The sequence below is a fragment of the Bacillus sp. FJAT-42315 genome (assembly GCF_002797375.1).
Taxonomy (GTDB): domain Bacteria; phylum Bacillota; class Bacilli; order Bacillales; family Domibacillaceae; genus Bacillus_CE.
In genome coordinates this window covers 3,162,804-3,220,474 of sequence record NZ_KZ454941.1, presented here as the reverse complement: position 1 = coordinate 3,220,474, position 57,671 = coordinate 3,162,804, and the positions used below count along the sequence as shown (strand labels likewise).

The 57,671-nt window shown below is 38.9% G+C and carries 51 protein-coding genes and 3 riboswitches (1 of these 54 only partly in view); of the genes, 39 read left to right on the top strand and 12 right to left on the bottom strand.

The features are described 5' to 3' along the window. Positions 1 to 211 precede the first annotated feature (211 nt). On the top strand, positions 212 to 1,495 hold the full coding sequence (locus CEF22_RS15725) for a transglutaminase domain-containing protein (RefSeq protein WP_100403609.1): 1,284 nt from the start codon (positions 212 to 214) through the stop codon (positions 1,493 to 1,495). A 90-nt stretch (positions 1,496 to 1,585) separates the two neighbouring features. Here CEF22_RS15725 and CEF22_RS15720 read toward each other — a convergent pair whose 3' ends face one another. Next, positions 1,586 to 2,998 carry a LysM peptidoglycan-binding domain-containing protein gene (locus CEF22_RS15720; RefSeq protein ID WP_100403608.1) on the bottom strand — a complete coding sequence of 471 codons (1,413 nt, stop codon included), beginning with the start codon at positions 2,996 to 2,998 and terminating at the stop codon, positions 1,586 to 1,588. A gap of 257 nt (positions 2,999 to 3,255) precedes the next feature. Between CEF22_RS15720 and CEF22_RS15715 the strand changes: the two genes are divergently transcribed. From CEF22_RS15715 to CEF22_RS15615, 20 genes are all read left to right on the top strand, one after another. Next, on the top strand, positions 3,256 to 3,852 hold the full coding sequence (locus CEF22_RS15715) for a hypothetical protein (protein ID WP_100403607.1): 597 nt from the start codon (positions 3,256 to 3,258) through the stop codon (positions 3,850 to 3,852). Beyond that, entirely contained in the window at positions 3,836 to 4,597 is a 762-nt protein-coding gene (locus tag CEF22_RS15710; RefSeq protein ID WP_232726145.1) for an SDR family NAD(P)-dependent oxidoreductase, read from the top strand. The genes CEF22_RS15715 and CEF22_RS15710 overlap by 17 nt, the downstream gene beginning before the upstream one ends. A gap of 313 nt (positions 4,598 to 4,910) precedes the next feature. Next, entirely contained in the window at positions 4,911 to 5,879 is a 969-nt protein-coding gene (locus CEF22_RS15705; protein WP_100403606.1) for a helix-turn-helix transcriptional regulator, read from the top strand. A gap of 44 nt (positions 5,880 to 5,923) precedes the next feature. Further along, positions 5,924 to 6,748 carry a hypothetical protein gene (locus CEF22_RS15700; protein ID WP_100403605.1) on the top strand — a complete coding sequence of 275 codons (825 nt, stop codon included), beginning with the start codon at positions 5,924 to 5,926 and terminating at the stop codon, positions 6,746 to 6,748. 32 nt (positions 6,749 to 6,780) lie between these two features. After that, positions 6,781 to 6,993 (top strand): GTPase, encoded by a 213-nt coding sequence (locus tag CEF22_RS15695; RefSeq protein ID WP_100403604.1) that lies wholly within the window; start codon positions 6,781 to 6,783, stop codon positions 6,991 to 6,993. A gap of 608 nt (positions 6,994 to 7,601) precedes the next feature. After that, complete coding sequence (locus CEF22_RS15690; RefSeq protein ID WP_157843253.1) at positions 7,602 to 9,884, top strand: dynamin family protein; 2,283 nt, start codon at positions 7,602 to 7,604, stop codon at positions 9,882 to 9,884. Positions 9,885 to 9,911: 27 nt separating this feature from the next. After that, on the top strand, positions 9,912 to 12,275 hold the full coding sequence (locus tag CEF22_RS15685; protein ID WP_100403602.1) for a dynamin family protein: 2,364 nt from the start codon (positions 9,912 to 9,914) through the stop codon (positions 12,273 to 12,275). 13 nt (positions 12,276 to 12,288) lie between these two features. Continuing rightward, a complete protein-coding gene (locus tag CEF22_RS15680; protein WP_100403601.1) occupies positions 12,289 to 14,706 on the top strand; it encodes a dynamin family protein in 2,418 nt (805 codons plus the stop codon). 1 nt (position 14,707) lies between these two features. Then, positions 14,708 to 15,916, top strand: a complete 1,209-nt coding sequence (locus CEF22_RS15675) for a hypothetical protein (RefSeq protein ID WP_157843252.1) — start codon at positions 14,708 to 14,710, stop codon at positions 15,914 to 15,916. Next, positions 15,916 to 19,773 carry a coiled-coil domain-containing protein gene (locus CEF22_RS15670; protein ID WP_100403599.1) on the top strand — a complete coding sequence of 1,286 codons (3,858 nt, stop codon included), beginning with the start codon at positions 15,916 to 15,918 and terminating at the stop codon, positions 19,771 to 19,773. The genes CEF22_RS15675 and CEF22_RS15670 overlap by 1 nt, the downstream gene beginning before the upstream one ends. Positions 19,774 to 19,794: 21 nt before the next feature. Further along, positions 19,795 to 20,052, top strand: a complete 258-nt coding sequence (locus CEF22_RS15665; protein ID WP_198508080.1) for a hypothetical protein — start codon at positions 19,795 to 19,797, stop codon at positions 20,050 to 20,052. A gap of 436 nt (positions 20,053 to 20,488) precedes the next feature. Continuing rightward, the gene (locus CEF22_RS15660; RefSeq protein WP_100403597.1) at positions 20,489 to 21,202 is read left to right on the top strand and encodes a hypothetical protein; all 714 of its coding nucleotides are present in this window, start codon (positions 20,489 to 20,491) and stop codon (positions 21,200 to 21,202) included. A 122-nt stretch (positions 21,203 to 21,324) separates the two neighbouring features. After that, positions 21,325 to 21,582: a DUF2533 family protein gene (locus CEF22_RS15655; protein WP_100403596.1), complete on the top strand. Its 258-nt coding sequence runs from the start codon at positions 21,325 to 21,327 to the stop codon at positions 21,580 to 21,582. 168 nt (positions 21,583 to 21,750) lie between these two features. Then, positions 21,751 to 22,698, top strand: coding sequence for a sensor domain-containing diguanylate cyclase (locus CEF22_RS15650; RefSeq protein ID WP_100403595.1), 948 nt, complete (start codon positions 21,751 to 21,753; stop codon positions 22,696 to 22,698). 743 nt (positions 22,699 to 23,441) lie between these two features. Beyond that, positions 23,442 to 23,612 (top strand): hypothetical protein, encoded by a 171-nt coding sequence (locus tag CEF22_RS18595; RefSeq protein WP_157843251.1) that lies wholly within the window; start codon positions 23,442 to 23,444, stop codon positions 23,610 to 23,612. A 607-nt stretch (positions 23,613 to 24,219) separates the two neighbouring features. Then, on the top strand, positions 24,220 to 24,651 hold the full coding sequence (locus CEF22_RS15635) for a hypothetical protein (RefSeq protein WP_100403592.1): 432 nt from the start codon (positions 24,220 to 24,222) through the stop codon (positions 24,649 to 24,651). 103 nt (positions 24,652 to 24,754) lie between these two features. After that, entirely contained in the window at positions 24,755 to 25,861 is a 1,107-nt protein-coding gene (locus CEF22_RS15630) for a serine hydrolase (protein WP_100404043.1), read from the top strand. A 235-nt stretch (positions 25,862 to 26,096) separates the two neighbouring features. Further along, a complete protein-coding gene (gene hprK / locus CEF22_RS15625) occupies positions 26,097 to 27,002 on the top strand; it encodes an HPr(Ser) kinase/phosphatase (RefSeq protein WP_095479598.1) in 906 nt (301 codons plus the stop codon). A 15-nt stretch (positions 27,003 to 27,017) separates the two neighbouring features. Continuing rightward, complete coding sequence (locus CEF22_RS15620; RefSeq protein ID WP_100403591.1) at positions 27,018 to 27,557, top strand: hydrolase; 540 nt, start codon at positions 27,018 to 27,020, stop codon at positions 27,555 to 27,557. 202 nt (positions 27,558 to 27,759) lie between these two features. Then, the gene (locus tag CEF22_RS15615) at positions 27,760 to 29,496 is read left to right on the top strand and encodes a methyl-accepting chemotaxis protein (protein WP_100403590.1); all 1,737 of its coding nucleotides are present in this window, start codon (positions 27,760 to 27,762) and stop codon (positions 29,494 to 29,496) included. 47 nt (positions 29,497 to 29,543) lie between these two features. Here CEF22_RS15615 and CEF22_RS18755 read toward each other — a convergent pair whose 3' ends face one another. Continuing rightward, positions 29,544 to 29,699, bottom strand: coding sequence for a hypothetical protein (locus CEF22_RS18755; protein ID WP_170941873.1), 156 nt, complete (start codon positions 29,697 to 29,699; stop codon positions 29,544 to 29,546). A 135-nt stretch (positions 29,700 to 29,834) separates the two neighbouring features. On the opposite strand from CEF22_RS18755, the gene CEF22_RS15610 reads away from it, so the two are divergent. Together CEF22_RS15610 and CEF22_RS15605 are read left to right on the top strand one after the other, a co-directional pair. After that, positions 29,835 to 30,710 carry a vanadium-dependent haloperoxidase gene (locus CEF22_RS15610; protein ID WP_100403589.1) on the top strand — a complete coding sequence of 292 codons (876 nt, stop codon included), beginning with the start codon at positions 29,835 to 29,837 and terminating at the stop codon, positions 30,708 to 30,710. Positions 30,711 to 30,863: 153 nt separating this feature from the next. Then, positions 30,864 to 32,189, top strand: coding sequence for a short-chain fatty acid transporter (locus tag CEF22_RS15605; protein ID WP_100403588.1), 1,326 nt, complete (start codon positions 30,864 to 30,866; stop codon positions 32,187 to 32,189). A gap of 78 nt (positions 32,190 to 32,267) precedes the next feature. On the opposite strand, the gene CEF22_RS18875 is transcribed toward CEF22_RS15605, so the two are convergent. Then, positions 32,268 to 33,113 (bottom strand): LuxR C-terminal-related transcriptional regulator, encoded by an 846-nt coding sequence (locus CEF22_RS18875; protein WP_141236837.1) that lies wholly within the window; start codon positions 33,111 to 33,113, stop codon positions 32,268 to 32,270. Positions 33,114 to 33,169: 56 nt separating this feature from the next. Between CEF22_RS18875 and CEF22_RS15595 the strand changes: the two genes are divergently transcribed. The 5 genes from CEF22_RS15595 to CEF22_RS15570 all read left to right on the top strand — a co-directional run bounded on the left by CEF22_RS15595 (position 33,170) and on the right by CEF22_RS15570 (position 37,626). Then, on the top strand, positions 33,170 to 34,297 hold the full coding sequence (locus CEF22_RS15595; protein ID WP_100403587.1) for a class II histone deacetylase: 1,128 nt from the start codon (positions 33,170 to 33,172) through the stop codon (positions 34,295 to 34,297). Positions 34,298 to 34,415: 118 nt separating this feature from the next. Then, complete coding sequence (locus CEF22_RS15590) at positions 34,416 to 35,693, top strand: MFS transporter (protein ID WP_100403586.1); 1,278 nt, start codon at positions 34,416 to 34,418, stop codon at positions 35,691 to 35,693. Between the two features lie 67 nt (positions 35,694 to 35,760). Continuing rightward, positions 35,761 to 36,618 carry a protein-glutamine gamma-glutamyltransferase gene (locus CEF22_RS15585; RefSeq protein ID WP_100403585.1) on the top strand — a complete coding sequence of 286 codons (858 nt, stop codon included), beginning with the start codon at positions 35,761 to 35,763 and terminating at the stop codon, positions 36,616 to 36,618. Positions 36,619 to 36,919: 301 nt separating this feature from the next. Then, the gene (locus CEF22_RS15575) at positions 36,920 to 37,348 is read left to right on the top strand and encodes a hypothetical protein (protein ID WP_232726143.1); all 429 of its coding nucleotides are present in this window, start codon (positions 36,920 to 36,922) and stop codon (positions 37,346 to 37,348) included. Next, positions 37,336 to 37,626: a YxcD family protein gene (locus tag CEF22_RS15570; RefSeq protein ID WP_095479589.1), complete on the top strand. Its 291-nt coding sequence runs from the start codon at positions 37,336 to 37,338 to the stop codon at positions 37,624 to 37,626. Before CEF22_RS15575 ends, CEF22_RS15570 begins: the two co-directional genes overlap by 13 nt. A 51-nt stretch (positions 37,627 to 37,677) precedes the next feature. Here CEF22_RS15570 and CEF22_RS15565 read toward each other — a convergent pair whose 3' ends face one another. Both CEF22_RS15565 and CEF22_RS15560 read right to left on the bottom strand, forming a co-directional pair. Continuing rightward, positions 37,678 to 38,172 carry an OsmC family protein gene (locus CEF22_RS15565; RefSeq protein WP_100403583.1) on the bottom strand — a complete coding sequence of 165 codons (495 nt, stop codon included), beginning with the start codon at positions 38,170 to 38,172 and terminating at the stop codon, positions 37,678 to 37,680. Between the two features lie 78 nt (positions 38,173 to 38,250). Beyond that, positions 38,251 to 38,913: a Crp/Fnr family transcriptional regulator gene (locus CEF22_RS15560; protein ID WP_100403582.1), complete on the bottom strand. Its 663-nt coding sequence runs from the start codon at positions 38,911 to 38,913 to the stop codon at positions 38,251 to 38,253. A 71-nt stretch (positions 38,914 to 38,984) separates the two neighbouring features. Between CEF22_RS15560 and CEF22_RS15555 the strand changes: the two genes are divergently transcribed. Next, the gene (locus CEF22_RS15555) at positions 38,985 to 39,551 is read left to right on the top strand and encodes an LOG family protein (RefSeq protein ID WP_100403581.1); all 567 of its coding nucleotides are present in this window, start codon (positions 38,985 to 38,987) and stop codon (positions 39,549 to 39,551) included. Positions 39,552 to 39,585: 34 nt separating this feature from the next. Here CEF22_RS15555 and kdpDN read toward each other — a convergent pair whose 3' ends face one another. From kdpDN to CEF22_RS19175, 5 genes are read right to left on the bottom strand one after another with little or no spacing between them, the layout of a single operon-like run. Next, on the bottom strand, positions 39,586 to 40,713 hold the full coding sequence (gene kdpDN, locus CEF22_RS15550) for a KdpD-like non-kinase potassium sensor (protein ID WP_442857414.1): 1,128 nt from the start codon (positions 40,711 to 40,713) through the stop codon (positions 39,586 to 39,588). A 57-nt stretch (positions 40,714 to 40,770) separates the two neighbouring features. Beyond that, a complete protein-coding gene (gene kdpC / locus CEF22_RS15545; protein ID WP_100403579.1) occupies positions 40,771 to 41,331 on the bottom strand; it encodes a potassium-transporting ATPase subunit KdpC in 561 nt (186 codons plus the stop codon). A 30-nt stretch (positions 41,332 to 41,361) separates the two neighbouring features. Then, a complete protein-coding gene (kdpB, locus tag CEF22_RS15540) occupies positions 41,362 to 43,389 on the bottom strand; it encodes a potassium-transporting ATPase subunit KdpB (protein WP_100403578.1) in 2,028 nt (675 codons plus the stop codon). A gap of 20 nt (positions 43,390 to 43,409) precedes the next feature. Beyond that, positions 43,410 to 45,089 carry a potassium-transporting ATPase subunit KdpA gene (gene kdpA / locus CEF22_RS15535; protein ID WP_100403577.1) on the bottom strand — a complete coding sequence of 560 codons (1,680 nt, stop codon included), beginning with the start codon at positions 45,087 to 45,089 and terminating at the stop codon, positions 43,410 to 43,412. Between the two features lie 22 nt (positions 45,090 to 45,111). Next, a complete protein-coding gene (locus CEF22_RS19175; protein ID WP_442857413.1) occupies positions 45,112 to 45,186 on the bottom strand; it encodes a potassium-transporting ATPase subunit F in 75 nt (24 codons plus the stop codon). Between the two features lie 231 nt (positions 45,187 to 45,417). Then, a riboswitch (cyclic di-AMP (ydaO/yuaA leader) is annotated at positions 45,418 to 45,567 on the bottom strand. A gap of 48 nt (positions 45,568 to 45,615) precedes the next feature. Beyond that, positions 45,616 to 45,758: riboswitch (cyclic di-AMP (ydaO/yuaA leader) on the bottom strand. Between the two features lie 219 nt (positions 45,759 to 45,977). Here CEF22_RS19175 and CEF22_RS15525 point away from each other — a divergent pair. Then, positions 45,978 to 47,678, top strand: coding sequence for a putative bifunctional diguanylate cyclase/phosphodiesterase (locus CEF22_RS15525; RefSeq protein ID WP_198508079.1), 1,701 nt, complete (start codon positions 45,978 to 45,980; stop codon positions 47,676 to 47,678). Positions 47,679 to 47,747: 69 nt separating this feature from the next. Here CEF22_RS15525 and CEF22_RS15520 read toward each other — a convergent pair whose 3' ends face one another. Further along, positions 47,748 to 48,233 carry a PaaI family thioesterase gene (locus tag CEF22_RS15520; protein WP_095479580.1) on the bottom strand — a complete coding sequence of 162 codons (486 nt, stop codon included), beginning with the start codon at positions 48,231 to 48,233 and terminating at the stop codon, positions 47,748 to 47,750. Between the two features lie 156 nt (positions 48,234 to 48,389). Then, positions 48,390 to 48,797: a hypothetical protein gene (locus CEF22_RS15515; protein ID WP_100403575.1), complete on the bottom strand. Its 408-nt coding sequence runs from the start codon at positions 48,795 to 48,797 to the stop codon at positions 48,390 to 48,392. A 251-nt stretch (positions 48,798 to 49,048) separates the two neighbouring features. After that, positions 49,049 to 49,152: riboswitch (SAM riboswitch) on the top strand. Positions 49,153 to 49,239: 87 nt separating this feature from the next. Here CEF22_RS15515 and CEF22_RS15510 point away from each other — a divergent pair. The 9 genes in view from CEF22_RS15510 to mtnA are tightly spaced (at most 59 nt apart) and all read left to right on the top strand, a layout consistent with a single transcriptional unit that may run on beyond the window. Beyond that, positions 49,240 to 50,460, top strand: a complete 1,221-nt coding sequence (locus CEF22_RS15510) for a 2,3-diketo-5-methylthiopentyl-1-phosphate enolase (protein WP_100403574.1) — start codon at positions 49,240 to 49,242, stop codon at positions 50,458 to 50,460. After that, complete coding sequence (locus CEF22_RS15505) at positions 50,436 to 51,125, top strand: 2-hydroxy-3-keto-5-methylthiopentenyl-1-phosphate phosphatase (RefSeq protein ID WP_100404042.1); 690 nt, start codon at positions 50,436 to 50,438, stop codon at positions 51,123 to 51,125. Before CEF22_RS15510 ends, CEF22_RS15505 begins: the two co-directional genes overlap by 25 nt. Continuing rightward, the gene (locus CEF22_RS15500) at positions 51,122 to 51,745 is read left to right on the top strand and encodes a methylthioribulose 1-phosphate dehydratase (protein WP_100403573.1); all 624 of its coding nucleotides are present in this window, start codon (positions 51,122 to 51,124) and stop codon (positions 51,743 to 51,745) included. Before CEF22_RS15505 ends, CEF22_RS15500 begins: the two co-directional genes overlap by 4 nt. A 40-nt stretch (positions 51,746 to 51,785) precedes the next feature. Beyond that, the gene (locus CEF22_RS15495; RefSeq protein ID WP_100403572.1) at positions 51,786 to 52,298 is read left to right on the top strand and encodes a 1,2-dihydroxy-3-keto-5-methylthiopentene dioxygenase; all 513 of its coding nucleotides are present in this window, start codon (positions 51,786 to 51,788) and stop codon (positions 52,296 to 52,298) included. Between the two features lie 59 nt (positions 52,299 to 52,357). Continuing rightward, positions 52,358 to 53,467 carry a sugar ABC transporter substrate-binding protein gene (locus tag CEF22_RS15490; RefSeq protein ID WP_100403571.1) on the top strand — a complete coding sequence of 370 codons (1,110 nt, stop codon included), beginning with the start codon at positions 52,358 to 52,360 and terminating at the stop codon, positions 53,465 to 53,467. Beyond that, complete coding sequence (locus tag CEF22_RS15485; protein ID WP_100403570.1) at positions 53,464 to 54,945, top strand: sugar ABC transporter ATP-binding protein; 1,482 nt, start codon at positions 53,464 to 53,466, stop codon at positions 54,943 to 54,945. Before CEF22_RS15490 ends, CEF22_RS15485 begins: the two co-directional genes overlap by 4 nt. Next, positions 54,946 to 55,950 carry an ABC transporter permease gene (locus CEF22_RS15480; protein ID WP_100403569.1) on the top strand — a complete coding sequence of 335 codons (1,005 nt, stop codon included), beginning with the start codon at positions 54,946 to 54,948 and terminating at the stop codon, positions 55,948 to 55,950. Positions 55,951 to 55,965: 15 nt separating this feature from the next. After that, on the top strand, positions 55,966 to 57,225 hold the full coding sequence (gene mtnK / locus CEF22_RS15475; RefSeq protein WP_100403568.1) for an S-methyl-5-thioribose kinase: 1,260 nt from the start codon (positions 55,966 to 55,968) through the stop codon (positions 57,223 to 57,225). Continuing rightward, positions 57,194 to 57,671 carry the start of an S-methyl-5-thioribose-1-phosphate isomerase gene (mtnA, locus tag CEF22_RS15470; protein WP_100403567.1) on the top strand. The gene runs 572 nt beyond the window's last position, so 478 of the gene's 1,050 nt are visible here — the first part of the coding sequence; the start codon lies at positions 57,194 to 57,196; the stop codon falls past the right edge of the window. Before mtnK ends, mtnA begins: the two co-directional genes overlap by 32 nt.

The window sequence follows — 57,671 nt, the reverse complement described above, 5'->3', positions numbered from 1 at the left end:
TGTTCCTCCGTTATAGATCGAAATAAAAAAACTATTCATTGTTAGAATATGATCATAACAAACAGATATGACGACAAGCTCCTTTTCCTTCATTATTTTTGTAAGTCTATTCAGTTTGGCTTTTATTTACATTTATTTTCTGTTTCTTATACAATAGTATTAGAGAAGCTATATCCCCTTTTTAAGGCGAAATGTAAACTAGGAGAATGCTATGAAGAATATTAAGCTTAGTCGAGTATTTTTATTATTTATGTTGCTGGTTTTTTCAATAGAAGGTGTTGGTTCTGCTCAATCTTTTCACGATCAGTCGGATGTGGTTAGTAAGGTAGGAGAAAGTAGTCAATCCGTACAGTTGCAAGAGGCGGGGCTATTCGATGGTCTATCGGATATATTAAATGATCTAGAAGGCCTCCTCGACATATTCAATGATTTAGAAGAGCTATGGAGTGAGCTAACTAGTGTGATAGATGTATCTAGTATAGTTAATGATCTATTAGCTTTCGTTGATGCTTTCATGGAGCAGCCTGTTCATGAAGTGACTCTCGTTCAAGAGATTCCAGACCAATCAATAAGAATTGGAAAAACATTGGAGTTAGATCTGGGGAAATATTTCAGTGGCCCTGATGAAAATGAGAAATTAACTTTTACCACGACAGCAGGAAAAATTGATGGACAGACATGGAGCTATTCTGCCAATGAAAACACAGCGATGGATATTAAGGTTACCGCAACGGACTTTAAGAGTAGGCAAGTGAGCTCGACGTTTCAGGTGGCTGTAGAGCAAGACCCGATTCATGAAGACTCCTTATACAGTGCGATTTATCAGGCGTTGATTCATATTGAGCCAGAAGTAAATGTGAGTCGGTTTACGACGGATAGTGAAGAAGGATGGAATGCGCTTCAAGAAGTTCTCAAAGACCATCCAGAAATTTATTACTTTAGCTTTGAAGGTAGTCTATTTTGGAGCGACGGTCGCTTTGAGTTAAAGTATAGATTTCCAAAATCGAAAATAGTACAAATGAATAAGGAGTTAGAACAAAAGGCAGCTGAAATCATCGCTAACAATATTCGTGCGGATATGAGTGATTTCGATAAAGTCAAAGCGATTCATGATTATATCGTCTTAAATACAGCGTATGATTATGAGAATTATCAAAAGAACACGATTCCAGAGGCATCCTACGATATATATGGATTGTTAATTAACGGAGTAGCTGTGTGTGAAGGCTATACGGAATCGATGATCTATTTACTGAATAAAATAGGGATCGACAGCTTATATGTGACGGGTGTAGGAGGAGGAGAAAACCACGCTTGGAACAAGGTGAAAATAAATGGTGCTTGGTATAATGTTGATGCTACGTGGAATGATCCAGTGCCGAATCAAAAAGGTTATATAGGCGATGGATACTTTTTAATTTCCGATCGTCAGTTGGCGAAAGACCATTCATGGGATGACTCGAAGCTACCAGATGCACCAGAGACATGGAATTAATAAATATGAAGAGGGTGATGCTCAACATTTGTTTTGTTGAATATCACCCTCTTCTAGTTAGTGGGACGAGGGACCTGTCCCTGTGTCCCGCTAGCGCAATTTTCGTATTCTAAAGTTCCCTTCAAGTAGTACCCAATTTTGTGGGAATGGGTAGCCGAGTACCCAGTAGCTAATTCCGTGCAAGTTGTAGTCTTTTGCTAAGTCAAATTTGGCCTGGGCGCTGCGGGCATCTTCAAACCATACTTCGTGCTGGCGGCCTTTTTCGTCCCAATAGCGGTAAAATGGTGATTGTGATGTTTTGTCGTATTGAATGACAGCATTGTATTTGACTGCTCGACGAATCGCTTCTTGCATATCGAATGTTTGAGCTTCTTGGCCCTTCACGTGGGGGAGGAGCCAGTCGCGAGCGTACACTTGGAAGCCGAGAAAAATTTTATTTCTTGGAATCACTTTGACGGCATAATCAACAACACGCTTCATTTGATTGAGCGGGGAGATCGCCTGTGGAGGGCCGAAGCGATAGCCCCATTCGTATGTCATTAATACGACAAAATCAACAATTTTTCCTTGAGCGGCGTAATCATGAGCTTCATATAATAGTCCTTTTTGTTCGGAGCTTGTTTTCGGTGCCACAGCGGTTGAAACGGAATATCCTTTCGGGCGTAAACGATCTACGGCACGCTGTAAAAATTGATTATACAGTTCACGATCAGCTGGATACACATTTTCGAAGTCGACATTTAATCCAATGTATCCCTTCTTTTTCATCGTGTTTTCGATGTTAGTCAATAATCGATTTTGCACGTCTGTACTTGAAAGAATCGTATGGGCCAAACGTGATCCAGGGTCCTTGCTTGTAAAATTGGTGATGCACATTAACGGAGCCACCCTTTTCGCTTGAGCGGCTTGCAAGATAGGGCCATCATCAATCGCCTCTAGATTGCCATCTGCTTTCATGATATAGGAAAAAGGGGAGACGTAAGTTAAATAATCACCTACCTCCTGAACTTCTTTCCCTCCTTGTTCGCCTTTATTGATCGTGTAGGCATTGACATCAATAACTGGTTTAGGGAAAGGAATGACAAGAACCGTTCCTTGAGAAACCTGATTGGGGTTTTGAATTTGATTAGCCTTCATAATTTCTTGAACTGTTATACCGTAGCGTTGAGCAATTTGCTGTAAGCTTTCGCCGCGCTGAACAGTATGCATCCGAGCTGGAATGGATAACACCATCCCCGGATTGAGACTAGCCGTATTGCTTATACCGTTTAATTGAGCAATCGCTGCAACACTCACCCCATATTTCTGCGCAATCTGCCATAATGATTCCCCCGACCGAACCGTGTGGCGACGAGTAGCAATCGGAATAATAATCGACTGACCAATAACTAATTGATTAGGATTAGGAAGCCCATTGGCGGCAATAATTTGTGCAACACTCACCCCATAACGCTTACTTATACTCCATAACGTCTCTCCTCTTTTTACCACATGAATAATCATGAATACCTCCTCGGGGACAGGTCCCTTGTCCCTTTTTTGCATATTTTCCATTAAGCGTTTGGCGGTCTCTCTAAAGCTTTCGTGTTCCATCGCACACTAATAAATAAAAGATCTCCCTAAAAGGTATGAGCAAATGAGGCTCGTTATACATTTAGTGGGCCGAGTGGACAGGTCCCTTGTCCCACGGTGGAACTTTTTCCTATTTCATTCGTATATAAGGTAAGAGAAAAGGTACTTTAGGGAAAGTGGTGATTGAATTGAAATTGTTTTTGTGCGTGTTATTTTTCAGTGTGATTGGCTATTATAGTTATCAGTTTATTCGGGTGTTACTGAAGATGAATCAGGATGTCGTGTTTCCGGTGACAAATGAAGAGTTTCAAACGTTAAGAAAATATCCTGAGAAGGCTGTCGAGCTACCGACGTTTTCTAAGCAAAAAAGCGGGATTATTCTATATTCTTTCATCCTAGTATTTGTACTGGTTATGTTTATTTTAGGACTATTTATAAAAGGTTTTGATTGGTTTTTCTTTCTATTAGTGTTCTTGCCGTTTACACACTCGGACAATTTATTAAATATGTTTGCGGTAGTTGAAGGTGGATTACTAAGTGGAAATCGCTTCATTCCTTGGGGGAAAATAAAGTCATTTCAGTTTGTAACGATTACGATGGATCACAGATTTTACGGTTTTGATAAAGAAGTGAATGCGGGATATGAATTGGTCATTAAGACAAGCTTCTTTTCCTCAAGTTGTGTCGTGACTTCGGAGGAGATGAAGGAGAAGTTGACGGTGGTATTGAGTGAGCATGTACTAATGAATAAGGAAAAGGATGTACACATTGAAGAAAGTCATTAGAAAAGGAGAATTGAAAGCCATGGAACAATCAACAAGCAAAGTCTGTGTCATCACAGGCGGAACGGGCGGCATCGGTTATCATCTTTCACTAGGGTTTCATAAAGCGGGATATCAGGTGATTACTCTAGATATTAAGCAGCATAAGCCTTTGGAAGAGGGTATTGATTTTATCGAAATAGATGTGGGCAAGCAGGCGGACATCCATCGCGCGTTTGAGCAGATTACAGATAAGTACGGAGCGGTACACGTGCTCATCAATAATGCCGCTATTTCTACTTTTTCCAAGCATATATCGGACATTTCTGTTGAGGAGTTTGATGCAGTGATCGATGTTAATTTGCGTGGCAGTTTTATTTGTGCGAAAGAGTTTATCCAAGCAAATAGCGGACAAGCCTATGGCCGCATCATTAATATCGCTTCGACGAGATGGGATCAAAACGAAGCGGATTGGGAAGCTTATGGTGCGTCTAAAGGCGGGCTCGTGTCCTTGACTAACACATTGGCTGTTTCTCTTAGTGACACACCAATTACCGTCAATGCAGTGAGCCCCGGCTGGATACAAGTAGAAGGGTATGAAGAGCTGTCGAAGGAGGGTCATGCTCAGCATCCATCTGGACGTGTCGGTAAGCCTCGGGATATCATCAATGCTTGCTTATTTTTAGCCGATGAGCAAAATGACTTTATCAATGGGCATAATTTAGTGGTCGATGGTGGGATGACGAAGAAGATGGTTTATGAGGGGTAATGAACATAGTAGAACAACAAAAAGGCAGTTCGGTGAGAGCTGCCTTTTTTGTTGTTCGTAAATTTATGTCATCGCCTTAACAAATATTTTACATTTCTATATGTTATTTCATGGATATCTATATTATACTATTTAGGAAATATGAACCATCATTTTCCTGAGAAATGTGAAATATTTATACTTGTTTCATAAGAACCAAAGTGAGAAATTTTTTTAAAAAGTTTTCCTTAAGTACATAATATGTCCAAGAGACTATGTATCATAAAGACATAGCTTGAGCTTACATAACTCAATAAAAGTGAAGGTGTGACCAATGGATAAACAAGAAAATCAAACACATCGCATTTTGTCGATGTATGACCGTTTGTGTAAAGGGCATGTACTAACGAAGAAAACAGAAGTAGATGAATTTCAAGTTGGAGAAAAGACGATTCAGCGTGACCTCGATAGTATTCGTGCCTTCCTTGAAAGGGAGAAAATCAATCAGCATCTAGAATATGATCGAAAGCAGAAAGGCTATAAACTCGTCATGGAAGGTGCTCCTTATTTACAAAACGAGGAAATACTCGCGATGGTCAAAGTGCTTATTGAATCGAGGGCCTTTCCTAAAGATGATATGGAAGGACTTATCAACAAGCTAACGGACCTTGCCCAACCAGCCAATCAGGAATTCATCAAGAAGCTGATGTTAAATGAAAAGCATTTATATGTGGATCTGCAGCATAACCAGTCAATTTTCACCTTACTATGGCAACTAGCTGAAGCCGTTCATACGAAATGCTTAATTAATATCCGATATAAAAGAGAACACGATCCTGAAGATAGCGAACGAACGTTAAAACCGGTCGGCCTCATTTTTTCAGAGTATTACTTCTACTTAATCGCCTATCAAACGAAACGAGAACTCGACTTCCCAACCATTTATCGCGTCGATCGTATCACCGCCTGCCATGTCACCGAAGAACATTTCAAAGTACCATATACGGACCGTTTCCAAGAAGGCGAGTTTCGTAAACGTATCCAATTCATGCACGCCGGTGAACTGATGACGATTAAATTCCGATTTACTGGACCATCTCCACAAGCCGTACTCGACCGCTTGCCGACTGCTCGAATTGTGTCAAAAAATGATCATGGTGTTGTCTTTGAAGCAGAAGTATTCGGGCATGGCATTAAGATGTGGCTGCTAAGTCAGGGAGAGTTTGTGGAGGTGTTAGGGCCTAAAGAGTTGAGAGGTGCGATGGAGAAGAGCGTTCAGGGGATGGTGCGGAAGTATCAGTAAATGGGTGCTAAATATTTTATAAAGTAATGTTGAGGAGAATTGTTATGTTTAAAAAAGTGGTTGCTGGCATAAGTATTGCCATGCTATTAACAGCTTGTGGTACAAAACAAGATGCAGGAAATGAAGACTACGAGAAAAATATACAAAAAGGACTAGACGCTGTAGCAGAAGATAACTTTGGGAAAGCCGAAGTGTTATTTGAATTTGCGTTAGATGCCCGACCAAGTGATCAAAGTGCCAAAGCATATTTAGAACAAGTGGTATTAATTCAACAGGCAAATGAAGATGTAGAAGATAATAAAGTGAAAGAAGCACTGAAATCTTTAGAAAGTGCCATTGAATATAAAGAAGGTTCCAAAGTGATCAGCGCCAAAGCAGAGGAACAGAAAAAATCAATCAGCAGTTTACAGCAACAACAAGAAAAATACACAAAAATATTAGAAGAAGCCAAAGTTTTAAATGAAGACTCTAAATTTGAAGAGTCTAATAATAAAATAGACGAGTTATTAACCGAAGATTTAAGCCACTTTAATGATATCAAACTAGCAGCAGAAAAATTAAAAGAAGAAAACAGTGCTGCAGAAGAAAAAACAGAATCAGAACAAAACATAGCTAATGTAGATGAAAAATCTAAACCAACTCAATCAGAAGAGGACCCATACGATCCATACGAATGGGCACCTGGAATAAAAACTCAATTTGAAGATGACATGATAAAAAGCGGTTACATAGATTCACCAGATAATATTAGGTATGAAGAAGCTGGAATTTTTAATAACCAAGGCTATCTTTCAGTATTTACCGTGATTGATGGAGTAGAGTACAGAGTTGTTGGTGTGAATGTGAAGACTGGGGATTATCATGGGTGATTGGTTGTAGAAGTAAAAGGGAGGAATGAAATATGGAACATCAAAAATTAAATGTTGCAATTATTGGCCAAAGTGGGGTTGGAAAAAGTTCATTAATTAATTACATTTTTGGAGAAGAAGTTCGTGATGCTGGTGTAGGAAAACCTGTTACTGAGCAAGGTTTTCATGAGCAAGAGATAGTGCTTGACGGAATACCTATTACAATGTATGACTCGTGGGGATTAGAAGCAGATAATGCGTGTTGATTAACCAAATTCAGAAAGATTTCTCCTGTCATGGTCAAAGTAGTGATACAGAAATAAGACCAGTTGGTCCGGGTTAACCGTGATCGAAAATTTCTCTTCAAGAACGTGCTTTAAAATCCGTGTATTCCAACTGGTTTTGCAGCCATACCCTTCTTCAACTGGTGTGCTGTGTTCCATCATTCGCCTGAGTTCAGTTTCTTGTTTGGCTGACACAAGGGCCTGGTGAATACTCGCGATGAAGCAGGGAGTTCATTCCGCCTTGTTTGATTCTTTTTTACATATTCTGAGATTGTTTCCCGATGAATGTTCAACAACTCGGTTACTTCGATGGCGTAGTAGCCTTGCATAATAAGACGCAAGACCGTCACTCGTTTCGCCATCGAAGCCTTTTTGATCCTTTCCTCATTTCCATCCGATCCTTGGATCTTCTTTTAGGAGCAGTATGGACAAAAAAGGCCATTTTTATGGTGGGAAATTAAGCTTGATTTATATATGTTATTGATGCAGAAATTTTAGAATTATAATTTCTAAGAATGCTGTTTAAGATTTTTTATTTAAAAATATTACTATAATACTAGTTTTAAATTAGATGGAAGAGAGGGTTTGTGGTGCAAAATAGTATTGAACTTCTTGAAAAAAAAATAAAAAGCCTTAAATCATTAGAGTTTTTGTATAAAGAAGAATACAAAAATTTTATTTATAGAACAAATGAAATAGAACAACAAATAAATGACCGCGAATTTATTATTACTGTTGTAGGGGAATTTAGTGCGGGGAAGTCGACTTTCTTAAATGCATTAATAGGGAAAGATGTATTACCGCACGCCGTTCGAGAAACGACAGCATCAGTAACATACATAAAAAATGTACCAGAGAATCATCCGAAATGTAATAAAATTGTTATTAATTTTTATGATGAGCGTCTTTCTGTAGAGTTAGATTTTATTAATGATCCTAATATTTTACGCAATTATGTTACAACAATGGCAGATTCCATAGATGTAGTAAACGAGGTAGAATCGGTCAATATTTATTTGAAATTTCCATATACAGACGATCCAATAGTGTTTATTGATACACCTGGGTTAAATGGTATGGCTGAAGGGCATTATGAGCGAACTTTACAAGAGATACAAAGAGCTCATGCAAGTATTTATTTATTCCATATACGAGGGTTATCGAAATCAAATGTTGAGCTATACCAGTTATTAAAACAATACCAGTCTTCGCTTATTTTTGTTATGAACTTTATTGACGAGTTAAGAGCTTCTGAAGGTGAGACAGTTGAAGGAAAGATAGAAGAGCTTAGACGAGATTTGGTGAAAATAGGAGTGGATAAAGATATTCCTATTTTTGGTATTTCTTCATTGCGTGCTCTTGCAGGAAAAGACAAAAAGATTAACCGTCTGTATTCAACGGATGTTGAAGACATTAAAGATGAAGAACGTTCTAAATTAATCGATAGTTCAAGATTCCCACTTTTCGAGAATCATTTATGGGCTCATGTATTAAAGCAAGAACAACAAAATATGAAAAATGAAAATCTCAATCAAAAAATTAAGAAATTATACTTAGATATTCGTGAAGAACTTCTAGATTTAAAGGATGCTTATACAGTTGAAGTGAATCATGAAGAACGAATCATTATTGAAGATCGCATAAAAAAATTAAAAGAGTTTAAAATAGAAAATTGGAACAATGTTGAAAATTTTTTAATAAGTGAACGTGGAGACATTATTGAAGATAGCCGTAAAGAAATTCCTACAAGCTTTGAACCGATCAAGCAACAATTACAAGAGTATATTAATGGTTTATCAGCGAATGATTTGGAAAACGGTCAACTATTAGAGGGTAAAATAAAGAAAAAAATTTCAAATGAGCTAGTAATGGTTACGAATAACTACTCGAAAGATTTTGTCATTTTGTTAGAAGCTGCTTATCAAGGTGCTATTCTAAAGATAAAAAGCTATCACCCAAAAATAGAGATTAAAAAAGGGGATACAAATATTAAATTGACCTTTGTTAAAAATGATATGAATAATATTGGCGTTAAAGGTATTATTGGAAAAATTCATAAAAAACGTGAAGACCAGCAAAGGATGTTAGAAAATCAACAAGAAGTACAATTTCAAATTTCAATGCAAAAGCAAGAACAACAAAGTATCGAACGCAATAAAAAAAATGTTAAGAGTGAACTGCAATCTGTCATGCAACAAGAAAAAACGGAAATTAATCGGTTAGGAAGAATGCCGGATGTTCGTTCATATTCTGTTGAAGTTCCTTATGAGGTTACGAGATCAATAGTAAATCCAATAAGATGGTTTGGTAATAAGACAAAGACAGAATATCGAACGGAATATAGACCAGATGATAGTGATCGACGTGCATGGCTTAGTAGACGAGAACAAATCCAAAGGGATTATAGCAACAAACGTAACTCGTTAAAAGTGCAAGAAAAGACCTACTCAGATCGAATTGCGAAGCTAGAAAATGAACAGTTGGACAATGAAGTGCGATTAGATCAATATCGACGTCAGTTACAATCATTAAAGAATGAAATTGTTATGCTAGAGAAGGAGCATAAAGAAATTTTCGAAAAAAATAAGCGTGCATTTGAAAAACTACAAAGAACGAATTTACGCAATCAAGTTACGGATTATTTAGAAACAGAAGTAGCTGAGTACTTAGAAAAAGAGTTAAAACGCAACATTAAAAATGCTTTTGACGATATTTGGAAACTTGCAAAAAATGAATACAATTCTTCTTATGATCTTTATTTAAACAAATTAAATGCATTACTCAAACAAAATGAAATAATTATAGAGCCTCCAGAATTGAAAATGATTCGAACTGCGCTAAAAGATATCGAGCGTGAGATGAAAGTAAGTTAACAATATACAAGGGAGGATGGACTAAAAATGACAAATGAAGTATTACAACAGTTTGAACAACGAAAAAGTCGCTTATTAGAAGTACTAGATGATACAAAAAGATATTTTGATGAATATGAGGAATATGAAAAATCTAAAAGTTTTGAAGTGCTAAGTAATAACTTAAAAGACGGAGAATTCTCAATTGTTGTTGTTGGAGAATTTAGTGCTGGGAAGTCTACGTTTTTAAATGCATTAATGGGTGAAAAGCTTTTACCATCTTTTACAAGTGAAACAACTGCAACGATTAACTATTTAAAGCATTTAAAAAAATCACCAAATGGCCGTCAGTTAGAAGTACGTTATAAAGATACAAATCGTCAAGTAGAATATGGGGATGCGACAGAAGTAGATATTAAGAGGTTTGTATCTACTGCCAGTGATAAAAATGTCGCCAGAGAAATTGAATCAGTAACGCTTTATCTAGATTCTCCTTTATTAGATAAAGGGGTTATGCTTGTTGATAGTCCGGGCTTAAACGGAATCCGTAAAGGGCATGCAGAGGTAACAGAGCGTCAAATTGAACGTTCACATGCTTGTATTTACATGTTTACAGCTGCGCAACCTGGATCACAAACAGATTTTGAAATTTTAGCTCAACTTACAAAGAAATTTAATACTATTTTCCTTGTGCTAAACCAAATTGATAAAATTAAAAAGTCAGAGGAGGCAGTTGAGGAAGTTATTGAACGTTTAGTAGAAAGTTATTCTACATATTTCCCAGATTATCCGCTACCAGAGTTTTTACCTTTAGCTGCTTACCCAGCCTTAGTTGCTCGTAGCTCAAAATCAATGGAATATCCAGATAACTCAGGGAAAGAAGATCATACACTTGAAGAACGGGCTGAGATTTTAGAAAACTCTCGTATCGTATCCTTTGAAAATCGTCTATGGAAATTCTTGACTGAAGGTCAAAAAACACTTGAGGAAATGATTACACCTGCTCAAACAGTTGTACATGAATTAACGAAACGAAAGAATGAGATCGAAGAGTTTTTTGAGAATATTGAAAACCTACGAGATTCAGAAGAAATTGAACAAAGCATTGCTCATACGGAAGTAGAAATAGCGAACATCCGTCAAAAACTTGAAGCGCAGAGTGAAGAAATTAATTCGGAAGTTAGAGAAATCATTTTAGATTTAGAAAACTCGGTTAAAGCAAAAGCCGAATTTTTACGGGAAAAATATGAAGGTAAAATTCAAGAGATTAACGACTTAGATGATGTTGAAGACACAGTTTCACGTCTTCAAAAAAATTTAACAAGAGAATATTGTGACATCGTAGAAGATATGGATCATGAATTTAGCGAACAATTGAACCGTAAAATTCGTGCTAAATATCGTGAAATTGCAACGGCATTAAATAAAGAACTTAAAACAGCAAACTCAACAAATAGTAAATTAACATTAAACAATTTTGAGCTGGATATGCAAAACTTACAAGTAGATTTATCGAAATATGATGAAGAAACTGAAGAGATTGAAAAGAGAATGGAAGAGCTTGAGAACAAGCTAATTAGTAACGATGCACGAAAGGTTGAAATCCGCCGTGCGGAACGTGAAATTAGCCGTCTTGAAAAACAAAAAGCTGAACTGAAAGAACAAGCAATGTTTGAGGTTCAACTTTTAGGTAGTCGACCAGAAGTCCAAACGATTACGAAAAGTCGCGAAGTAGAAGTTGAACGTAGAGGGTTATTTGGAAAAATAGCAAAAGCGTTTGTTGGAAATAAGACACGTACAGAGCAACGTACTGAAAATGATAACTCAGCACAAAAAATTTACGATCAAAAACAAGATGAAATTCGTAACAAAATTAAACTAGAAGAACAAGAGTTAAAGGAACGAATGAATAATTACGAAAAGAACTTATCAATGAGTTCTGTAGATTTAGAAATTGAACGCAAACAAATTGAACGACAAAAACAACTGTTAGAAGAGCGTCGATTAAAATACATCGATGAGTATAAAGAAAAATTCGATAGAGAGAATGTTCGTTTTTTACGTCGATTACATTCAGATCTCGGTGATTATTTAAATGAAATGCGAAGTGATGTCGTTAAGGAACTCCGTAATCAATTAGAGGGGAAAGAACAAGTATTTGTAAAAATCATTTTAACAGCAGTAGAAAAACAATTTAGTGCTCAAATAAATGAAAAACAACAGCAATTAAACAACTTGAAAGAAATGCTGGAATCTTCCCAAACAGAACAAGCAAATAAAAAGAAAGCTCTAGCTGAGGAATTAGAATTGATTGAGCAAATTGCTATGAAAGCTGTCACTATTTTATCTGAATTAGAAAGTATTAAACCAGATACAATCAAAAACATTTCAAAGCAAGTTGTAAATAGTTAAGGAGGCGATTTGTATGCAATCATCATTAGCAGAAATCGAAGAAATCGCACAGTTTCTTCAAGATGGTCAAGCATTAGAAACAATACATTTACTACAACAACGTGAACAAGAAAAGGAATTTTACATGCCTATTCTTGGACAATTTTCTGCAGGGAAATCGAATTTAATTAATAACTTAATAGGACGTAGAATTTTACCTACAATGCTTAGGGAAACAACAGCATTTACGACTTTCCTTTATTATGGAGAGGAAGAGTATGCAGAAATTGTTACAACAAATAAAGATGCTTACCGTTTTGCAATTGACAAGTTATTATTACTTAGTCAGCGGGAACTAAATCATGCACAATCGGTAAGTGAAATTATTGACATCCCACTAATTAATAACTCAGATATTTTATGTATTAATGTATATATTCAGCATGAATTATTTAAAACTGGATTAGTATTTGTAGATACACCAGGCTTAAACACGATTATTAAAGAACATGAAAATCATACCTTGGACTTATTACCAAAATCTCATGCGGTACTTTATGTGCTCGGGAAAAGTTTAACTGCAGCAGACGAGCAACTAATTCGAATGATTCAACGATTAGGAATCGAAATGGTATTTGTACGAACGAAATTAGATAGCTTACGTAAAGGCGAAGGTGACACAATTGAAAAAGTAACAAGTGAAGATCAGCTTGCCCTACAAAAAGTAATTGGTTATTTCCCGGATTATTATGCCGTGACAAACGAAGAAGATTTGTTACTGGATGTTAAGTGGAGCAGTCGAATGGCATTACTTCAAGTATCCTTAAAAGAAGATTTTACGAAAGCCCTTGAGCAAAAGAAACAGAAAAGTATAGAGCTTCGTTTAGCACCATACAAAAAATCATTTTTAGAAAACTTGAAGCAACGTCAACAACAGCTTTTAGTAGCAAAATCAGTTGCAGACAATGAAATCGAGCAGAAAATAAGTCAATTAGAAGCTGATATGGAATATGTACAATATCGTATTAGTAAGCAGAAAAAATCAATTGAAGATCGTTTTAGCTTAATTGAGCCAGAGTTAAAATCGAAATATAGCCGATTTATGAAAGAAAAAGTACAAGTCTATGAAGAGGCTATTCAAAAATACTCTAGAGTTGAACAATTGACGGAAAAAGCACAAGCTGAGGGCTATGCAATTTTAGATAATGTATCAAAGGAACTGAGTTCCATGACAAACGAGCGACTATCTAAATTTTTAAAAGTTATAACAGAAGAAACAAACGCAGATTTAAAAGACAATAAACATGAACAATTCGAATTAGATGGCATCGACAAAATATCACTACAAGTTGAAGTGCCATCAGTTGACTATGTTTTCAGTGAAGGGGAATATATTCAATCTAAAATTGAAGACGAAATGAACTATGCCAATCAACTAATTCTAGAGTTAGAAGAGTTAAAGAAAAAGCAACAAAACATGGAAGGCTTAGAGTCACAATATGCTGAAGAAATTGTTACCTATCAGCAACAATTAGATGAGTTAGGCCCTTATCAAGCACAGTACACTTTAGAGCAATCGATTGAAAACCAAGAACGAATGCGCAAAATCGGTAATATTGTAGACTGGGCGTTGGTATTTATCCCTGGTAAAGCTTATACAACAATGGCAGGTAAAGTAGCAGGTACTTTAAAAAAAGTAGATAAAGCTTCAAAATACTATAATATTGCGCAAAAAACGATTTCTAGTGTTGAAAAAGCAGGGAAAATCTTATCAAAAACAGATAAATTAAGAGATGGATTGAAAGTTGCCCAAAGTGTACAGGAAAATTTAGATAACCATCAATCGAATATTAAAGATAAGACGAATATTTTAGATTTAATTTCATTAGAATATTGGTTTGGTCAAGTTGGTCGAATGATGGATGGACCTCCTAAAGAAGTCATTGATGTAGAATACGAAAGGCAATATCGTGAAGTTGAATCCGAAGTTAAAGCACGTTTTGAACAAGCGAAACAAAAGGAATTGCTACGTCATGAACAATTGGGACTTTTAAAATCCCATAAGGAACGTATTCAGAAAGAGCTAGAAATTCAACAACGCCAACATGAACAACTTCAACAAGAATTAGAAGAAGCAAAACAACGCAGTGAGCAATATGCATTAAAGCAAACCGTTGTTGTTTACCGTAAACAATTAGTAGCTTCTTTTGAAGAACAAGTTCAGCAATTATTCAAGAGATATTCGGAGTTTTTACATTCATATTTACAACGATTCATCGGTCATGTACCGAACGTAATTGCGATGCAACTTCAACAGCAATTATTTGTTCAAAAGCAGCAACTTCAGGAATTATTAACACAACGTCAACAAGGAGCAGAGCAACAGCAGCAATATGAAGCACAATTGAATGATTATCTTCAATTTATTTCAGAGCCTGTTGCAATTAAGTAAAATGAATATTAAACAGTTATTATTTAAGCAAAAACCACTTTTTATTATTGGTGACAATACCTCAGAACGATATGAGCTATTTCGATCATATAAATCCCCAAATAACTGTTTGCAAAATTATTGGTATACACAAAGTGATATTTTTAAAGATACAACTTGGGTGCTGTTTGGTAGCGGCACTCAAGATATGTTTATTTTAGAGAACAATGTGATCCATCCTTTTGAGGAACACGAAGTAAAAAAAGGTGGCAGCATTATTTGGGTACCAATTGATGAAACACAAATACCACCTGGAGTTGTCATAGTTTTACCACCGTATTTTATGAATGAGAAAAAACAAAAGGAGTATTATGACAATTCATCTCTTTCAATGAAAGACGCTCGTTTTTTATGGACAGAATTTTATCCCTATGGAAAGGGAGATACGTCGAAAAGCATTAAACAAATTATTGAACTAGCAGAATCAAAAGTAGAAGTTTTGATTTGTTTAATTAAAACAAATCGTAAGTTTTCTGCTAGCGATCTAAGTAGTGAAAAAGAAGCAATTATGCATGCTCGCAGATTTTTTGTCCATAAGGGTTTTTCAGTTTCGAAGAATGTTGCATCCATGCCTTTAGGGAAAGAATTTTTAAAGGAAGCGCTAATTAACCGCAAGTCTTTCAGTCAAATGGTATTAGCACGCCAACTAGAAACAGTGGAAGATTTACGAGGCCAGGTACAAATAATACTTGAAGAAGATATTAAAATGGAACTGGAAGTGTGTAATTTAGTTGAAAATTTAGAGCTTTGTTTTGATTATCTTAACTGGAAAAGCAGTAAAGATACCGTAATTGATTTTTGGTGGAAAGAAATTAAATTATTTTATGATTCAGGCATTAAGAAAAATATAATCAATATGCTGAAAAATAACTATAATTTAACTTTAATAGCAACGCAAAAGGAAATTGATAAATATTTCGAAGATGCTTTTTCTATTATTTGGAATAAAATTCAACGAGATATTCTTGCTAAAAAAATTAGTGTTCCGATGCTTGCAAAATCTTCAAGTGCTCATGAATATAATGTGAAAATTGCTAAAGCAAAAGCAATTATTAAAACTACTTTTGTTTCTGCTTTAAACAAACAGTTATATCCAAATATCCGCTTATGTTTCGATATATTATTGAAACAATGGGATGAGCTTGAAACAAAAGTAAAGGAGAGAGTTTGATGAACGCAATGTATAGTGCAATTGCATTTATTGTGGTCGTTGTTTTAACGTATCCACTATATGAATCGTTCGGTGGTATAGCATTTGCAATTGCTGGGATTAGTGGCATTGTCGTAGCTTTTTTAAGCTATCAAGTAATGTCAAAAAAGAGTCAGCAACAGCAGAAAGACTTGAATCAACTTGCAGAGCTTTTAAAGAGCTCTAATGATGAAGTAGTGAAAAGCTTAAAGACACATAATGAGCAAATTGATGAAAACTTGCAGAGTTTAACGAAAGACTTACATAATAAGCTGGAAAAATCGTGGGGTTCTTTACAGGATATCACGCAAAAAAATCATAAGCAATCAACAGAGCAAATTCATTGTATTATTACGCAAGTAAACGATGTACAAAAAATACAGCAACAAAAGCAACAAGAGCTATTTGATTTGTTAGAGCAAAAATGGAAAGAATCAAAACAACAATATGAAAACTGGTTTGAGGATCAACAAAAAGCAAATAAAGAAGCACTGAAGGAAAATGAAGACATATTCAAAAAATTATCATCTACCCTTCAATCTGGTCAACAGCATCTGGTTGAATTAATTGATACGACGCAAAATGGCTTACTAGATAAATTTAAATCAATTAACGACGAGCAATTAAAAATTCGCCTAGAAGAACAGCAAAGCTGGCAGGATTTATTAGCTCAAATGAAGGAAAAAGAAAGTGCCTTTGAAACCTACTTAAATACGGTGCAGCACAATTTTGATGAAGCGCAAAAATTATTAGGCCAAAATATTTTAAGCAAATTAGAAGCAACAAATAAAGGATTAATGACAGCTTGGCAAACATTGCAGGAAAATCAGTTGTCAATTCGTGAAGAAGAGCGGAACGAAGCTCAGGCAACACTATATGATTTCCAACAAGCGGCTAGTCGCATGAACGATAACCTTACAGCAACATGGGAAAAAGCTCAACAAAATACGTTGCAAATTCGAAAAGAAGAACAGCAAAAATTTGAGCATATGATCACAGTTATAGAAGAAAAAGAACAAGTATTCAGCCGATATTTACAACAGTTTGATGAAAAAACAACAGAATCTCACAATAATTTTGTAGAGCTTACTTCGGGCGTTACAAATACGTTATATACTAAATTAGTAGACCTTTGGAAATCAACGCAACAAGAATATAACGAATACTTAACAAATCTAAAATCAAAAGAAGAAGAAAATCAACAAACGATTATTTCGTTATTAGAGACAAAATCAGAGCAATCAAACAGCATTTTACAAGAGGTATGGACAACAATCCAACAACAAATGAATGATTTGCGCCAGCAAGAACATGACCAATTAACAGCTACAATCGCAGAAGTATCTACTACTAATAACGAAGTAAATCAACAGCTTCTTGAAAATTGGCAAACTGTTCAAGATCAACTACTACAAATACGAGATCAAGAACAAGAAAAATTAACAGTTACACTCGAATCTTTAAATTCAAAAGGTGAAGAATTTAGTCAATATTTACAACATCTTGGAGAGGTAACTGAAAAATCACAGCTTGAACTTTTAACTGCTGTAACTTCACAAAATGAACAAACTAGCAATAAATTATTAAATGTTTGGTCAATCGTTCAAGAAGGTATTAAAGTAATTCGTCAGGAAGAGCAAGAGCAGCTGAAACTCACTTTAGGTGCTGTTGAGCAGCGTGAACAAGCAATGGCTGGCTATTTACAACAATTTAAAGAGGAGACATTACAGCAATCAGAAAAAATTGTACAAGCTGTTGCATCGACGAACGAAAAAATAGGCTTACAACTGCGTGACCTTTGGAATGACACATTGGTATCTTTCGCAGCTATGCGCGAACAAGAACAAGAAAAACTAGAAGCAACATTAGCAGCGATGGAGAAAAAAGAGCAGGCATTTACATCCTACTTAGTGGAAGTAAAAGATACAACTGCTCAAACACAGCAAACGCTGATCGAGGCAGTAGCAGCAACAAACGCCGAAACGAGCAACAGTCTGTTAAAGGCATGGAATACGGTGCAAACAGGTATCCTTGCACTGCAACAAAAAGAACGAGAGAAATTACACGCAACACTTCAAGCAGTGGAAGAAAAAGAGCGTGCTTACAGCGAGTATTTAGTAAAAGCACAAGAACACGCAGAACTTGCCCAACAACAATTACTGCAATTGCTGGATAAAAAAGTGAACGAACAAAACTCCGCACTACTTTCAACTTGGAACGAGTTACAAAACGATGCAAAACGTTTAAGAGAACGAGAGCATACATCTATCCTTGAGATGTTAGATGTAATCGAAGAAAAAGATCAATCAATGAAAGAGCATTTAGTTTATCAGGCAGTAGTATTCAAAGAGGCACAAAAAGACTTCAAGCAGTCCTTTAATGTCCAAACACAAGCGTTATATGATGAGTTATTTACAGTTTGGAATAAAACGCAAAATGAGGCCGCTGAAATCCGCCAAGCGGAACAACAAATTCTTACGGATATCGTAGAAAACTTAAAACAACAAGAAGAAAAATTCCAATTGTATTTAACAACATCGTTAGAAACGCAACAACAAGCACAACAACAAGCACAACAACAATTCCAAGAAAATTTAGAACAGTTCCAAGAGCAGTCTTTAAAATCAAACGAACAGTTTGTTTCAACAGTTTCAAAGCAATCTGAGGCAGTAAACGATTCAATTTTACAAGTTTGGAACGGAACACAAGAAAAATTATTAAAGCTTCGTAATGAGGAACAACAAACATTGCAACGTGTAATGGCAAGCCTAGAAGAAAAAGAGCAAAACTTATTTGTTAATGTTGAGAAATTACAAAAACAATTAGCTAATCAAGCATTAAATAGTACAGAAGCTGTCAACGCAAAACTGTTAGAAGCTTGGAACAATGCACAATCACAAGTACTATTACTTCGTCAACAAGAGAGGGAACAGTTAGAAAGCGTCTTAACAAGCGTAGAACAAAAAGAACAAGCTTTCACGAATTATTTAGAAGAGCTTACAGAAAAAACAGAAGAAGCTCAGCAACAATTTACTAACACTGCGGACGAAACAGTGAAGAAAACAAATGCTCAAATTACTGAAAAATGGACTACAACTCAACAACAGTTAGTCGAATTACGTTCAAAAGATCAAAAAGATGTACAGAAGCTGATTTCAAAACTTGATAATCAAAGCAATATGTTTATGAAGCAATTAGAACAACAACATAAAACATTTGATAACGCACAACAATACTATGGAAAAGCAACAGAAACTATAGAGGAATTCACAGGCAGAATTGTTAACCAAACGAAACAAATCGATGAGCAACATGAGCGTCTAGTACAAGCACAAGAAATGCTAGAAAAATCGATAACAACAACATTAAAAGATATTCTAGGAAACCATAGTGCTGTATTAATAAATGCTGAGAAATCCTTAAAAACAGCTATTGATGTATTACAAAAAGAAGGTTTAGAAAATCAAAAAGCTCTCATCGAGAATGTTGAAGTAATGGTTGAAGAAGTTACAGATATGAGAAACTTACAAGAGGAGATTCTGAAAGACTTAACTGCTAAATTAAACATAAATATGCGTAACCTAAATGAAGCTATTACTGAAAGTACTTATAAACAAACAAGATCAGTTGATAATTATACAATGAGTTTAGAAGAAACATTAAATCGCTTAGATGCATTAATTAATAGTGAACAAAGTGCACAAAAAGAATTATCAACACAACTTCGTGCACAAACTTCGGAAATGAAAGAAAGTGCAAATACATTACGAAACACATACAACGAATTAAAAGCAATGAATAAAGAAGATATGAAAATTTTAGCTGAACTTATTAAATAGGTGATTTTTATGAGTCAAAGTATGGATCAATTACAGCAGTCAATTGTATTGCAACAAGTGCTAGAGCATAAAATAAATCGTATATTTTATAATGAAGAACTGACGCTAAAATTAGCAATGAGCCTTCAGAAAAAAGGACCAGCAGCAAAAAAAATAGAAAAAATCGAAAAGTTAATATCAATCATTGAAATTTGTATTGTAAATGAGCAGTACCGAAGAGCTATGCGTCTGCTTGTGGCATTAGATATAGTGGAAAAAGACTTAATGAAAAATCTATAGTCGATCTCAAAACAATAAATGCGCCCGGTATCTTTAGAAAAAATCGGTTTTATCTTAAAAATAGTAAAACACTCGCAAATGTTGTTAGGTCAACGTTTGTGAATACTTTTTGTTTTGCAGGAAAACGGCAGTTTTAAACGTGGTGGGAAATTAAGCTTGATTTATATAATACTCCGAATCCCCAGTTAACCACAGCTGGGGATTTTCCACATTCCACAATACGTAAAAGTTCCTTCATCCTCCACCCCAAGTACACAATACGTCCAACCAAATATTTATGATAAAGATACCGGGTTGTTCATTAATAGTTAAATATAGGGGCGAAACATTCATCTAATAGATTAGTAGAGAGGAGACTATTTCATAACACTTATCATTAACTACAATGAACAACCTTCCATAAATTTTGAGATCACTAAGAGGAGGAGAAGACGGAATGAAAAAAATATTATGGCCATTTATCATGTTGTTGTCGATTGTTGTTCTTACGGGGTGTGGGACGCCTCAGCCGGAGGAGGTTGATACGTATCGTGCCAAGCAATTAGTGGCATCTTATTATGGGAGTTTTGATAAGATGTTAGGCAGTAGTGAGGAGGAGGAAGAGTTAACGGATTTTCAAGCGTTTTTGCGTGATATGGGGGATTACGGGAATGTGATGCGAACAACACGAATTTTAGAAGGCCAATCTCTTTCTCGTCGGGCATTAGTGAATGATCCACAAGCAATGAGGAAGCTTTCGTTTGCGTGGGGAGAAGGAGATTTGAAATACCATTTTCAGCTTCCGGGTGATGAAGAAAGATGGGTAACGGGAACGTTTAGTGCGACAACGATGACGACATATAATCTGTCTTATCTTGTTAATCTTCCTGCTAAGTTAATAGCTAATATCAGGTTAGATATTTATATGTGGAAAAACGCCGATGATTTCGAGAGACTTACCAATATTGTAGCAAAGGGCTCAGCGATAACATTCATTGCTTTAGATATTTTTTATGCGATCATAGGTTTTTTAGTTGCTATTATTATGCTTCCCATTGGTTTGATTTTAGGCTTTCTCACTAGTCCAATACAAACGTTTTTAGATATTTTTCCAGTATTGTTTGATTCACTTAAAACATTGTATTATGCAGTCCGTAACTTATTTTATTGATAACTAGTTACTAGCTACTTTCGATAAAAATATCGAAAATTAGCAATTTGCAATCTTTAGTTTTTTATATGAACTTGTTAATATAGAATGTAGCTATTGAACAAATCATAGGAGGTACGATCATGAGTGTACATAAAGACCTTATATTACATGCTGAAAAGCAAAATAAATTGTATCGAGAGTTTGCTTTGTTGGACGAGCAGCGGGAAGCGTATATTGAAGAGGCTGTGGAGCTGTGCAAAGCGGGGAAGGAGTTTACGACGGATCGCATTAATGAAGTGACGGAGCAAATTAATGTGTTAGCGAATCATCGCTTGATCCCAACTCGTAAGGTAGTGACGCCTGATATGGTTCGGGAGTATGTGGAGAGGTTGCAGTAAGCAAAAAGTCGGCATAGCTTGATATATGAAGAAGGTACGGCCTTTTCCTGAGTATTTCATCGGGGAAGGTCGTTTTTTTAGATTGGCTCATCACAGGTTATCAAATATTTGGTTAGGTAGTTTGATACAGTGTAAATGTAAAAAAAATCGGGGATTGAGGGCGATCAGATGAATAGTCTCTATATCGGAATAATAACTGGTTTTCTTGTTGGTGTGTTATCTATGTACGGCTTGTTAGGAACTAGAAGGAAACGAAAGCAGCAAAACCACCTCGAATTATTAAATTATTCAAAGGACCTCTTATATTATTATGAGCTGAAACCGAAGCGCCAGTTCAAGTATGTGTCTCCTGCGGCAAATTTGTTTTTTGGTGAGGGAGCGGTAGAACGAGCTTATGAAGACCCTGATCTTCCTTTTCAGCGTATTCACCCGGATGATGAACAGCTTCTGAAGAAAAAGATTAAAGGTGAGTTGAACTATGAGGAGCCTATTATTCAAAGATGGATCGACCATGGTGGGAATTATCGTTGGTATGAAGATCATGCTACGCCCATTTATAAAGCAGGAGAGTTAGTTGCCGTTCAAGGAGTGGTTCGCAACATTGATGAGAAAGTGCGGCTACAGCAAGAGTTAGAATATCGGGTGTATCATGACAGTTTGACGTCTATTCATAACCGTGAGTTTTTTGAACGGGCGATGACAACGTATGATGAAGAAGTGGATATTTCCGTGGGCATTATTTTATGCGATTTGGACCAATTAAAATATTACAATGATCATTTTGGGCATAAAGTGGGCGATGAACTAATTATTGAAACAGCTAAGCTATTGAAGCATTTTGCGAATGAACAAACAATTGTAGCACGAATTGGTGGCGATGAATTCGTGTTATTAATGATCAGTGCAACAGAGGCAGCTGTTAATAATCTAATGACTCAAATCACAACGGTCATTGATGAGTATAACAATAGTCAGAACGAGCGATCCATCCAGCTATCCATTGGCTCTGCTTACCACCCCCATTCTTTTGGACAAATGACGCAGCTGTTTGCACAAGCTGATGCACAGATGTATGCGGATAAATCAGAGCGGCAGCAGGTTATGGCAGAGTCTTAAAAGAAATTTTTTATTTGCGACTGGCCAAGGTTATTCTAACGTTATTAAAAGCACGTTCTATTCAATGGAAGTTGTTTTTTGTTTTTATGAAACCAAATGCTGGATAATTCGTATATGTTATTAAAAGGTGTCTCAGTTAAAAATGATATTTTAGATAGCTATTGGGATATTTCAAAAGATATATTGATGTTTTTTAAAAGTGAAATATGTGAGGGTTATATGAAGAAGTGAAGGGGGAGATCAATCAAAGTAAAGTGGAGGTGAACTAATGAAAAAATTACACTCATCAAAAGATGTGGCTTGGAATAGCATAACGATGCCCATTTTCTCTGCGCTTTCGCTTATAGCTTATTAAACCGTTTCGGGGCGTTGCGCAAAAATACCCCGAAACGTTAAATCAGTGAGAAATCAACTCTGATAGAGGGAGGCCAGTATAAGTATCTATGAAAAAAACATTAGGAATTGTTGTTGCATTTATTTGGGTAACTTTATTTTTTTACTTTTTTAACATGTTCATGCCTAAGGGTATTTTATACTTAGTAGTTTCTTTTCCAATTATTTTTATTACAACTTTTTTTACTCTAAGGAAGTCCGGCTTTAAGATTTGAGACTCTCATAGTTTGTGGATTTAGCCGTGGGAGTCTCAAAATACTTCATGAATATTATTATATCCAATATAGTATTAAGGGGTTTTATGAAGAAGTGAAAGTGTGGACCAATCAAAGTAAAATGGAGGCGAGTCTATGAAAAAGTTAGACAGTATATTAATTACTTTTGTAGTGTTGGTATCGATTTTAATTTTTGTCATCCTTCAAGGGAGACTGGATACTGTTTACATTTCATTGATTATTTTAGCGTGTGGATCAGTGATTGGTATAGTAAGGAGAACGATATTAAAACCTTCTGAGGAATAATTTAGAAGTAGTTACAATAATAAATTCACTACAATAAGGTGAAATACATACGGGAGGCATACGATGAAGTTGAATTCTCGGAAAATACTAATTGTTTCATCTGTTATATTTTTATTTTTCATATCTTTAGTTACATATGATTATTTGAAGTTTGATGTGTTCAACTGGTCAGAGAATTTTTTAAAATCTTTCATTATCTCAGCTACTATAATACTTTTAAATATGTTGTTTAGAAAGAACAAAAAAGCTTTATGATAACTATTTTGAGTGTTACTTTCTCTATACTGTATGCAATTTTAGCATCGATCAGTGTGAAATTTATTATTTATTCTTTCAAGAAAAAGTTTCCTTATGAATTAGGTTTTTTCGTTTCGGCTATTTTTCTAGGTGGCTTCTCTTTCCTATTTTTACGTTTAGATACGGCTTATTTCATGTTTAACTCTTTTTTAAAAGCAGGGGTTACTATAAGTATGGTTCAATTGTTTTTGTTATCAGTACTAATCATACTGAAAAGGACGAGAAAGAATATTTATGTGAAAGTCATTAATCGAATCGATCATATTATTTGAAGCTTGAAGACTAATTGATTGGTTATAGGGAGAGGCGAATGGGAAGAACAATTAATGTTGTCATCATTGCACTATTAATGATCGAATGCCTGCTCTTATATTTTTTCCAGAAGAAATATGCAGATATAATGGGCACAATTCATGTTACAATTTTTTATGTGGTGGCTGTTTTAGCCAATATCATTTTTATTTTTAGTGAGAGAAAGACCGCACGGTTCACGATCAGCGTATTGTCAGTGTTGTTATTATTGGTTATTCCTAGCTATTTCTTTATCACAAAGCCTCAATATGAAGTGAATAAAGCTTTAGAGATTCTAGAAAAAGATTATCAAACAACGATGGGGTTTCATCATAATCAAAAACATCATGAAGACCAAGTCTATGTGTTTTATTCAGAAAAGTTAGATGCCTATTTTTATTTTAATCCGTACACAGGAGAAACTGGCGATCTGAAACAAGATAGCTTATAAGCTTTGTTAAGAGCACTTTCCATGAGCGGAAAGTGTTTTTGTTTTTCATGAAACCAAATGCTGGATAATTCGTATATATCATTAGGAGGTGTCACGGTTGAAGATGATACTTTGGATAGGTATAGTGATTGTCGTTACTATCATTTTAGTAATTGGAGTTGGCATTTGGATGTTTCAAAAGGATGATCCTGAATATATTTTGGAGTTTTTAAAAGAGAATGCTGAGCATAAAAATGTTGCATTATCTGTCCAGCATAATAAGGAAAAATGGGTAGAGGTCAATGGTGGGGAGCCGCTTCCACTAGCGAGCACAGTCAAAGCGATTGTAGCGATTGAGTATGCCAAGCAGGCAGCGGATGGACAGGTTGATCCGCAACAGCCAGTAGCATTTAAGGAATTAAATGCTTATTATGTCCCAAAAACGGACGGTGGTGCGCATGAGGCATGGATCGATTCTGTAAAAAAAGATAAAGAGATTGATAGTGTTTCTTTGAGTGAAGTGGCAAAAGGAATGTTTGCTTACAGCTCTAATGCTAATACGGACTATCTAATCCAAGTGCTTGGGCTTGAAAATATCAATCGTGTTCTTGAAGAGGTCGGTGTGAAAAATCATGAAGCGATTTATCCGATAGTCAGCACACTGTTCGTTCCTTTGCAGCTTATGAGAGAGAAGAATTTATCGAAAGAGGAAACGTTGCAAGCAGTAAAAGAGATGGATATGGCTGAATATCGTGAGCGATCTACCGCCATCCATCAACAATGGCAAAACGAGCCGCCTTCTGATGAAGAGAAGAAGCAGTTGGTGAAAATGCTCGATATGGATTTCCAAAAAGTTTGGTCTGATCGTTTAACGCGAGCAACGACAGCAGACTATGTAGCGATTATGGAAAAGCTCAATAGCAAAACATTTTTCAAGAAGTCCGTCTATGAACATCTAGATCCTGTTATGGAATCGTTAATGAACAATCCGAAAAATCAGGAATGGCTCGAACATGCCGGCCAAAAAGGTGGATCGACTGCTTTTGTGCTTACGATGGCGATGTATGCTACTGATAAAAAAGGGAATCAAACGGAACTGGCTTTTTTCGCAAATGACTTAAATTTATTTGAACAAAAGAAGCTTTCACGCAATATGAATAGTTTTCAGCTCAAATTTTTAACGGATGATGAATTTCGTGAACGTGTTCAACGAGAGTTAGCTAATCTTTAAAAGGGGTGTGACGAATGCTAGGGGGAAACGAAATTAATTCGTACGACACCTTCTATTGTTATGGGATTGTTAGCATTGTTGACAGGGTGTTACATATTAACGGACTTTGCTTCTTTCGCTAATACTGTGGCTGTAGCATGGATTGCATTGGCTATTGTATCAACGTTTAAAAAATGAGGGGGATTTTGCTGTAAATCTGATATAATTTGTGGTATTAAAGGAGTGTGTGGGTGGCATGAAGACAATCGAGGTAGAGCAGCTTGTTCGCCATTTCTCGTTGGAGGTTGTGGCGGGCGGAGAGTATTTGAGTCGTCTGATCATCAAGTCAAAGACAACTCGTCCAGGGTTAGAATTTATTGATTACTTTGACTTTTTGCCAATGGAGCATGTGCAAGTTCTTGGTCGAAATGAGATCAATTATTTACAGCAATTAAGCGTTGAAGAGCAGAAGGTGCGGATCGGCAATATTATGAAATATAACCCTCCGTGTATGATCGTCACTGGGAAGCAGGAGGAGCTGACGCATTTAAGGCAATGCTGTGCGCAAGCGGGGATTCCTTTATTGCGGGCGGAGGGGCCGACGACGGTCTTTGTTGCGAAGCTTCATACATATATGTTGAAAATGCTCGCTCCAGAAACAGCGATACATGGTGTTTGTGTCAATGTTTCTGGGATTGGTATTTTACTGCGGGGGAAATCGGGAGTCGGCAAAAGTGAAACGGCTCATACGTTAATTGGTCGCGGCCATCGGTTAGTGGCGGATGATATTGTCGTGTTGCGGAAACTTAGTCCGCGAACGTTGCTTGGGACTCATAATGAAACGAATAAGGAATTTCTTGCTTTGCGGAGCATCGGTTTATTAAATGTTGTGCGTTTGTATGGTAGGAAGGCTTTTCAAGATGAAACGCGAATTGCGCTTGATATTGAATTAACGAAATGGGAGGACAATTCGTTAAACAATGAACTAGAGGTGGAATCGAAGTTTACCGATTATATGGGTGTGCAAATTCCACATGTGCAAATTCAGCTTCAGCCAGGTCGGGATGTGGCAGGGTTAATTGAAGCGGCGGCGAATAATTGGTATTTAAGGCAGCAAGGATATAGTGCCGCGGAAGAATTTATGAAGCGTTTGGATTTTTAAAAGGGAGTGAATGATATGCTGAACAAAGATGAAACGGTGTTTGTATTAGTTGATGTCCAAGGAAAGCTAGCTCGTGTTGTTCATGAGAGTGGGGCGATGATTCAGCAGCTACAGAGGCTGATTAAAGGGTTACAAATTTTAAACGTCCCGATCATTTGGCTTGAGCAGTATCCAGAAGGATTAGGAGCGACGGTAGAAGAGCTTGCTGACGAGTTGCGAGGACTTGAGCCGATTAGCAAAATGACATTCAGTGGCTGGAAAAATGAACAGTTTAAGCAAGCGGTGGAAGCGACAGGGCGGAAGCAAATATTAGTTGGTGGCATCGAGACGCATATTTGTGTGTATCAAACGAGTGCGGAATTGAAGGAATCAGGTTATAAAGTGCAAATCGTCGCAGATGCGGTGTCTTCACGGACGTTAGCGAATAAACAAGTCGGTCTTGAAAAAATGAAAGCGCTTGGCATTTTGCCGACAAGCGTGGAAATGGCGTTATACGAACTATTACAATCAGCGGATACAGCTGCATTTAAAGAAATATTGAAAGTGGTTAAATAGGTGCAATCTAAAAAACGGCGAGAGACTACAAGGTAGGAGCTTCTCGTCTTTTTTCTGTGAAAAATTAAAATCAAATGGTTATCAGTTGTTAAAAAATGTTCTTTTTTTCATGAAGAAAGTATGAAGAAAGGAAATTCTTGTAGTTGGAAAGTCTTGATTTAAGTAAAATAAGCATGACAGCTAAAGGGAAAGGAATCTTTGTATGAAAAACAAAACGATTAAGACGAATTTAATTGCTTTATGTTTAATTTTACTAGCAGTCCCTAGTCTTTTAATCGGGTCGATGGGCTTTTTCACAGCTAAAGGTGAACTGAACAAGGCCGGAGAGAAGAGTTTAAAGAATGATGTGCGTTATGTATTGGCGATGATCACCATGCTTGATCAACAAGTCAAAGATGGAAAGCTTGAGCTAGAAGATGCACAGGAACAAGTGAAAGAAACGATTTTAGGGAAAAAGAATGGGGATGGAACGAGACCGATTTCTGATCGGTTTGATCTAGGTGAAAATGGTTATGTTTATATCATCGACGATAAAGGAAATGAAATAGCACATCCATTTTTAGAGGGAGAAAATATTTGGGATGTAAAAACGAAAGATGGTACGTATGCTAGTCGAGAGATTGTGAAGCTTGCAAATGAAGGTGGAGGCTTTATTAAATTTAACTGGCCACTACCTGATTCGGATGAGTTGGCCGATAAGATTACGTATACTGAAAAGGACCCGCATTGGGGATGGATTGTTAATGCTGGTACGTATATGATGGATTTTAATCAAGGGGCAAATAAGATTATTTACACGTTATTGCTTACGTTAGGAATAGCTTTAATTATTGGTTCTGTAATCATTGTTATCTATTCCAAACGTTTAGTCACTCCGATTATGAATGTGGAAGTGGCGATGAAAGAAGTCGCTCATGGGAATTTATTGATTGAAAAATTTGAGGTGAAGAATAAGGATGAAATTGGTCGTTTAGCGATTCATTTTCAAGAAATGACGGATGAATTGAAAGAAATTATCCATGATGTTCGTTCTCATTCAGAGCAGGTGGCTGCAGCAAGTGAACAGCTAAGTGCCTCTTCTGAAGAAACAAGTCGTGCGACGGAGCAAATTTCTTCGGCGATGCAGGACATTTTTACGGATGCCGATCAACAATCAAAAAATGCAAATGAAACTGCACAAACCGTAACTGAAATGAAAAATCAAATTGTATCCATTTCTCAACGAACAAAAGAAACGGTGGGAAGTATTCATCAAACTTCTAAGCTAGCGAATGAAGGGAAACAGTCGTTAACCGATGTGACGAATCAAATGAAAACGATTGATCGTACAGTGGATGATTTAGGTGAAGTGATTGAAGTGTTATATCAACGTTCTAAAGATATTGCGAGTATTTTGCAAATTATTACAGATATTGCGGAGCAAACGAATTTATTAGCATTAAATGCATCAATTGAGGCCGCACGAGCAGGAGAGCACGGGAAAGGATTTGCTGTGGTGGCTAGTGAAGTTCGTAAGCTTGCAGAGCAATCAACGGCCTCGGCTCAGCAAATTACGGAGATCATTCGTCATATCCAAGGCAATACATTGCATGCAAAAGAAACGATGAGTGTGGCTGAGGGTGAAGTGAAGAGCGGTATTCATTTAGTTGATGATGCCAGCACCAATTTTGGTGAAATTCGTCACGCGTTTGAACATGTATTAACGGAAATGGATGAAATAGCTTCAGCAGCTGTTGCACTTGAGGCAGACACCTTAAGTGTTGTTGCTTCTGTCAATCAAATAGCAGACGTATCAGCTGAAACAAGTTCGAATACAGAAACGATTGCCGCTGCGACAGAAGAGCAAATGGCTACAATGGAACAAATGAATGCTTCGTCGTTGTCGCTGGCTAAGTTAGCTCAAGATTTACAATTAAGGTTAGGGAAGTTTAAAGCGTAGTTGCTAGAGGAACAGACCATGAAAGGCGACTTTCATGGTCTTATTTGTCATTCATTCGTTCGATTTTTAAATGCTTCATACGTAGCGATATCATCAATTGGTTCAACTAGGTCTTTCTGTTCCTTCGCCCCTTTGGCAATCTTATTTGTGTAATTTCCCGGATTTCCTTTTTCTTTATGGTTAAAGCCTTTTCCACGTCCCATAAGTGTTCGCTCCTTTCTATTTCTTCTTTTTAGTGTTCTTCTCCTTCGAAAAAATATTCCCATAGACGCCGAAACGTCCATACGCATTTGCCTTTTTTTCATAAAATAAATTAGGAAAAAGTAGAGGTGAAAAAAATGAGAAAAGACTATTTACGCTGGTCAGAGATTCCTTATGCGGGTGAATCGAAGCCGCCTAATGATCCAGTGACCCCGTTAGCTGGTTCGTGGTCTTTCGTTTATTTTAAGCGAGATCGAGACGGAAATGTCCTTGATCCTAGTGGGAGAAGAATGCAATTACCGATTGTTCATCCAAATCGAATTGACTTCGATCGAGAACTATATATGGTTCAAAAAACATTGAAAGAATTAACGCCTAGTCAAGAAAATCTTGGGGTTTATTATGGTACAGGAGTTCCGACAAAACAGTGGACGCCAGTAATCGATCGGTTAATTGATTCTTATAACGTTACTCCGACGCAAGCGGCCCGCATATTAGCGGCTGTTCAATCAGCGATTAACGACACGATGATTATTGTATGGGAGTTAAAATATCGGTGGGATGTCGCCAGGCCGAATCAATATGATCAAGAGATGAGAACATTGTTGTGTACGCCACGCTTTCCGACTTATCCATCAGGGCATGCGACGATGTCAGGCTGTGCCGAAGTCGTTCTTAGCTATTTTTTCCCGACAGAAGCAAAGAAGCTGCGAGAAATTGCGGATGATGATGCACGTAGTCGCCTATATGCGGGTGTTCATTTTCCAGTGGATAATAACGAAGGCCTGCGATTAGGAAGGTATCTTGGAAGTGTGATTGTTGATCATTTAAAAACAGAGAAAGATCATAGATTAAGACCTGTTGATCAGCCATTTAGAGAATTTCACGACGCAGCTATTTTTCCGGAGGACTATGAACAATTCATTCCTTTTGATTATCCTGACCACTGTACGTCTTTACGAATGGATGACAACAATCATCCGCCGGCTCCCGGTCCGAAGTTATTCTTTTAACAGAAAGCTGCCGTATCATGGTGGCTTTTTGTTGTGATTGTATGAATTTGTCAGTATATGTCTACGAAAAGAAAGAGGAGATGCCAAGAAAGAATGGAATATGTATAAAAAGTTAGAAAATTATGTATTTATGGAAGTGAGGAGGAGAAAAGGTTGAAGGTGCTTATTTCGTTGTCTAACAAATTAATGCAAAGGTATTTGCCAGACCCGTTCTTATTCGTTATTATTCTTACCTTTTTTGTCGCTGGTTTATCGTTGATTTTGACCGACAGTACTCCGCTTCAAGTCGTGGAGTATTGGGGTGGTGGCTTTTGGGGGTTGCTGACATTCGCGATGCAGATGGTACTCGTGTTGATCACCGGTCATGCACTGGCGAGCAGTCCGTTTTTCAAGAAAGTGTTGGGGAGTTTAGCTTCGATTCCGAAGTCCCCGGGGCAGGCGATTGTTCTTGTTTCTGTCATTTCGCTTTTAGCGTGCTGGATCAACTGGGGATTCGGTCTTGTCATTGGAGCGTTATTTGCGAAAGAGTTGGCGAAAAAAGTGGATGGGGTGGATTATCGACTGTTAATTGCTAGTGCTTATAGCGGGTTCCTCGTCTGGCATGGGGGATTATCTGGTTCGATCCCATTGACGATTGCGACACCGGAGCATTTTGCTGAAAACATTATTGGCATTGTGCCAACGAGCGAAACGATATTTTCAACGTATAATTTAGTGATCGTTACCGCTCTGTTTGTGACGATTCCACTCATTAATCGCCTAATGATGCCGACAAAGGATCAAACGGTGGTGGTTGATCGCTCTTTACTAGAAGATTCGGATTCATTTCAGGCGGCAACAGTTGAAGCTGCGGAGTTAACGCCAGCCGATCGATTAGAAAACAGCCGGATCGTCTCGCTAGTGACGGGCTTTTTAGGACTAGCATTTTTAGCCTTTTATTTTGTGAATAATGGTTGGAATTTGAATTTAGATATCGTTAATTTCATCTTTTTATTTCTGGGGATTTTGCTTCATGGCACACCGAAACATTTTTTAGAAGCGGTCGGAAATGCGGTGAAAGGAGCAAGCGGGATTATTATTCAATTCCCGTTTTATGCAGGATTGATGGGAATTATGGTCTCCACAGGGTTAGCGACGGTGTTATCTGAAGCTTTCGTTTCGATTTCAACGGAAAGTACGTTTCCTGTGCTCGTCTTCTGGAGTGCTGGTCTTGTGAACTTTTTCGTTCCTTCGGGTGGAGGTCAATGGGCGGTTCAGGCACCAGTGATGCTAGAAGCTGCTCAAAGTCTGGATGTATCAATCGCGAAAACAGCGATGGCTGTGGCGTGGGGAGATGCTTGGACGAATATGATTCAGCCGTTTTGGGCATTGCCGGCATTGGCGATTGCTGGATTAAAAGCAAAAGACATTATGGGCTTCTGTCTCATTCTGTTATTTGTTAGTGGAGCAATTATTTCTTTAGGGTTGTTTTTGTTTTAAGGTGGGAAGTTAGGGGCTTTTTATATAAAATGAGGTGTCATCTAATCGTAGGTGGACACCTCATTTTTTTATAGTCCATTAATGTACTGGCCATATTTTTCGAACGAGTTGTGTTCTATTTTGTACGTTGTATTTTTGGAAGATATTTTGGATATGCTTTTTGACTGTATTTTGAGAAATAAATAGTTCCCTAGCAATGGCTTGATTCGTTTTTCCGTCTTTAAGGAGTTGAACCACTTCGTTTTCTCGTTTGGAAAGTAAGGGACATTCCTTACTTTGTTGAGGAGACAGATTGGCAGCAATTAAATCAGATAACAGTTGAAAGCGTTTGCAATCCATGGAAGTAAAAACGCCCGAATTTTCTTGGCGTGCTAGTCCAATGACTCCAATACAAGTTCCTTCATGAAAAAGGCAAATGACCATTTCATCATAATACCCATAAGGCTTCATAAAAGAACAATAAAATGTTGAGTCTTCATAAAGTGATGGATTGACTAGATCAGACAGTCTCAAAGCACGTTTTGTTTGAAAGAGACTAAGATTTTTTTGAGGATGGAGAAAGTCATAATGTGAAAACTCATTGATATAATCGAACAAAATTTTATCACTGAATCCATATATTTGAGGGTCAAATAAGTTGCCTTGCTCATCGGCATACCAAAATATTGATTCATCATAGCCAAATTGAGTCGCTAACTCACGCTGAATTAAGGAACGCTTATCTTCTGTCGGTTTCGCAATGATACTGGCAAAATGAATCATTTTTTCATAATCAGCGGCTGATAGTAAAGTGTACAATAAAATTTCTCTCCTTTCAGCATATTTTACGTTTATAAGTATAGTAGGAAATGAAGCAAGATCCAAGTTATAAAACTGAAAATTTAAAATAATTAAAAAATAATCATTTTGGGTAATAGTTTTCAATTGCGTCCTTTCTTTATAATCAAGTTGTAAGAAATATTATAAGGAAGGTGAAGTGAATGAGAAAGAAAACAGGTTTTGTTTGCGATGAGAGTTATTTTTGGCATGATACTGGTAATGGCGCCTTATTTATGCCGCCTGGAGGATGGATTGAAACAGATATGCATTCAGAAAACCCTGCAACGAAACGACGATTCAAAAATTTGATGGAACGTAGCGGATTAATGAAGCACCTCACACAAATTGCCCCTCGCCCTGCATCCGTAGAAGACATTCAACTTTATCATAGTAAAGAATATATGGAAAAAGTGAAACAATTGAGTGCCATTGGCAATGGAGACGCTGGAAAACATGCACTGGTCGGTAAAGGCTCATATGAAATCGCTCTTTTGTCTGCAGGTGGAGCGATTACTGCGGTGGAAGAAGTGGTAAGCGGGAAGGTGGATAATGCTTATGCACTGACACGTCCACCCGGTCATCATGCAGAAGCTGAGCTTGGAATGGGGTTTTGCTTGTTTAACAATGTAGCTATTGCGGCCAAATATGCACAAAAACATTTAGGACTGAGGAGAATTCTTATTTTAGATTGGGATGTCCATCATGGGAATGGAACAGAATCGGCTTTTTATAACGATCCAAATGTTCTTTTTATCTCCATCCATCAAGAGCGTAACTATCCGCCTGGCCGTGGAAAAGCAGAAGATATTGGTGTAGGTAAAGGAGAAGGATTTAATGTAAATATTCCGCTCCCTGCAGGTACAGGGAATGCAGGATATAGGTATGCTTTGAAAGAAATCGTTGCTCCAATTAGTGATCGATTTAGACCTGAGCTTGTGTTGATTTCTGCAGGACAAGATCCGAGTATGTTTGATCCATTAGCACGAATGATGGTGACCGCTGATGGGTTTAGAGAGATGACTCGCTTTATGATGGATATCGCACAACGTCATTGTGCAGGGAAATTGGTCGCTTGCCATGAAGGTGGGTACAGTTCTGCTTACGTTCCATTTTGCTCGCATGCGATTGTGGAAGAAATGAGCGGCGTGCGTACAGAAGTGGAAGATCCTTTTGCTCCAGCTATGGATGAGCTTCCGGTGAATGAGCTTTTTGACATCCAAAAAGAATATGTGCAAAAAGTAAAAGACATTCAATCGGAACACTGGAGTTTAGAAAATCTAGTGCTGTAAAGCGAGAAATCTCCTGACAAAATTCAGGAGATTTCTTTTTCATGACCTCACACTTCAGTCATCTCCTTTACATTTTTCACGAGCAATTGCAAATGCTAAGTGAAAGGGAGGTGGGATCATGGCTTTGTTCGGTGATTGGAAGGAAAGTGGCTTCCATATGAAAGTCTTGCTTATAGGAGTATTGCTGGCTCATCTTGGTACATATATGGTGGTGCCGCTTTTGCCGATTTTTTTAAAGGTAGACAAAGGAATGACGATTGCTGAAATTGGTTTAATCTTGGCGATGTCTCCTCTTACTTATCAAGTGAGTAGTTTGTTTGGTGGATGGTTGGCGGATCGGATCGGTCGGAGAGGGGTGATCGCTGTTGGTGCGTGGCTGAATGGAGCGGCGATTGCTGGTTTTCTTCTTTTTGATACGGTTTGGCTGTTGATGTGTATGGGGTTACTGAGTGGATTAGGTGTTGGCTTAAATACACCGTCCACGAAAGCAGCGATTGCAGCCCTTGCGACGGAGGAGGACAATAAGACGACAGCCTTTTCTTTAAGGGGGGTAGCAGCCAATGTCGGTATTGCGATTGCTGGTTTGTTAACTTATTTTGTGCTCGGTGGGGCGTTCCCACTCATTTTTTATACGGCGACCGGTCTTTATATATTATCGGGATTAATCAGTTTGTTCATGCTACCAAAAGGGTGTGGCGATGAGCCTTGTGAAACGGTTCCAGTGAAAGCGTATGTGGAGATTTTCAAAAATAAAGCCTTTGTCGTGTTTTCGCTAGTGAGCATTTTGATTTGGGCATTGTATACGCAGCTGGCTTTGAGCTTGCCTTTACGAGCAGAGGACATTTTGCCGGATTCGAGTGTGGTGAGCTTGATTTGGACGGTGAATGCGGTCATTGTCGTTGCCTTGCAAACGTTGATTTCCAGGCGGTTTATTGAAAAAACGCATCCGATGTATGTGTTAGCTTTAGGTGTTTTATTTATTGGTGGAGGGCTTGGTTCAATTTATTTCTCGACGAATTTCTATTGGCTCTTAGCTAGCGGAGTGATTTTTATTATTGGTGAGATGTTAATTTTGCCGACGATGGATGCGACCGTATCACGACTTGGAACAGCAAAAATGATCGGTGTATTTTTCGGCCTCACCAATTTTGTTTCCGGCGTGGGGGAAGGAGCTGGGAAATTCGCAGGTGGGCAGTTGCTTCGTTTAGGCACATCCTCATCGATTCCATGGTTGACGTTTGCTCTTTCTGCCGTTGTGATTAGCGGTTTGTTAGTAGCGTTACGGTTTTGGGAGCCGTTGCGATTTTCAATGGGGAGAAAAAGCGAAAAGCTGGAACGATCGACTTCTACTTCCTTTTGGCAGTGGATCTTTGGAAAACGCAGTCCCGTAAAATAATATGTAGGCATGTGGAGCATTCTCTTTGAATAGGGTAAGTAATAATGTGTGATAAAGGGGAGATCGCATGATTACAGTAGCAGGAATGCCCTTTCAGCAAGCGGATCATTGGCCAGCTGGCAGTGTAGAATATAAGATTATTCAAGAAATGAGCAAAGCACCTGTTGTGTATGCCTATCCATCTATCAGTGATTTATCCTTTGAGGTGAACATGCGAAAAAGCATCATTCAAAGCGCTAGAGCGTTAAATGACAGCAAGGCGCGGTTTGCTGTATTTGAAACATCGCGTGCGAATCCGCAATATTGGTACGTGACTCATTTTGGCGGCTTCCAACAACGGCCAGATGTGAATCCATCGGATGCGGTATTAGATATTTACAAAAATAGTTCGCAATATGCGTTTGAATGTGCAACAGCAAAGCTGATTGTGTATTATCATGCGGTGCTAAACGTGATCGGGGAGTCGGCTTTTAATCAATGGTTTCCAGCGATTCATTTATACAGTTGGCACGCTGATCCTGACCTTGGGTTGAAAGCTAGGGAAATGGAGCATGCTTTACCGGGAGATGTTGTCTATTTTAAAAATGAGGAGTTTGATCCGAATAAGCCTCAGTGGAGAGGAGAAAATGCTGTTGTTCTTGAAGATGGTACGTATTATGGACATGGGATTGGCATCGGAACAGCAGAGCAAATTATTGACCAGTTGAACAAAAAGCGAAAGGCGGGGGCTAATCAACCGGCTCATTTGACCAAATTAATCGTACGGCCATCTTTCACACATCTAGCGAATTTACCGTTTATGAATAGGAGAGAGAAGTACCAAAACGCTATTATTCAGCACAATCAAGCGTCGATTTCTTATGGTTATTATGCGCTATTGCAGCACGTTGTGTATCAAAAATGGGGAAGTTATGTGAGTCGATGAGTAACTTCCTTGACAATTATCTATTATTCCATTACGCTATTAGTAAATCGTTAATATTCCTTATAAGGGGAGTAGCTTTTACAGCAAAGTCGTCATTACGGAGCATATGGCTCTCGGCTTTGTTGGCAACTTTGAATGTTGTTAGCAAGACCTTACCTAAAATGGTAGAGGTCTTTTATGTGCTTAGGGCCTATACCAAACTTGGTGTAGGCTCTTTCTATTTGGAAAAAGGAGGTTTAGTATGTAGGAAAAAACAGCTCTGTAGTGACAAAAATGATGATAAAAAAATGGAGGATTTCAAATGATTAAAAAAATAATGGCATCTTTATTAGTGTTAAGTTTATGTTTCGCTCCGCTTGCACATGTGATGGATCAAAACACATATGCTGTGAGTGCAAAGAAATATAAATCAGGGAAAAAGTCATATAACTCAACGGATAGCAACAGCCCTTCGTTAACTAAGAAAGAAAACGATAAGAAAGATTCGATGACGACGGCGAAAAAATCAACTGCGACTAAGTCGAATAAAGGCGGTCTGTTAAAAGGGATGATGCTTGGCGGTTTAGCGGGCTTACTACTTGGCAGTTTGCTTGGTGATCTTGGTATTTTAGGTTCAATCCTTGGCTTTATGATTAATATGTTAGCAATCGTGGCGATTGTGATGATTGCTCGCAAAATCTTTACGACTTTGAAAAAGAAACGCAAGGATGATGAAGCATGGCAAAAGTAAAAATTTCTGAGCAAGATATCATTAATGCCCTTTGTTTGCATCTTGCTAATCAGAAGCAAATCACGCCTCAAGAAGTAGAAATCGAGTTAATGTATGATGATGACCATGGTTTTTCAGCGGAAGCCTATTGGACAGGCCGAAAACAAATTTTAGCGACGGTTCATATGATTGAAGCGCTTCGTTTTTGGCTCGATAAAAAGATGAACATGGACCCGTTTGCTGCCGGGATTGAGTTGGTTCTTGATGATGACGAGGGAATTATTGCTCTTGTGCGGTAAGGGAAATGAAAAAGGATTCAGCGTGTTAGTGCGCTGAATCCTTTTTTCTTATTAGTTTGTGATGTTTAATTGAATGTCTTTTTTCAAGCTAGCTAATACAGGAGACTTTGTTAAAGCAATCTCGGCGATTTCTTGAATTTGTTCTTTCGTTCCGTCTGTGTCGACGTTAAGGTGAATGATCGGGTTTAAAATGCCACCGTCCCCTTCTTCGATTCCTAAAAATACGGCGGCATTTAAGTTCGCTTCGATTGTTACTTCTACTTGCTTCAATGTCATTCCTTTTTGTGTCGCCATCACTTCAAATGTGATAGCGAAACAGCTTGCCGCTGCACCGATTAAATATTCGATCGGGTTTGGTCCTTTGTCTGTTCCGCCTAATGGAGCGGGCTCATCTGTAGTAAGAGTAGGGAAGTTGCGGATTGAAAGATCGTTTTGTACGCCATCTTTCCAGTTTACTTGAGCGCTCCATTTCGTCATCCCCAATGATGGATCATTTTGAATCCCCATGGCTGTTTGTTGTAAAATTTCTAAAGAAATGTTGTTCATGATTCATTCTCCTCTAACTTATTAGTATAAATTAGATACTAACAGAGAGAAAAAACGATGTATGTAAGCGTCCTTACGTTAGGCAAAAAAATCAATCGGCACCCAAACTCGCTGATCAAACTGTTTAATTTCACCGGTTTGTGTTAGCTTATTCAAAAGAAAAGTGACCGTTTCTCTAGTAGAGGCAATCATGCCAGCGATATCTTTATGTGTAACAAAGGAGGGGATCGGTGCCCAACCATCGTTAGCTTCGTCGTGATTCGCCAGCTTTTTTAACTGAAACAGCAGCCGTTCTTCGACTTTTTCATAGGCGACTTGCTCTAACACTTCAATCGTATCTTCTAATTTATTCGTTAAATAGTGCATGATCGCCATCGCTAATTCAGGCGTCTCCTGTACTGCCTGCTTCACTTCTTGTTTTGATAAAGAAACGATTGTTACATCCGTTAATGCCTTCGAAAATAAATGCCGCTCTCTATCGGAAAAAACATGAAGCAAATCGATAAAATCGCCTTCGGTGGCAATCCCCAAAACGCATTCTTTTCCATTCATGTTCAAATGAAACAACCGGGCATGGCCACTTATTACCAGTAATACTCGTTCACTTAACTTATCCGGCGTTTGAATAAAATCTCCTTTTTTAAACGAAATTCTCTCTCCATGTTTCAGCCAACGTTCTATACAAGTTGCTGGGAAGAAATCATAAAATTTTATTGGATAAAATGAATCAGGTTTGTTCATGTCGTCACTTCCTGCTTTTTATGTATAATGTTAAATGTTGGACGTAGTAGATTCAAGAGGAGGAACTAGAGATGAAACGTATAGCTGTGTTTTGTGGATCAAGAATGGGAGCTTCCGAGAGTTATAGAGAAGGAGCAATTGCTTTAGGAAAGGAATTAGCGAGTCGAGGAATCGCTTTAGTATATGGTGGGGCAAGTGTTGGGATTATGGGCGTGATTGCCGATACGGTGTTAGCAGAAGGGGGACAAGTGATTGGTGTTATCCCTGAAGTGCTGATGGATCGAGAAATTGCTCATCCCGATTTAACTGAATTGATTGTCGTGTCTTCGATGCATGAAAGAAAAGCGAAAATGGCGGAGCTTGCCGATGGCTTTATTTCGATGCCAGGTGGGGCTGGGACATTGGAAGAGTTTTTTGAAATTTACACATGGGCGCAAATTGGTATTCATCAAAAGCCGAATGGTCTATTAAATATTAATGGCTTTTATGAACCGCTCGTTTCGATGTTTGGTCATATGGTGAAAGAACAGTTTGTCGAAGAGAAGCATCGTTCGATGGTGTTAGTAGAGGCTGATCCGAAAGTGCTACTGGATCAATTTCAAGCGTATAAAGCGCCTTCAGTGAAAACATATAATTGAAGAAATGGAGCGTGCTTTGAAGGCATGCTCCATTTCATTTACTACATGCCACAATATGAATATCCATCTCATGAGAATGTCTCATAATGTGGTCAACGATCGAGCCTTTAATGAGCTCTTCCCAGCGGCTTCTGGCAGATTGACCGAGGATCAATTGGGTAACGTTGTTTTTTACGGCCACGTCTGTAATGGCTGTGGCGATGTTTCTTTTATGAAGTGGTTCAATAATGAAGTGGGCGTTAAATTGGGTGGCGAGCTTTTTCCATTCCTTAATCTTTTTTCTTTCGTTAGGTTTACGATTCATAGAGGCTTCACGAGAGATGTGAAGAATGAGCAGCTTTGTTTTTAAGCGACTAGCAATCCGCCACCCGCGACGAATTAGCTTTTCAGCACTTTCGTTATTTTGGACACACACCATAATGACTTCATTGATGCCGGTGGAGGATTGATGATGTCCTAGGCGGTCATCGACATCATCAGCTAATTCACGGAGAGATAATTCTCTTAAGGCTCCTAGATTGCTTTTAGTGAAAAAATGATTGAGCGACTGTTCAATTTTGCTGGAGTGATAGATTTTTCCTTCCTTTAATCTTTTAATAAGTAGTTCGGGGGAGACATCGACGAGGATCATTTCGTCTGCCTGATGGAGGAAACGGTCTGGGATGCGCTCTCTTACTTTTACACCTGTGATTTGTTGGACGATGTCATGGACGCTTTCTAAATGTTGAATATTTACAGCGGAAATGACATGGATACCTTGTTGTAAAATTTCTTCTACGTCTATAAATCTTTTTTCGTTCGGGGAGGTGGGGACGTTGGAGTGGGCGAGCTCATCAATGAGAACAACTTCAGGTGCTCGTTCGATAATCGCATCTTTGTTCATTTCCTCCAGCCCTTTGCCTTTGTAGTGAATCATTTTTTTTGGAATGATTTCTAAGCCGGTGATTAATTGTTCCGTTTCTTTGCGCTTGTGGGTTTCGATTAAACCAATCACCACATCTATTCCTTCTTTCTTTAGTTCATGGGCTTCTTCAAGCATTCGATAGGTTTTGCCAACACCAGGTGCTGAGCCGATATACACTTTCAATTTGCCACGTTTCAGCCGCTCAATTTCCGCTAGAATCTCTTCGGGTGTCTTTCTACGATACTTGCGATTCAAAATCGATTCCCCCTTTGAAAAAATCTGACTCCCATTAGGTAATGGAAGTCAGACCTAATCTTATTTTTCTAGTTCTTGTATTTTGATATTTAATTTTAAGACATTGACTCGCGGTTCTCCGAAGAGTTGGAGACTACGTGCTTCTGTCGTTTCGTCGATGGCTTTATTTAGTGTATTTTCGTCGATGCCTGTTTCTTTACTGATGCGATCGACTTGAAATTTAGCTGCGGCTACTGAGATATGTGGGTCGAGTCCAGAGCCGGAGTTCGTGATTAAGTCGACAGGGATATCTTTTAGGTCGATTTCAGGATCTTCTTTTTGGATGTCTGCGATCGATTGCTTCACTCGCTTGAGCATGTCAGCGTTTGATGGTGCATAGTTATTTGAACCCGAGGCAGAAGCATCATATTCTATAGAAGAAACTCGCCCGTGAAAGTAGCCTTTTTCAGCAAATTTTTGACCTGTCAGCTCAGAACCGACGACTTTCCCTTTTTCATTTTCAATTAAGCTTCCGTTCGCTTGCGCTGGAAATAGTAGCTGACCAAGCCCTGTCATCGCTAATGGGTAGGCGATTCCACATAGAACGATCATCAACAGCGATAATCGAATAATTTTAAACATGCTGACTCCTCCATATTGTCATGAATTTTCTTATATGAACAACCCGATCATCATATCAATCAGTTTAATCCCGATAAATGGCACAAGCACTCCGCCGAGGCCGTAGATTGTAATATTTCTTGAGATTAATTGATTAGCAGACATCGGTACATATTTGACCCCTTTAATCGCTAAGGGAATTAATAATGGAATGATCAAGGCGTTGAAGATGAGCGCAGATAAAATGGCACTCGTTGGTGAATTCAATCCCATCACATTTAATGCTTCCATTTCAGGAATCGCTAACATAAACATCGCTGGGATGATGGCAAAATATTTCGCTACATCATTCGCAATACTGAATGTCGTTAATGATCCTCTCGTCATTAATAACTGTTTTCCGATTGAGACGACCTCAATGATTTTTGTTGGGTCGGAGTCTAAGTCGACCATATTGGCCGCTTCTTTTGCCGCAATGGTGCCACTATTCATCGCAAGTCCGACATCGGCTTGAGCAAGGGCAGGGGCATCGTTCGTACCATCTCCAGTCATGGCGACTAATTTTCCTTTAGCTTGCTCCTCACGGATGACTCTAATTTTATCTTCCGGTTTTGATTCAGCGACAAAGTCGTCTACACCCGCTTCTTTGGCGATGGTGGCGGCGGTTAATGGATTATCTCCTGTACACATAATCGTTTTAATACCCATTTTTCTCAGTTCATCAAAGCGTTCTTTCATTCCCGGTTTGACGGTGTCTTTTAAATAAATGATTCCAAGAATTTGCTCGTTTTTAGCAACGGCTAACGGCGTGCCACCTTGTTTCGAGATGTCATCGGCGCTCGTTTTTAAATCATTTGGAATCATGCCGCCTTTTTCTTTCACCCAGTCGATGATCGCATCTACCGAGCCTTTTCTAAATTCGTTGCTTTTAAAGTTGATACCGCTCATTCGTTCCTCTGCGGTAAAAGGAATGATCTCTGCTTTTTCGTAAGCTGATTTTTCCCATGAAGCCCCTTTTTCTTTCGCCAGTTCTAATACAGAGCGGCCTTCAGGTGTTTCGTCGAATAAAGAAGTGATGACTGCCGTATCGATCAGCATTTGTTGTTTGACGTTTTTAACTGCGAGAAAGTCGGCAGCTAACCGGTTTCCAAATGTAATCGTCCCTGTTTTATCTAGAACGATCGTGTTAATGTCTCCTGCAGCTTCGACAGCCTTTCCAGACATCGCAATCACATTAAATCGTGTGACGCGATCCATTCCTGCAATCCCGATCGCTGATAAGAGGGCGCCAATCGTCGTTGGGATCAAGCAAACGAGCAAGGCGATCAATGTAGAAAGCTCTAAATCGATACCCACGTAATTTGCAATCGGAACGAGTGTCACAACGACAATTAAAAAGATGATCGTTAATGTGACGAGTAAAATGTTTAACGCAATTTCATTCGGCGTTTTTTGACGGGTTGCTCCTTCGACGAGAGAAATCATTTTATCAAGAAATGACTCGCCAGGATCGGCAGTGATTCGTACCATGACCCAATCGCTGACCACTCGTGTGCCGCCAGTAACGGAACTAAAATCCCCACCCGCTTCTTTAATGACGGGAGCTGATTCCCCTGTAATGGCTGATTCGTCGATGGAGGCAAGCCCTTCGATAATCTCACCGTCTCCAGGAATGAATTCGCCAGCTTCTACTAATACGATATCGCCTTTACGAAGATCGTTAGAAGAGACAGGTTTAATGTCTCCGTTTTTTTGTACCTTATGAGCGACAGTATCTTTTTTCGTTTGTTTAAGGCTATCGGCTTGTGCTTTTCCACGTCCCTCCGCTAATACCTCTGCAAAGTTACCAAATAACAGGGTAAATAAAAGGATGAGAAATACGGCCAAGTTATAGCCGAATCGTCCTTCCGCTTCAAACAGGGAAGGAGCAACCATCATCAACAATACAAATATCGCACCAATTTCTACGACGAAGAGAATCGGATTTTTGATCATAATAAGTGGATTTAGTTTAACAAAGCTTTCGACAACCGCTTTTTGCAGTGTAGTCGAGCTTAGCTTAGGTGTTACATCTTTCATTATTTTTTCACCTCATTCAATTAGCGAATCGTTAAATATTCTGCGATTGGTCCAAGGGCTAGTACCGGTAAAAAGGTTAGAGCACCTACGATTAATACGGTTCCGATCAGAAGTCCTGCGAATAATAGTTGATCCGTTTTAAACGTGCCGATCGTTTCAGGGATGGGTTGCTTTTGAGCTAGTGAGCCAGCTATTGCTAATAAGGCGACGATTGATACATATCGTCCAAGCAGCATCACAAGCCCAGTCGAAATGTTCCAAAATGGAGTGGCATCGCCTAACCCTTCAAAGCCTGATCCATTATTGGCAGCCGCAGAAGTATATTCATAGAGTACTTGTGAAATCCCGTGGAAACCGGGATTACTAATAGTACTTTTTCCTAACTCAGTCATAAAGGCAATGGCTGTTGGTCCAAGAATGATAATCGGATGGGCTAATAAGGCGACTGCAATGAGCTTCATTTCTTTAGGCTGAATTTTTCTCCCTAAAAATTCAGGTGTTCGCCCAACCATTAATCCACAAATGAACACGGCGATGATGGCATACATAAGCATATTGACTAACCCGACGCCATCGCCTCCAAAAATCGAATTCAGCATCATTAATGAAAGAGGAGTGATGCCGCCAAGAGGCGTTAATGTATCATGCATATTATTGACGGTGCCTGTTGTAGCAGCGGTTGTCACGGTACTAAATAGAGCCGATTGAGCGATGCCAAATCGCATCTCTTTTCCTTCCATACTACCTTGAGAGCCGTCTAATCCTAGATTGACGAGAGCTGGATTTCCTTGGCTCTCTGAAAAGTAAATGAGTGAAAGGAAGGCTAAGAAAATCAATCCCATCGATGAAAAAATGATCCAGCCTTGCTTTTGATTTTTGGCGAATCGCCCGTAAGTGTACGTTAAGGCGGCTGGAATACACCACATCGCCAGTATTTCTAGTACATTCGTTAATGGGCTTGGATTTTCAAAGGGGTGAGAGGAGTTCACACCGAAAAATCCTCCACCGTTTGTTCCTAAATGCTTAATGGATACGAGAGATGCAACCGGTCCAACGGCAATTTCTTGTTTTTCACCAGAAAGAGTTGTTAGTTCGATGGACGGATCTAGTGTTTGCGGCACTTTTAAGCCAACGAGAACGAGTGTGACAATCATCGCCATTGGAATTAATAATCTTGTGTGACCTTTCACAAAATCTTCAAAAAAGTTCCCGATTGTTTGCCCTTTGGAGGTGATGCCCCGAATAAATGCGATGGCAACGACAATACCTGTGACGGCTGATGTGAACATCATCATCGTAATGACGGCCATTTGTGACAAATAGGATAACCCCGTTTCACCGCTATAATGCTGCAAGTTCGTATTGGTCATAAAGCTAATAATGGTATTAAACGCTAACGTCGGCTCCATACTGTCAATACTATTTGGATTGAAAGGTAAGTATTTTTGTAATCGCAAAATTATATAGCCAACGGCGACGAAAATGACGTTTGTTAAGATCAACGCGAGAGTGTACTTTTTCGCTGACATATTTGATCGTTCTTTTAATCCACTGATTGAAAAAATAAGATTTTCAATCGGTCGAAATAGTTTATCTGAAGCATTGGATTGGCCAGAGAACACATGATAGATATACGTTCCTAGCGGTTTGACAAGCAATAAAAGCAAAACCAATACAACGCTTATTTGCAATAAATCCATGGATGGAATCCTCCTTCATTTTTTAAAACTTTTCCGGGTGAATAAGCACATAAAGTAGAAAAAATAATAGACAAATAGTTACAAAGGCAGCGAACATCATGATTCATCTCCTCCGATCGTTTGATGACACCAAGAAATAAAAAAAGAAAACAAGCTGAACATAGTAGTGAGCACAACGACCATCAATAGATCCATCAAGTTAAAACACTCCTTTTTTGTTAAAAATTGTTTCGGAGAACAAAAAAGAAGCCTACAGGAAGAGGTCACTCTTCCTGTGGCTTCTTATGACGGCATAGGAAAATAAGCCGTGTGAATACACAGAATTTGTGTTGCCTCTCTCAATGCGCTTACGAGGTTAGCTGACGGATTCGGACTTGAGAGTGTCCTACTCAATGTTTTGAGATTCACCCCATGTGACTTATGAGCCACGGTTGGTTCCCCCGCTTCCTAAAAAATAGGAACTAAGCAAAATAGATGCATACGTTTCATGATTTAATTGTTTAGTTTGTTTACCAAATGCTCACCATCTCCCTCTCACAACGCTTACGAGGTTAGCTGACGGATTCGGACAGCAAGAGTTGCCCTACTCAATTGCTTGAGATTCACCCCAGTGTTTATTGGTTCCCCCGTTTCTCATGATCTTCATGCAGAACTCAGCGAATTGGAAAAATTTCTTAACAAAAAATTAAGATTGATGTCATTCTAGTCCGATCCTGAAAACTTGTAAAGCAAAAAAAATCGACAAAGAGCTGCCTGTCACTCACTGAAAATTATCGAAAAATGTCGAAAGGATCAATATTTTCAGTGAGTGTATTCCACATGCTTTTTGCATAGCTGATCATGTTGTTGGGTATTTTTTCATGGTATAATGGCATGGGAAATCGTTTTATGAAAAAAACTACTCCTATTGATGGGGGAGGTGCACAGTTGCAGCATACGTATAAAGAAGTATTTGATATTTTACATGCGTTGAATCAGAAATCTATTATAGCAATCACTGATCGAAACGGTATAATTACGTTCGTTAATGATAAATTCTGTGAAATTTCACAATATGAATCTCATGAGCTGTTAGGCAAAACGCATCAAATGGTTAATTCCAATTATCATGATGATTTATTTTTTGAAGATATGTGGCGCACCATTTGTAAAGGAGACATATGGAGTGGAGAAGTTCGAAATCGTGCGAAGGATGGATCGTATTATTGGGTAGATACAACGATTGTTCCTTTTCGAGACACAGAAGGAGAGCTGTATCAGTTTATCGCTATTCGAAATGATATTACCGAGAAAAAGAACCTTGAAGAAACATTGTTGAAAAAGACGCTTGAAGATCCGGTGACGGGTTTACACAATGCTAATTACTTTGAGCAAGTGGTAAAGAAGCGAATGCATATAGGTGAAGAATTTTACCTTTTGTATATTAACATTGATGACTTTAAACGGATTAATGAAAGTCTAGGTGTACAGCACTCAAATGAAATTCTTAAAATTGTCGGTGAACGGTTGCGAGAAATCATTCCAAATGACAACGAGGTTATCACTCGAATACATGGGGATGAATTTGCTGTACTTCTCGATCCTGCTTATGGTGAAGTAGAAGAGGTGATTGAAAGCATTTATCAAGTGTTTGAAGAGCCTATTACGTACAAGCAGTCCTTTTATTATATGACGCTCAGTATAGGAGTTACTCATTATCCGACCTATGGAGAAACCTTTGAAGATTTAATGCAAACAGCTTTTCATGCAGTGAAATTAGCTAAATCGAAAGGGAAAAATCAATTTATCTCATTTGATAGTAGCATGACGATCAATATTAATCGTAAATTTGAAATCAAAAATTGTTTGCATCATTCGATTCAAAATCAGTGCTTTCAAGTGCATTATCAGCCGCAATTTAATAAAAATGGTGAACTAGAAAGCTTTGAAGCTCTCGTACGTTGGAATTCTGAAACATTGGGGTTTGTTCCTCCTGATGAATTTATTCCAATAGCAGAAGAAACAGGATTGATTATTCCGCTAGGTTATTTATTATTCGACATAGTTCTTCAAGATCTGCCGAAACTACAACAATCTCTACAAAAACCAGTGAAAGTTGGCTTCAATTTGTCCATGAAGCAATTTTTTGATGATCACTTATTTACGAACATTCAAAGTCTATGTAGAAAATATAAGATCGACCCTTCTTTTATTAAGCTTGAAATTACGGAAAGTGTAGCAATTAAAGATCCAGATATTGTTATTTATCTCATTAAGCAGTTTAAAGATGTAGGGATGGAAGTAGAGCTTGATGATTACGGAACAGGGTATTCTAGTCTTCAATATTTGAAAAACTTACCGATTACGTCTGTAAAAATTGATAGAAGCTTTATTCAAGACATAACGAATTCTTCCAAAAGTCGGGCGATTGTCGATGCGACCATTCAAGTCGCTCACGAACTAGGTTTTCATGTCATTGCAGAAGGCGTGGAAACAGCTGAACAAGTGGCATGCTTAAAAGACCTTGAATGCGACTACTTTCAAGGATATTATTTCGGCAAGCCGGCTCCTCTTGAGAGTGCCTGTCACTCCTCGATTTTTGTCGAATAAAACAACTTCAAAAAGACGAAAGCCACCTGTGAAAGATAACTTTCGTCTTTTTGAGTGTTGAGCGAATGCTCAGTCTTTTTTCGCGAAAGTACTTGGCATCACAACAGCTGTTACTTCTCCGCGAGCACAAAGAATATCCCCGGCAAATACTTCTGTTTCGACTTTCCATTTCTTCGGATGAATTTCTGTCACTGACCCGATCGCGACTAACGGTACGTCTTGTGGAGTCGGCTTTAAGAAATTCACATTGAGTGAAGCTGTCACAAAACGTGGAGGAGGTGTGCCATCTCCAACTTCATGTCCATTTTTTCGATGTAAAGCTAAAGCAGCTGATCCCGTTCCGTGACAATCAATTAACGACGCTACTAACCCACCATACACAAACCCTGGAATCGCTGTGTGTTCAGGGCGAGGCGTATAAACGGTTTTCGTTCGTTCACCATCCCAACCTGTGCGAAAATGATGCCCCTCTTCATTTAAACGACCACAACCATAACACCAAGCAAAATCATCTGGATAATCATCTTGAATCGACTTGACCACTTGTTCAATCACATTTCTCCCTCCCTTTGTCAGAATATTATAACATATCAAGGTGTCTGTCACTCCTCGGATTTTGTCGATAGGTATTTTATTTTCAGCATATTGAAAGTGAGGCTTTGTGTCAAAAATAAGCTGTCATATAGTGGATGCATGACAGCTTATTTTGAATTATTGTTTTATATAAAATCGACCTAGTACTACTCCATATAAGGCGTGCCCAACTAACCAATAAAAAATCGCTGATAGTGATGTAATCGAAGGTGTTCGATCAGACAATATCGTTGTTGGATAAAGCAACACGCCGATTAAAAAACAAATGGTAACCGTTCGAATCATGATTTGTTCATTCGTCCATTGCTCCTTTTTCACAACGTATGCAAGAGTCATAGCTAAAACAACCGACACAATCAGATGAAGTGAGAACTCAACTAGCTCAGGTAAGGCAACCTTCTTAATCACCGGAATATAGTCCACATTCATAAGCAACGTATACACCTTAATCCCTAAACCAACCTCAATCACCTTCAAAAACAATCCAAGAAAAATACCAGAAACGATTCCAGCTAATATACCCAAGTGCCTGTCACTCCTCGAATTTTGTCCTCCTATGAAATAAGGCTATATGAGTCATTTTTATCAAACTGTTTATGTATTGTCAAACTTATGTGTATGATTTGTACATATCGACAGGTGCCTGTCACTCCCCGGAATTTCTTAGATTTTGTCGAAGGGTAATTTTTCTGTTTTTTTAAAATTTTGTTGACAGTTTGTTAAGAGCATGGCATAATCCTAGTTAATCTATGAGATATGCAAATTTAATACAATGATTCTTATCAAGAGCAGGCGGAGGGATGAGCCCGATGAAGCCCGGCAACCGACTCGTTACGAGCACGGTGCTAATTCTCACAACAGATATGTTGACAGATAAGAAGTTGTTTTTTCGGAAACCTCTTCTTATTTGAAGAGGTTTTTTTATTGTATACACATACGGGATTGAAAAAATGTGAGGTGAAAAAAGATGAGTGGAGTCACAGCTGTTTATCAAGTCATTGCGGATCAAGCGAGTTTACCGAAAAAAGCAGAAGGCATCGCGCTCGGGTTAACAGTTGGTTCTTGGACGGAGCTGCCACTGCTTGAACAGGAGCAACTAAAAAAACATAAGGGCCATGTTAGAGAAATCAAGGAAATTGGAGAAGACGCTTCAGGAAAAACAATAGCGGAAATTGATATTCATTTTCCACGAGCGAACTTTTCAACGGATCTTCCGGCAGTATTAACGACGACCTTTGGAAAATTATCATTAGACGGCCAAGTGAAATTAATCGACTTAAAGTTAGACAATGAGCTGTTAGTTGATTTTCCGGGCCCTCGATTTGGCATTAGCGGTATTCGTGAACAACTGAATATTTACGATCGGCCATTAGTGATGAGCATCTTTAAAGGAGTGATCGGTCGGGATATGAATTACTTGCTCGACCAATTGCGAGAACAGGCGCTGGGCGGTGTCGACCTTGTGAAAGATGATGAAATTCTTTTTGACAATGAGCTGACTCCATTTGAAAAAAGAGTAACAGAAGGAAAACAGCTTCTCCATCAAGTATACGAGGAAACAGGACATCGAACATTGTATGCGGTCAATTTAACTGGACGCACGTTTGAATTAAAGGAGAAAGCAAGGAGAGCAAAAGAGCTAGGGGCTGACATTCTGTTGTTTAACGTTTTCACTTATGGCTTAGATGTGCTACAAAGCTTGCGTGAAGATGACGAAATCGCTTTGCCAATTATGGCTCACCCAGCCTTTAGCGGTGCGATCGCTGCTTCAGAAAGATACGGCCTCTCTTATTCTTTATTGTTAGGCACATTAACAAGACTTGCTGGAGCGGATTTTTCCTTGTTTCCATCGCCTTATGGAAGCGTAGCGTTAGAAAAAGAGAAAGTCCTAAAAGTGAAAGAAGCGTTAACTCAGGAGTCTTCTTTAAAATCAACATTCCCAGTCCCATCAGCAGGTATTCATCCGGGGCTTGTGCCACTGTTAGTCAATGATTTTGGTAAAGACTGTGTCATTAATGCAGGTGGAGGAGTACACGGACACCCATTAGGTGCAAAAGGTGGCGGCCGAGCTTTTCGTCAAGCGGTGGAAGCGGTGCAAGTAGGGATTCCATTACCTGAAGCGACAGCTAGCGTTGAATTACAAGAAGCAATTCGATTATGGGGATGGAAGGACGGTACGACATCTTGAAACAGCCAATTATTTTTTGTGACTTTGATGGAACGGTAACGAAAAAAGATAATATTGCGAGCATTATGGAGCGTTTTGCTCCTCCTGAATGTGAGAGATTGAAGAATGAGATTCTAGCTCAGAAGATCAGTATTCAAGATGGAGTCGGCCAAATGTTTGAGCTATTGCCTTCTTCTTTACAGCAAGACATTATCGACTTTGTATTAGAGACGGCGGAAATTAGAGAAGGCTTTTCTGACTTTGTTCAGTATGCGAAACACCAAGGAATCCCACTTTATATCGTCAGTGGTGGCATTGATTTTTTCGTCAAACCGATGCTAGAGTCTTTTGATTCGATTGCCGGCGTATATTGCAATGAAGCGGATTTTAGCGGAGAGGCGATTCAGATTCAATGGCCTCATGTGTGTGATGATCAGTGCCCGAATCAAAATTGCGGCTGCTGCAAGCCAACAATTATTCGCCAACTGGCAAATGCAGAAGTACATACGATTGTCATCGGAGATTCAGTCACAGACTTACAAGCGGCTAAAATTGCTGATACGGTCATTGCGAGAGATTATTTATCGGAAAAATGTACAACCCTTTCAATCCCGTTTCAATCGTTTGAAACGTTCTATGACTGTATTGAAGTGTTAGAAAATCTGCAAGGGGTGAGGGAAAAATGAGTGTATTCGTTACTCGCGCTTATGAGCTGAGCGAAATTAAAGAGGAACTGGCCGCTCGGGACTGGTTTATGGGAACGAGCGGGAATTTAGCTATCAAGGTTCAAGACGATCCCATCCAATTTCTTGTGACTGCTAGCGGTAAAGATAAGCGCAAAAAAACGAGTGAAGATTTCTTACTTGTCGATGGCGAAGGGAATCCAGTAGGGGAGACGAGTTTGAAGCCGTCAGCGGAAACGCTTTTACACTGTGAAATTTACCGCCGAACGAATGCTGGCTGTAGCTTGCATGTACATACAGTAGCCAATAATGTGATTTCTGAACTGTATGGGGATCAGGGAAAAATAGTGTTTCAAGGTCAAGAGTTGATCAAGGCATTTGGCCGCTGGGAAGAGGATGCGAAATGGCCGATTCCCATTATCCCTAACTATGCGGATATCCCGACTTTAGCGGCTGCGATGGTCCCTTTTGTCAATGAAGAAAAGGGGGCGGTGTTAATTCGAAACCATGGTATTACCGTCTGGGGCCAAGATAGCTTGGAAGCGAAGAAAGTGCTCGAAGCATGTGAGTTTTTATTTCAATATCAACTGGCGCTTATTCAAGCGAAAGCGAGTCTTTGTTAATTTTTTAAAATTCCCAATATTGAAAATAGGAGGAGTCGAAATGACCATTATTACAATTCAAGAAACGAATGAAGTGATTGATAATCAAGAGGAAGTGATTTCCTTTTTACAACAGCAGGATGTAATTTATGAGCACTGGGATATTTCGAAATTACCAGCTGGATTACAAGGAAAGTTCGTGTTGAATGAAGAAGAAAAGCAAACGATTTTACAAGCATTTGAAGCGGAAATTCAAGATATTTCAGCTAGACGAGGCTACCAAGCATGGGATGTGATTTCGCTCGCTGAACATACACCTAATCTTGAAGAGCTATTGAAAAACTTTCAGCGCGAGCATCATCATACGGATGACGAAGTACGCTTTATTGCGAGCGGCCATGGCGTCTTCGTGATTCAAGCGAAAAATGGCCAATTTTTTGAAGTGCATTTGAACCCAGGCGACCTCATCTCCGTACCAGAAGGAGTCCGTCACTACTTCACACTCGCTGAAGACCGCCAAGTAGTCGCTGTTCGCATCTTCGTCACAGAAGAAGGCTGGGTCCCGGTTTACTAGGTGCCTGTCACTCCCCGGAATTTGTCGAATAATATATTGTTTGAATTGGAGGATATTTTATGAAAAAGTGGGTTAAAAAGTTAGCTGTTTCGAGTGTAGCGTTGACATTGTTGTTAACGGGATGTTCAACGAGTGAGCAAGGTGCTTCATCAGAGAAGAAAAATGAAAAAATTGAAAATGTCCCGGAGCGTTTTGCTAATGGAGAGGACGTCAAAGTGAAAGTGATTCGCAAAATTGGTGGTGATGATCATACCGCTCAATTTTTAGCTGGTGCGAAGCAGGAAGGAGAAGCGCTCGGGTTTACGGTCGATGTATTTACCGCTAATGGGGATACGGCGAAGTTTCATGATGCGATCGCTCAAGCCGCGAATCAGGATTATGATGGAGTCGTTCTCTCTCATGGAGATGATGCGGCGACGGTTGATGCAGTGAAAAAGCTTACAGAAAAGGGGAAAAGTGTCGTCACATTTGACTCAATTGAAGAGTTAAAAGAGGTAGAAGGTGTCACTTTAACTTCTCAAGATGACAAAGCATTAGCAACATTAAGTTTAGACCAATTAATTAAAGATACGAACGGAAAAGCCAACATTGCTTACCTGTGGGTCGATGGATTCCCGCCGATGGTACGCCGCAATGCCGTTTATGAGCAAAAGCTAAAAGACAATCCAGGCATTAAAGAAGTGGAGCGCTTTGGTGTAGCCGCGGCTGATACATCGGTACAAACGCAAAATGCGGTACAAGCGATGTTGAAGAAATATCCAAAAGGAGAGCTTGATGCGATTTATGCTACATGGGATGCTTTTGCGATCGGAGCTACGCGTGCACTGAAAGAAGCAGGTCGCAATGAAGTAAAGATTTACGGGATTGATGTATCCAATGCCGATTTACAAGTAATGCAGGAAAAAGGAAGCCCTTGGACATATACAGCGGCTGTTGATCCAGCACTAATCGGCAAAATTGATATGAGAATTTTAGCGAAGAAGTTAGCTGGGGAAGAAACGCCGCAACAATATGCATTAGATGCGAATTTAATTTCACAAAAAGAGCTCTCTTCATCAAAAACACCAATTAACATGGAAAACTTATCAACTGTTGTATCCGGTTGGGGAGAATCGACAGAGTTTGAAGAAGAGTGGATGAAGACATTGAAGGAACATTATAAAAAATGATTGAGTTAAAAAATATCTCCATTGATTTTCCTGGTGTGGCGGCTTTGAAAGATGTGGACGTAACGATAGAAAAAGGAAAGGCTCATGCGTTAATTGGAGCGAATGGAGCGGGAAAATCCACGTTGATGAAAGTACTCTCGGGTGCTTATGATCATTATCGTGGCGAGATTTTCATTGATGGAAAGAAGGTTAATATTCGCTCGCCGAAAGAAGCGAAGCAACAAGGTATTCAAATGGTCTATCAAGAAGTGGATGCGGCCCTTATTCCTTATTTAACGGTTGCTGAAAATATTATGCAGGAGCGGATTGGGCAAAGATTATGGATCAATTGGAAAACGACCCACAAACAAGCAGCTGATATACTAGCAAGCTTGCAAGTTTTTATCCCGACAGATAAGCGCATCGATCAATTGACGCTTGCCGAAAAGCAAATGGTGCTTATTGCTAAAGCGATTTCTGATGATTGCCGCTGTTTAATTTTAGATGAACCGACCGCACCTTTAAGTCATGCGGAAACGGAAGAATTGTTCCAGTTAATCCGCTTGTTAAAGCAGCAAGGAGTAGCTATTATTTTTATCTCCCATCGCTTGCCAGAGTTATTTGAGATATGTGAAGAAATTACGGTGATGAGAAATGGCTCATGGATGATGACAAAATGCGTGGAAGACACGTCGACAAATGAAGTCATTGAACAGATGCTGGGGAAAAAGCTGGCGGAACAATATCCGAAGTCGCGTGCGAACATTGGTGAACCAATCCTACAGGTTAGTGGATTATCGGACGAACGTGTCGTTAAAAATCTCAGTATACACGTAAGTAAAGGTGAAATTGTCGGAATTTCAGGCTTAGTTGGTGCGGGAAAGACAGAAATTTGTCAGGCATTGTTCGGCGCATCCTCGCAAACAACTGGTGACATTAAGCTATACGGCAAAAAGGTGAACATCTCTTCTCCTGCAAAGGCAGTGAGTCATGGGCTTGTGCTCGTGCCGGAAGAACGAAGAAAAGAGGGAATCGTCACGGGTGAATCCGTGACGACAAATCTTAGTATAGCTAACGTCAGCCGCTTTTCTCGTTTGTTTGGCTGGATGGATCGTCGGGCAGAAAAGAGAGCCGCTGAACATATGATCGAACAGCTAAACATTGTGACACCATCTGCTGAAGCGAAAGTCGAGCACTTATCTGGAGGTAATCAGCAAAAAGTGGTGATTGGCAAGTGGCTGATGGGAGAGGCCGAGGTGTATGTGTTTGATGAACCGACGAAGGGCGTCGATGTGGGAGCGAAAAGAGAAATTTTCGATCTGATCGCTCGGCTCGCTAACGAAGGCAAAGGGATTATTTATGCCTCCAGTGAATTAGACGATATTCTCGGTATGACGGATCGGGTATATGTCGTTTATGACGGAGAAGTGGTGAAAGAACTAGACACCGCTGCGACGAATGAGGCAGAGATTTTATTTTATTCAACAGGAGGAAAATAGATGGCTACAGAACGAACCATCTTAGCGGAGAATCAGCCAGTGAAACCGTCGTTTCAGCTGTTTGACTGGCTATATAAATATGGAACGATCGTAACAATCGGACTTTTGATCGCGATGTTTACATGGGCCAATCCTGCATTCATTGAAGCGGACAATTTGATCAATATTTTACGTTCAATCTCGATTGTCACGATCATTGCAATCGGCGTGACGATTTCTTTAGCGATTAATGGATTTGATTTGTCCGTGGGATCAACAGCATCATTAGCTAATGCAGTGGCCATTTCAATGTTTGTCTGGTATTCGCAAAATATTGTGATCGCCATTCTCGCTGTTCTTGCGGCTGCACTAGTAATCGGCGCACTTAATTCATTATTCATTATTAAATTTAAAATTCCAGATATGCTCGCGACGCTAGCGATGATGTTTATTATTCAAGGGGTGGCTTTGACGTATACGAAAGGAGCAACCGTTACGCAAAACATGGTGATGCCAGATGGAACGTTTGCGACAGGAACGATCAGTCCCATCTTTGAAAAAATGGGGCAAGTCCCTTGGATCATTGTTGTCATGTTTGTGGTCGTTTTTCTTGTTCATCTGTTTTTAACGTATACGAAGCATGGCCGTTTCATGTATATGATCGGTGGCAATCAGGAAGCAGCACGACTGTCTGGGATCGCTGTGAATAAATATAAAATGATGGCTTACTTATTGTCGGCTATATGTGCAGCAGTCGGTGGAATGGTGTTATCAGCTCGAGTAATGACGGCGGAAATTAATGCGGGAGCTCCTTATTTAATGGATGCGGTGGCCGCTACATTTATCGGTTTTGCCGTTTTTGGAGCAGGAAAGCCGAATGCCATTGGTACCTTTATTGGTGCTGTCCTTATTGGGATTTTGCAAAATGGCTTAGTGATGATCTCTGTTCCTTACTATGCGATGGATATTGTAAAAGGAGCGGTTTTAGTATTTGCTTTAGGACTTACTTATTATAAAAAGCGGTAATGGGAGGGGATGTAGGTGAAAGATTTTACGTCTGCTTATTTTACAATGAATGAAGAAGATGCATTACAATATGCACAAAGTAAGCTGAATATTTTTTCCGAGGATGCAGAGTTAACGTGTCAGGAAATTGGGGACGGCAATTTAAATTATGTCTTTCGAGTTGTCGACCAAAAAAGTGGGCAGTCGGTTATTATTAAGCAAGCAGGGCCAGTGGCACGTATTTCAGATGTCTTTAAGCTCTCACCTGATCGCAATCGCATTGAAAGTGAAATTTTGACGTTACAAGGAGAGTTGGCATCAGGATTGGTGCCAAAGGTATATTCATACGACCCTGTGATGAATTGCTGCGTGATGGATGATTTGTCTGATCATGAAATTTTGCGTTCGGCGTTGTTAAAAGGGCGGAAGTTTCCTTTGTTTGCGGACCATATTACAACATTTCTAGTTCGGACTTTGCTGTTAACATCTGATGTCGTGTTAGAGCATAAAAAGAAAAAGGCACTTGTCCAGCAATTTACGAACCCTGAGTTATGTGAAATAACAGAAGATTTAGTCTATACAGAGCCGTTTTATGATTGTGAGCAAAATGATGTATTTGAAGGAACAAAGGAATTCGTTCGAGAAGAGATTTGGAATGATAAACGGCTACGATTAGAAACAGCGAAGCTAAAGTTTGATTTTATGACGAAATCTCAATCATTGCTTCATGGAGATTTGCATACAGGCTCGATCTTTGTGAAAGAGGATTCAACGAAAATCATTGATCCGGAGTTTGCGTTCTATGGGCCAGCTGGCTATGATATCGGCAACGTAGTAGCGAATTTGATTTTTGCTCATATCAATGCGAAATATATAATAGAAGAAACTAAGCAACAATTGGATTATTTGCGATATTTAGAGGAGACGATTACCGAAGTGATTCAGTTGTTTTCAGAGAAATTTCTTCAGCTTTGGGATGAAAAAGCAACGGAACAAACCGCTACTCTTGCTGGGTTTAAAGAATCGTATCTCGATTCCATTCTTGAAGACACTGCGGCTGTCGTTGGACTTGAGCTGTGTCGCCGAGTGATCGGTATAGCTCATGTGAAGGATTTGACGTCCATTACGAATGTCGAGCAGCGCACAGCAGCAGAGAAAATTTGTTTAACAGCTGGGAAAACGTTTATTTTAGAACGTTCAACGATTCGAACAGGAGACGATTTTGTTCAGATTTTGCAACATAGCGTGAAGGGGGTAGAGGGTCATGGAAGCGATTCAGTCCGTGCGGCTCGATGATGAACATAGTTGTCTAGTTTTGCTTGACCAGACACTTTTGCCGAATGAAAAGGTGTTTTTGCGACTAGCTACTGTAGAAGAGATTTGGGATGCGATTTATCATTTGAAAGTGAGAGGAGCGCCAGCCATTGGGATTGCTGCCGCTTACGGTGCTTATTTAGGGGTGAAAAAGTCGGAAGCGGCTTCTTTTGCTGAGCTAGCTGAAGAATTTGCCAAGGTTAAGCAATATTTAGCCTCTTCAAGGCCAACTGCGGTCAATTTATTTTGGGCACTTGAACGGATGGAGAAGCGGTTGTACGCAGAAGCACATCAATCTGTGTTTGCAATGAAACAAGGATTAAAGGAAGAAGCAGAAGTAATTCGGGCGGAAGATGAGAAAGTATGCTTGGCGATTGGAGAACATGCTTTATCTTTATTGGAGCCTGGATGGGGACTGCTCACTCATT

What these genes read in the sequence shown, in the direction of transcription:
- CEF22_RS15725 (WP_100403609.1), top strand. Translation starts at nt 212, where the DNA reads ATGAAGAATATTAAGCTTAGTCGAGTATTTTTATTATTTATGTTGCTG.
- CEF22_RS15720 (WP_100403608.1), bottom strand. Translation starts at nt 2,998, where the DNA reads ATGATTATTCATGTGGTAAAAAGAGGAGAGACGTTATGGAGTATAAGT.
- CEF22_RS15705 (WP_100403606.1), top strand. Translation starts at nt 4,911, where the DNA reads ATGGATAAACAAGAAAATCAAACACATCGCATTTTGTCGATGTATGAC.
- CEF22_RS15700 (WP_100403605.1), top strand. Translation starts at nt 5,924, where the DNA reads ATGTTTAAAAAAGTGGTTGCTGGCATAAGTATTGCCATGCTATTAACA.
- CEF22_RS15695 (WP_100403604.1), top strand. Translation starts at nt 6,781, where the DNA reads ATGGAACATCAAAAATTAAATGTTGCAATTATTGGCCAAAGTGGGGTT.
- CEF22_RS15685 (WP_100403602.1), top strand. Translation starts at nt 9,912, where the DNA reads ATGACAAATGAAGTATTACAACAGTTTGAACAACGAAAAAGTCGCTTA.
- CEF22_RS15680 (WP_100403601.1), top strand. Translation starts at nt 12,289, where the DNA reads ATGCAATCATCATTAGCAGAAATCGAAGAAATCGCACAGTTTCTTCAA.
- CEF22_RS15675 (WP_157843252.1), top strand. Translation starts at nt 14,708, where the DNA reads ATGAATATTAAACAGTTATTATTTAAGCAAAAACCACTTTTTATTATT.
- CEF22_RS15670 (WP_100403599.1), top strand. Translation starts at nt 15,916, where the DNA reads ATGAACGCAATGTATAGTGCAATTGCATTTATTGTGGTCGTTGTTTTA.
- CEF22_RS15665 (WP_198508080.1), top strand. Translation starts at nt 19,795, where the DNA reads ATGGATCAATTACAGCAGTCAATTGTATTGCAACAAGTGCTAGAGCAT.
- CEF22_RS15660 (WP_100403597.1), top strand. Translation starts at nt 20,489, where the DNA reads ATGAAAAAAATATTATGGCCATTTATCATGTTGTTGTCGATTGTTGTT.
- CEF22_RS15655 (WP_100403596.1), top strand. Translation starts at nt 21,325, where the DNA reads ATGAGTGTACATAAAGACCTTATATTACATGCTGAAAAGCAAAATAAA.
- CEF22_RS15650 (WP_100403595.1), top strand. Translation starts at nt 21,751, where the DNA reads ATGAATAGTCTCTATATCGGAATAATAACTGGTTTTCTTGTTGGTGTG.
- CEF22_RS18595 (WP_157843251.1), top strand. Translation starts at nt 23,442, where the DNA reads ATGAAAAAGTTAGACAGTATATTAATTACTTTTGTAGTGTTGGTATCG.
- CEF22_RS15635 (WP_100403592.1), top strand. Translation starts at nt 24,220, where the DNA reads ATGGGAAGAACAATTAATGTTGTCATCATTGCACTATTAATGATCGAA.
- CEF22_RS15630 (WP_100404043.1), top strand. Translation starts at nt 24,755, where the DNA reads ATGATACTTTGGATAGGTATAGTGATTGTCGTTACTATCATTTTAGTA.
- hprK (WP_095479598.1), top strand. Translation starts at nt 26,097, where the DNA reads ATGAAGACAATCGAGGTAGAGCAGCTTGTTCGCCATTTCTCGTTGGAG.
- CEF22_RS15620 (WP_100403591.1), top strand. Translation starts at nt 27,018, where the DNA reads ATGCTGAACAAAGATGAAACGGTGTTTGTATTAGTTGATGTCCAAGGA.
- CEF22_RS15615 (WP_100403590.1), top strand. Translation starts at nt 27,760, where the DNA reads ATGAAAAACAAAACGATTAAGACGAATTTAATTGCTTTATGTTTAATT.
- CEF22_RS18755 (WP_170941873.1), bottom strand. Translation starts at nt 29,699, where the DNA reads ATGGGACGTGGAAAAGGCTTTAACCATAAAGAAAAAGGAAATCCGGGA.
- CEF22_RS15610 (WP_100403589.1), top strand. Translation starts at nt 29,835, where the DNA reads ATGAGAAAAGACTATTTACGCTGGTCAGAGATTCCTTATGCGGGTGAA.
- CEF22_RS15595 (WP_100403587.1), top strand. Translation starts at nt 33,170, where the DNA reads ATGAGAAAGAAAACAGGTTTTGTTTGCGATGAGAGTTATTTTTGGCAT.
- CEF22_RS15590 (WP_100403586.1), top strand. Translation starts at nt 34,416, where the DNA reads ATGGCTTTGTTCGGTGATTGGAAGGAAAGTGGCTTCCATATGAAAGTC.
- CEF22_RS15585 (WP_100403585.1), top strand. Translation starts at nt 35,761, where the DNA reads ATGATTACAGTAGCAGGAATGCCCTTTCAGCAAGCGGATCATTGGCCA.
- CEF22_RS15575 (WP_232726143.1), top strand. Translation starts at nt 36,920, where the DNA reads ATGATTAAAAAAATAATGGCATCTTTATTAGTGTTAAGTTTATGTTTC.
- CEF22_RS15570 (WP_095479589.1), top strand. Translation starts at nt 37,336, where the DNA reads ATGGCAAAAGTAAAAATTTCTGAGCAAGATATCATTAATGCCCTTTGT.
- CEF22_RS15565 (WP_100403583.1), bottom strand. Translation starts at nt 38,172, where the DNA reads ATGAACAACATTTCTTTAGAAATTTTACAACAAACAGCCATGGGGATT.
- CEF22_RS15560 (WP_100403582.1), bottom strand. Translation starts at nt 38,913, where the DNA reads ATGAACAAACCTGATTCATTTTATCCAATAAAATTTTATGATTTCTTC.
- CEF22_RS15555 (WP_100403581.1), top strand. Translation starts at nt 38,985, where the DNA reads ATGAAACGTATAGCTGTGTTTTGTGGATCAAGAATGGGAGCTTCCGAG.
- kdpC (WP_100403579.1), bottom strand. Translation starts at nt 41,331, where the DNA reads ATGTTTAAAATTATTCGATTATCGCTGTTGATGATCGTTCTATGTGGA.
- kdpB (WP_100403578.1), bottom strand. Translation starts at nt 43,389, where the DNA reads ATGAAAGATGTAACACCTAAGCTAAGCTCGACTACACTGCAAAAAGCG.
- kdpA (WP_100403577.1), bottom strand. Translation starts at nt 45,089, where the DNA reads ATGGATTTATTGCAAATAAGCGTTGTATTGGTTTTGCTTTTATTGCTT.
- CEF22_RS15525 (WP_198508079.1), top strand. Translation starts at nt 45,978, where the DNA reads ATGAAAAAAACTACTCCTATTGATGGGGGAGGTGCACAGTTGCAGCAT.
- CEF22_RS15510 (WP_100403574.1), top strand. Translation starts at nt 49,240, where the DNA reads ATGAGTGGAGTCACAGCTGTTTATCAAGTCATTGCGGATCAAGCGAGT.
- CEF22_RS15505 (WP_100404042.1), top strand. Translation starts at nt 50,436, where the DNA reads ATGGAAGGACGGTACGACATCTTGAAACAGCCAATTATTTTTTGTGAC.
- CEF22_RS15500 (WP_100403573.1), top strand. Translation starts at nt 51,122, where the DNA reads ATGAGTGTATTCGTTACTCGCGCTTATGAGCTGAGCGAAATTAAAGAG.
- CEF22_RS15495 (WP_100403572.1), top strand. Translation starts at nt 51,786, where the DNA reads ATGACCATTATTACAATTCAAGAAACGAATGAAGTGATTGATAATCAA.
- CEF22_RS15490 (WP_100403571.1), top strand. Translation starts at nt 52,358, where the DNA reads ATGAAAAAGTGGGTTAAAAAGTTAGCTGTTTCGAGTGTAGCGTTGACA.
- CEF22_RS15485 (WP_100403570.1), top strand. Translation starts at nt 53,464, where the DNA reads ATGATTGAGTTAAAAAATATCTCCATTGATTTTCCTGGTGTGGCGGCT.
- CEF22_RS15480 (WP_100403569.1), top strand. Translation starts at nt 54,946, where the DNA reads ATGGCTACAGAACGAACCATCTTAGCGGAGAATCAGCCAGTGAAACCG.